The sequence below is a fragment of the Ureibacillus suwonensis genome, from assembly GCF_042655065.1.
GTDB lineage: Bacteria > Bacillota > Bacilli > Bacillales_A > Planococcaceae > Ureibacillus > Ureibacillus suwonensis.
Genome location: NZ_JBHSNQ010000048.1, coordinates 345,257 through 390,761, shown reverse-complemented (window position 1 = coordinate 390,761; position 45,505 = coordinate 345,257). Strand labels below are relative to the sequence as shown.

Here is a 45,505-nt window from a genome sequence, read left to right as displayed (position 1 = left end):
CGTCCTTTCTTTAGAATGTATTTTGGTCAATTTCATTCTATCAAAAAAGGACGATTTTTTTGTACCCTAAAAACAGAAAAAAGGGCTGAGCCGAAGGTCGATTCAATCGACTTTTCGGACAGCCCCTTTTGACATTTTCCGCATATTAATATATAGGTTTCCGTTCTTTAATGACACGAATCGTCTGCAGACTTGCATCTTCGGGTCCTTGCACCGGCAGTCCCGCTTCAATGTTCATTTGAATGTAGTCTATATTTTCCTGGGTAATGACTTCACCCGGAATAAAAATTGGGATGCCAGGCGGATACACCATGATAAACTCGGCGCAAATATAGCCGGCGGAGTCTTTGAAAGGAATCACTTCCGTGCTGGAATAAAAGGCATCTCTTGGGGTCATGGCAAGGGCTGGAATATCCGGCACATTCACTTCCGTTTCTTTTATGCAAGCCTCCGAATCAAATGCCTGGGACATGCGTTGCAATGCATTCACAAGCAAATTGATTTCTTTTTTTGTATCCCCCAATGTAACAAGGCAAAGGATGTTGTAAAGATCAGACAATTCCACTTCAATGTTGGCATTTTGCCGGAGCCATTCTTCCGCTTGATGGCCCGTAATCCCCAAGTCTTTGACGCTGATCAACAGCTTTGTAGGGTCCATATCATATGTCGCGGATGAATGGAGCCTCTCTCGTCCAGCTACCTTCAAATGCGGAATTTTATTGATTCGTTTTCTTGCTTCTTTTGCCAAACGGATCGTTTTGTCGATTAAATGATTGCCATTGATTGCCAGCTGTCTTCTGGCGCAATCAAGGGAAGCGAGCAATGGGTATGATGTTGAAGTGGTTGTCAACATCGATAATACGGATTGTACGCGGCTAATGCTCACAAGCCCTTCCCGGACGTTTAATACGGAACTTTGGGTCAAAGAACCTCCTAGCTTATGTACGCTTGTCGCAGCCATATCGGCTCCAGCTTCCATTGCTGAGATTGGCAGTTCATCATGGAATCTCAAATGGATTCCATGGGCTTCATCGACAATTACCGGTATATCTGAAGCATGTGCGATCTCCACAATGCGTTTTAAATCAGCAGCAAATCCGAAATAAGTCGGATTAATCACAAGCAAAGCTTTTGCGTCTGGATATGTTTCGATTGCCTTTTCAACGGATTCGGCAGAAATTCCATGGGTGATCCCGTATTCTTCATCCACTTCAGGATAAATGAAAATCGGAATCGCACCAGACAAAATAATCGCAGACATCGTAGATTTATGAACATTTCGTGGTACCAAAATTTTATCTCCCGGACCGACGACAGACATGATCATCGTCATGATAGCACCACTAGTTCCTTGAACAGAAAAAAATGTATGGTCAGCACCAAAGGCTTCGGCAGCAAGTTCCTGTGCCGCTTTAATTGCACCTTTTGGCGAATGTAAGTCATCTAGTGGAGCAATATTGATTAAATCAATGGATAAAACGTTGTCTCCAATAAATTCTCGAAAAGCAGGATCCATTCCTTGCCCCTTTTTATGGCCTGGGATGTGGAATTGGATCGGATGTCTGTTTCGATGTTTTAACAATGCGTCGAACAGAGGAGTTTCTAACTGTGACAACGCAGGTACCACCTCACTTTATTGTAATTTTAAAAAACAATGAAATTATAGCATCTATAGGCTCCACTTGCTATAAAAATTTAAAGGAAATTTAAGTTTTATTGAAGAACTCATTAATCAATATGAAAAAAAGGGGATGAGCATGATGAATTGGGAAACAAGAGTGACAAAATTATTGGGAATCCAATATCCGATCATACAGGGGGGACTCGCTTATTTGGCCTACTCCGATTTGGCGGCCGCCGTATCCAATGCGGGGGGACTCGGACAAATTACAGCCCTCAGTTTGGAATCTCCTGAACAATTAAGGAAAGAGATCCGAAAAACAAAAGAAAAAACCGATAAACCTTTCGGAGTGAATTTTGCTTTCGGCAATTATGGAAAAGGCTATGAACCGATGGTGGAAGTGGCAATCGAGGAAAAAGTGCCGGTCATTTCGATGACGGGCGGTAATCCTGCTCCGATGTTCAAATTGCTTGAAGGGGTCGACGTGAAAAAGTTGGTCTTGGTTGCGGCACGCCGTCAAGCCCAGAAAGCGGAAGAACTTGGTGCGGATGCAGTGATGGTGGTTGGACAAGAAGGAGGGGGACACTTGGGAAGAGATGATGTGGGGACAATGGTGCTCGTACCGCAAGTCGTGGATAGCGTATCCATCCCTGTCATCGCTTCTGGAGGGATTGGAGATGGACGAGGGTTGATGGCGGCTTTGGCTTTGGGAGCGGAAGGAATCGAAATGGGGACAAGATTCATTGCGACGAAGGAATGCGTGCATGCCTCCCCGGAATATATTAAAGCTTTGCTCAACAGTTCCGAAACGGATACGGCGGTCATCAAGCGATCATTAGGAACTCCAGCCCGAGCCTTAAAAAACGGATTTACAGAAAAAATATTGCAAATCGAAAAGGAAACCCCAACCTATGAAGCCCTTAAAGACTATATCAGCGGAGAAGCGAATAAACGCTTTATTTACGATGGGGACGCGGAAAACGGCTTTGGTTGGGCAGGGCAAGTAACCGGTTTAATCAAAGATGTCCCTTCAGTACAAGAATTGTTTGAGCGTATGATTCGGGAAGCGGAAGAAATTCGGTTAAAATGGGGAAGATAAAGAGAAAACAAATGAAGCGAGGTAAAGCCGTATGGAATATGCGTATCCAATTTCCCCTGATTGGTCAACAGAGGAAATAATTGCAGTGGTGAAATTTTTTGAGGGAATTGAACAAGCGTACGAAAAAGGGATCAAAAGGGAGGAGATGTTGGAAAAGTATCGCCGTTTTAAACAAATCGTCCCTTCAAAAGCGGAAGAAAAAACCCTCTTTCGGGAATTTGAAGTGGTCAGCGGATATGCAAGCTACCCTGTGGTGAAGCAGGCGAGGGAATTAAAGGATGGGGATTGGATTCATATGAATTGAGTCCACATCCTCTTGACGAAAAAAAAGGAGCAATATGGCTCCTTTTTCTTTTTCCAAACAGCATTTTATGAAGACTTGATGCGGAATATTATTAAATTCCAAGAAAAAAAGCGGCTGAAAAATGTAATGTTTAATGTCGTCAACAGCATATTTATTTATACAACATACAGCAGGAAATAAATCAATCCTCATTCAAAAGAAAATGAAGAAGTTCATGCCGTTTAAATGGAATGCAAAAAGCACAATTTAATTTTTTCCAATCATCATTTCGTAAATTGGGAAAAGTGCTTCAAAAGTATCCTCCGCCACTTTTAAAAACTCTTCCGAAGATAGATTTATGCATGTTTCACGAGGAATATGACGTCCAACCAAAAATTCCCCTTTTTTCACATCCCGAAGTCGAACCAGAAGTTCCTCCAACCGGCCATCCAATGCATCCTTTAAAGGAATGGCATCAGGGGACGTATGATCGCCTGAAATAATGAAATCATCAGGCAACTTCCGAAATGCATCCAATGAATTCAGCAAACGATGGGCCATGGCAGATTTTTGTGGAACTTCATAAATTATTGCAACAACGATGAATAAATGGTTGTTTGTAAGCCCAATTTGAAAATGGGGAAGCGATTTGTATCCGCGTTTATATGGGGCAAATGCCACCCATGAATCATTCGGCGGATTGACGGTTCTTCTTGCATGTTTGGCGATATGGGCAAAAAATTCATCACCGGTTTTCGCACTGAAATATCCGGCAAAATGTTCCCCCAGCGCTTGGAATTTGGGACGTACAATCGTTTTCAATGCATCCATTCGGGCGTCTAAACCGTCTATTGTAAAAACATCAAAATCGGAATTTGTCCATTTGATATCAACCATGAATTGTTTTCCTCCTTTTTGAATCTTATGTTTATTTTCCATGTTTTTTGGGAAAAATCTTGTAACAAACAGCACTTCACCTTGAGACAAAAATAATTGGGAAAGGAAAGTGAGTGGCATGAGACAAACGGTTAAGATTATTCGCAAAGTTGATATTGAAAAACAATATGAACACGCTTTACGGTTGGAATTAGATTATGAATTGGCTTCCCTTTATTCCGCGATGCAAGAAAACGATACGAAGGAAATGGAAAGATGCAAAAAACGCTTAAAAGAAATCCAAGATGAATTAAACGGTCTGCACGCGTATGCGTAAGCAGTTTCCCTTCCTATAGAATCACTTGCTTTGATCGTCGAGCAAGTGATTTTTTATTTTTGAAAAATGTTAAGTCATAGGTTGTTTTCAATTTATCTTCTGCAGCCTTCTAAAAAAGTATATAATAATAACGTGAAAAATAAAAAAATTAAGATTTTATGACAGGGATTGCAACTTTGGCAATTTTGGACCCCTTTTCAATAAATCATGTTAAAATAATGATAAAGGGGAATCTTTCATTCTTAAATGGCCTTATGAAATTTCTGAATTTTAGAAATTATATTTCAAAATAGTAGAAATCTATGGTAGATAAGAAGGCAGGTTTTTAACAAATGGATTTACGGAAAATAAACGATTTTGCAATAAAAACTATTTTTCATGCCGGTGATCAAATACGCGAATCTTTTTCAAAAGAATTGATTATAGAAACAAAAGCGAGCGCCAATGATTTGGTGACAAACATCGACCGGAAAATCGAACAATATTTTGTGGAAAAAATAAAGGAATTGGACCCTTCCCATAAGATTTTGGGGGAAGAAGGGATGGGGGATAAAATTGTGACATTGGATGGCCCCCTATGGATTATCGATCCAATCGACGGCACGATGAATTTCATCAAACAAGGCCGCAATTTCATGATTTCAATCGGTTTCTTTGTCGATGGAGTCGGGAAGTTGGGGTATTTGTATGATGTGATGCGGGATGAATTAATTTACGCGATCAAAGGCGAAGGTGCGTTCATCAATGATCAGCAAATCGGCAAATTAAAGCCGTTGAAGATTGAAGAAGCTGTGATTGGAATCAACTCCAGCTGGGTGATCCCGAATGGAAAAATCAATCACGAAAAAGTGGTAAAACTGATCCGGACTGTGCGCGGCACCCGTTCATACGGTTCAGCCGCCATGGAAATTGCTTTGGTGGTGACAGGCAAACTGGATGCTTATCTATCAATGAGATTGGCTCCATGGGATATCGGAGGCGGAATGGTCATCGCCCAGGAGGTGGGAGCGGTTGTATCGAACTTGAAAGGCCAACCGTTCAATTTATTGAACCACGATACATTCCTTATTGCGAACCCATCAATCCATCAGTTGTTGCTGGAACATTATATCGAATTAAAAGACGAGAAGCAGCATTCCAATTAAATAATCAACCTTTCCAATCCAATTTTAAGATTGCGGATCTGGGATAAAATAAAAAGTGCTCGCCATTTAAGGTCGAGCACTTTTTACTATAGCAGCCCTTTTTCACGAAATTTTCTTTTCATGCGGAAACCGATTCCCATAACGGCACATAATGCCACGATGCAAGCAATGATTGTAGGAACGCTTCTTATGGCGATCGCGTAACCAATGGAAACCATTGATAATAGTGCAGCGATGGAGAAAAGCAGCATGACAAACTTCGCTTTATTCATCAAAAGCCCCCCTTTAGAGTTCGAAGGTTAAAAAAGTGTTATTAAAAAAAGACATTTTTCATGTTCTTGTGATATAATAACACAGTTAATCTTATGAACAAAGAAATTGGAGTGGAATCATGACAAAATTACGTGAAGATATTCGCAACATCGCTATCATTGCACACGTTGACCACGGAAAAACAACATTAGTCGATCAATTATTGAAACAATCCGGAACTTTTCGTGTAAATGAGCATGTTGAAGAGCGAGTATTGGATTCGAATGACTTAGAACGCGAACGCGGCATCACTATTTTAGCAAAAAATACTGCCGTTCACTATAAAGGGACAAAAATTAATATTTTGGATACTCCGGGACACGCGGATTTCGGGGGCGAAGTGGAACGTATTCTGAAAATGGTTGACGGGGTTCTGCTCGTCGTGGATGCATACGAAGGTTGTATGCCCCAAACACGCTTTGTATTGAAAAAAGCGTTGGAACAAAAGTTGACACCGATTGTGGTGGTGAACAAAATCGATAAAGACTCTGCCCGCCCTTTGGAAGTGGTGGATGAAGTATTGGATCTATTAATTGAATTGGGTGCGGATGAAGACCAATTGGACTTCCCGGTTGTCTATGCCTCAGCTGTCAACGGAACAGCAAGCCTTGATCCGGATCCGGCAAATCAGGACGCTGATATGCAATGCTTGTTTGATACGATTATTGATCACATTCCTGCACCGGTGGATAATTCGGATGAACCATTGCAATTCCAAGTGACTATGCTGGATTATAATGACTATGTAGGACGGATCGGAATCGGACGCATTTTCCGGGGAGAAATCCATGTGGGCCAATCCGTTGCCCTAATGAAACTGGATGGCAGTGTCAAACAATATCGCGTGACGAAATTGTTGGGCTACTCCGGTTTGAAACGGGAAGAAATTGAATCGGCAAGTGCCGGAGATATCGTCGCGGTTTCCGGAATGGATGACATTAACGTAGGGGAAACGGTATGTGCCATTGAGCATCAAGAGGCGTTGCCGCCACTTCGCATCGATGAACCGACATTGCAAATGACGTTTCTTGTGAACAATTCCCCATTTGCAGGAAGAGAAGGAAAATTTGTGACGGCCCGTAAATTGGAAGAAAGATTAAGACAGCAATTGGAAACGGATGTTTCATTGCGGGTGGAAGATACCGATTCACCGGATGCATGGATTGTTTCCGGCAGAGGAGAGCTTCATTTATCCATCTTGATTGAAAATATGCGCCGCGAAGGATATGAATTGCAAGTTTCAAAACCGAAAGTGATCATCAAAGAAATCGATGGAGTCAAATGCGAACCGGTGGAACGGGTACAAGTGGATGTTCCTGAAGAATATGTGGGTGCCGTGATTGAATCATTGGGCAATCGCAAAGGCGAAATGGTGGATATGATCAATAACGGCAATGGACAAACCCGCCTCATTTTCATGGTGCCATCCCGCGGATTGATCGGGTATACAACGGAATTTATGTCCATCACCAAAGGGTACGGAATCATCAACCACTCCTTTGACAGCTATCAACCGGTTGTTCCTGGCCGTGTCGGTGGCCGCCATAACGGGGCTCTTGTATCGATGGAAACTGGAAAAGCGACAACTTATGGTATGATGCAGATAGAAGATCGTGGTACACTATTTGTAGAGCCGGGCACGGATATTTACGAAGGAATGATTGTCGGGGAAAATAGCCGGGAGAACGACCTTGCCGTCAACATCACAAAACAAAAACAAAAAACGAATATCCGTTCCGCAACGAAAGATCAGACAGCGGTCATCAAAAAACCGCGCCTTTTGACACTGGAAGAAGCATTGGAATTTTTGAATGATGACGAATATTTGGAAGTAACACCACAATCCATCCGTTTAAGAAAACAAATTTTAAATAAAAGTGAAAGAGAAAAATTGGCGAAAAAACAAAAATACGCCGAGCAAGAATAATTCTCTTCTTGGGAATGTGAAAGGTGTTGTTCGACTTGAAGCTATTTGGTTTAATTTTGGCATCCGCCGCTGTCAGTGATTCTGACCGGGTATTTAATCGCATGTCGGCAGTCACTCGCTATGTTTACGAAAACGCACCGAATAATCAAGTGGCAGGATACATCATTTTTATCCTGGTGTTCATCCTGTCCGCCATTGTTTACAAACTCGGTTTTGCCAAAAAACTGAGTTTGGGGAAAAATATAATCATTTATATTTTTCTATTTCTAGGTTGTATTCTTCTTACCTTTTTCGCCCTATTCTTGCCGATGATTGAAGGATTGATTGTTGCGGCACTTGTTTTGATTCTCTATAAAATCCGTTTATGGCGAGAGAAAAGAGAAGAGAAAGAGGCTTCCTGACAAGGGAAATAGGGAGACTTGTCATCGGGTCAATCATTTTTCAATGAAGATTTGTAGAGTTGAGCGAATCGGGAAACGGACTGTTTTCCCGGTTCGTTTTTTTTGTTGCACATGTGTCCATGGTTTCATATTTTTGATCGGCCAGCTTACCCTCCTTTTGGAAGGCGGATAAGACACATTGGTATCGTTATCCGGGAGCCGGACCAAATTCATGGGCATTCACACATTATTTTCCCTTCGCATAACCTACTCTTGATAATGGATGCTGACGAAACAAGGAGGTAAGAGGGATGAAATGGTGGAAGATTAGTCTTTCCGTCATGCTGGCAGGGATGATGGTTTTTCTTGCCGCGTGCGGAGACAAAGAGATGACAAAAGTGAAAGTAGGGGAAGTAACACGTTCCATCTTTTATGCACCACAATACGTGGCGATTTCCAAAGGATATTTTGAAGAAGAAGGGCTGGAAATTGAACTTTCCACAATTCCCGGCGGGGATAAAACAATGACTGCCCTCCTTTCAGGTGGAATCGATATTGCCCTTGTTGGAGCGGAAACTTCCATTTATGTGACAGCACAAGGCGCCAATGATCCGATCAAAAACTTTGCCCAATTAACCCAAACGGATGGAACGTTCTTAGTGTCCCGGGAAAAAATTGACGAATTTTCATGGGATCTGCTGAAAGGTTCCACATTCCTTGGCCAGCGCAAAGGCGGCATGCCGCAAATGGTTGGGGAATTTGTATTGAAAAAACATGGCATCGACCCTCACAAGGATCTAAACTTGATCCAAAACATAGAATTTGCCAATATTGCAACAGCCTTTGCATGCGGGTACATAAGACACTACTTACAACCGGGATGGATTCATGGAAGTTGCAATGAAAAGATTTTAAACCATATGGTGAATGACAAAATGAAGCTGCTTATCCCTTTTCCTTCAAAGGGGCAAGCAGCTTCATTGTTTAATGGATTTGATTCAACCCGTTTATTTATTTTCAATATTTTCCGCGATGACTTTGCTTACATCAACCCGTTTTAAGAATAATGTCAAGATTAAAGCCACAATCGTCACGATTGTTGCAACCAAGAATGACACTTGAATACCTTCAAGCAATGCCTGTTGCTGGATCCCTGCGATAAACGTCGGATTTTGCAATTCTGCCGGATTTGCGGCTTTTACCGCTTCCACCAATTCTTCCCCTTTATTGGTAGCGACAGAATTCATCAACGTCACGAACAACGCCGTTCCGATTGAACCAATCACTTGTTGAACCGTGTTGTTGACCGCTGTACCATGTGGATTCAAGCGGTTCGGCAATTGGTTCAAACCGTTTGTCATAATAGGCATCATGACCATTGACATACCAAACATCCGCAATGTGTACATTAAAACAATGGTCGTTTTTGTTGTTTCCAAATCCATCGTGGATAACAAATAAGTTCCGTAAGCAGTAACGGATAACCCGACAAATGCCAAAATACGCGGACCGAATTTGTCGAACAATCTTCCTGTGATTGGTGACATGATTCCCATTGCGAGGGCACCCGGCAACATCATTAAACCTGAATCAAGCGGTGAAATACCGCGGACGTTCTGAACGTAAGCCGGTGTTAAAATCATCCCTGAAAACATGGCGGCTGTGACAACCATCGAAATGATGTTACCAACGGCAAACATTGGGTATTTGTAAACGCGCAAATCCAATAAAGGTTGTTCCAAGCGGAATTGGCGGATGATGAACCAAATGATGCCGATTGCTCCTATAATCAACGTCGAAAGAACTTTTGCATCCGACCATCCTTCAGTGCTGGCCGTTGAACAGCCGTATAGTACGCCACCGAAACCGATAATCGATAATAGAATGGAAAAGTAGTCAATGGAAACGTCGCGTGTTTCCAATATGTTTTCCAATTTCCAAATGGCTAAAATCAAGCTGATGACAGCAAAGGGCAGTATCATTTCGAATAATACCCGCCAGTCCCAATATTCCACAATATAACCGGACAATGTTGGCCCGATTGCCGGTGCGGTAATCATAACCAAACCGAAAATCCCCATTGCCGCGCCACGTTTTTCGCGGGGGAAGCTCACAAGCATGATGTTCATAAGCAACGGACCCATTACGGAACCGCCAGCCGCTTGAATCATACGCCCGGCCAAAAGCACACCAAAGTGGGGAGCATATGCCGCCAATGCGGTACCAATAGTGAATAGCGAAATTGCTGTAATAAATAAATGACGGTTTTTAAACCGTGTAATTAAAAAGGCGGATACAGGAATCAGAACACCACTTACCAGCATGTAACCTGTAGCCAACCACTGAACAGTTGAATAATCCACTTCAAAATCTTTCATGATTGTTGGTAGTGCAACATTCAACAAAGAGTTATTTAAGAATGAAACAAACGCGCCAAAGAAAAGTATTGCAATCACTAAATATGGCGGTTTTTTCCCTTGTTTATCTAATGTCATATTATCCCTTTCCCCATTTCTTTCTTTTTATCGACTTAAACATTTTATACCCATAGTTCAATTTTATCAATAAAAAAATACATTCAGTCCAACATTGATTTTTTGTGTATAATAAATAGAGCATTATATAAATAGAGGAGTTCAAAATGAATAAAAGAAAAAAAGCGGTCATTGATCATGCTTTGCGATTGTTTGTAGAACATGGAGTTGCGAAAACATCAATCCAACAAATCATTGAAAGAGCAGGGATTTCAAAAGGAACTTTTTATAATTACTTCTCTTCCAAAACGGAATGTATTGAAGCGATATTGGAGCAGGCGAGATATGATGCCTCACTTTTACGGGCCGAACTCATGATAGGAAAAGACCCTACGGATATCAACGTATTCGCCAACCAGATTGCTGTATTATGGAAGATTAATCAGGAATCCGGATTGGATGTGCTATACGAAGAAATTTTGCATTCAGGGGAAGACGAATTAAAAGAACTGGTTTTGCGTCATCGGATATTGGAGTTTGAATGGTTCCGATTGCGTTTGATTGAAGTTTACGGAGATGAAATGCGCAATTACGGGTTTGAAGCGGCAATATTATTTTATGGAATGTTTCAATATTTAACCTTCACCTGCAAAATTTCCAATCACCATTCCATTTCTTTGGAGGAAATCGCTTCAATATTGTTGAAATATTTGGAAAAAATTATTGATATGATGATAAATGAAAAAACGGCAGTATTAAATGCCGATAAAATAAATACCATTTTATCCATTTCGAAAAAACAATATCGTTTGGATATTTCAGAAATAAAAAAGAAACTGGAAGATCTGATCAAGGAAAATTTATCAAGCAATCAGAAAGAAATTACAATGGCCATCATCGAGGAATTCCATCGCGAATCTCCCCGGACCATTATACTCAATGCTTTATTGAAAGTTTTTATTGACGAATTTAAAGGCTCCGAATTGGAACAGACAGTGAAAGAAATCGCAAGCCTTATTTGGTATGATGTGCGTTCAAAACAGTTGCGTCAAAAAAAGGCGCAAAAAGTTTGATCCCATTGACGAAGGAAGCGGGACACCTTCTAAAAAAATGAGCTATTTTAGTAGACGCCAGCCACTAAAATAGCTCATTTTTATATGCCGTACAAGAAGAGCCGTTCCGATGAAAAAGTTTAATTGATGTTCCCTTCAAAATAATCCGACAACCCGATATTCAATTCAATTTCAATTTCGTTTTTGCCTAAATACACTTTATTGATTAATTTCGAGAGCAATGCTTTTTTATGATCCCCATCCGCTACTTCGAACTTTTGCGCCCAATGTTTCAATTCATTCGCCAAGAAATTGACATCTGAACAGGTTTCCCGTTCTTTTTGCAATTCTTCCGTCAAAGAATGGATTAGCGCCGACTTTTCCTCCATTTGTTTTTCAATTGTTTCCAAGGCAAGAGAAAGCTGTTCCGGTGTAAATGCGCTCTCGCCGATCAAAGCCTTCCCGATTTCTAAATTCAGTTTTTCCTGCTGTTTCTTTAAATCAACGTACTCTTTTTTTAAATGTTTGATATTTTGTTCTTTCAGTTTTACTCTTTCAGCTTTCAAATGTTTGCCTGCTTCCAGGTATGGTTGAAGTTCGAATTGGGATAGGATGGATTTGAGTTTATTGATAATGAGCGTGTCGTATTTTTTTCCACCCCATATGTTTTGACGGTGACGGCAATAAGTTTTGCCTTTGTTTAAAGGGCATCGGTATCGGTAAATGGCGGTTTTATGCCTTTTATCTTTTGAAGATTTGTAAAGGTAATTGGAAGTCAGCTTTGAACCGCAATATTTGCAATAGGCAAGGCCTGACAGCAGCAATTTTCCTGATCTCGGGATATCCGATTTGTCCTGTTCTTTCATGTTGCCGCGTCTAATTTTTCGGATTCGCTCAGCCTGATAAAACAATTCCTCAGGAAGGATTTGCAGTTTTTCGTTAAATGGCTGCGTTCCTCCTGCAGCCGTTTTATATCTTTTAAATCCGATATAAATGGGGTTGGACAGTATTCTTTGGATGGTGCTCACAGCAAAGATTTTGCCATCACGGTTACGATAGCCCTGTTCATTTAAATGATCGGCGATTTTTCGATAGCCCATATGTTTGTTTACATATAAGTGGTAAATCAGCTTAATGATTTCCGATTCCATTTCGTCCGGCACCAATTCTTTTACACGGCGGTCTTTGTTTTTCCAATGCCGCTCTTCTGTTTCGACAATTTTATAGCCCAATGGTGCTGTTCCGCCTTGAAAATAGCCTTGTTCACTCAGTTGTTTTTTGGCTTCTTTCACCCGGATGGATGTTTTTTGGCTTTCCCCATCGGATTGCCAAAAACTGATATAATTCAGCAGTTTGTCGACATGGGATTCGATTTTCCGTTGCCCTTCTTTTACGGACCAGACTTCGATGCCATGTTGAATCAGAAAATTGACCATGACCGGTGTTTCATCTTCCCGGCGTCCTAAACGGTCGAACATGAAAACCAGCAACACATCGAATTTTTTCTTTAAAGCTCCTTCTTTTAGTGCCGCCATTTCATCCCGCTCATTGACGGATTTTTTCCAGCCGGATACGCCCTTTTCGTACAACTCATTTGTGATGGTCCAATCGGGTTTGCCGTTGACGAATTCATGGCAGGCGTTTTTTTGCATAGGAATGTCTTCATCTGCGCTGACTTGTTGTTTTTTCGACACCCGGTAAAGGCACCAAACCCGTTTCATTACCACACACCCGTCCAAAAGTTATAATAGCTCCAGGAAAAAGGTTTTTAATGCATTGCGGGCTTCCTTTCTTTTCTCCTCATCTTTCGTGAATTTCAGGTGTATTTTCACTTCGTTGTCTGATAAATCCGTTAAATAATCAAACCCATCATCGGATTTGTGCAAATATTTCACTCCGCCAATGACCATTTCACCCGATTGCTTTGAAGGATTAACATCATTCAATCAAATCCCCCCGTTTTTTTAAGGTGTTAAATTGTATTCGTGCTGAATTGATAATATTAGTCATTTTCCGAAACGGAAATGTCGAAACGCCAAGTCGGAATCAACTTTTTTACAAAAAAAGACCCCATAAAAGACCTGCACATGTGTGTACAGCTTCATGGGGCCAATTTTTCCGTTTACTTATAATGAATCAGGAATCTTTAGCGTTCTTTCACCGGGAACCAGCCTGGTCTGGAAATGATTTGTTCCCATAATCCATCCGGAATGATCAGTTCTTCCTGTTGGTCAGTGAAAATGACAATGGAGATTTCATCTTCCCTTCCTTCCTGGATTTTTTGCACCCAATCCGGATCCACAATCATTTCTCTGCCTATGGCAATGAGGTCAACCCCTGTTTCCAGCGCTTCTTTCGCATCGTCGGCAGTTATAATGGAACCGACGCCGATGAGTGGTACACGGCCGTTGATGGTTTCAAGTAAATATTCAATCCGCGTTTTAGTGAAATCCTCGACGCCGACTCTTGGAGTGGAGCGGAAATCATTTAATGAAACATGCAGATAATCAAGTCCTTGATTTGCAAGTACATCAACAAAGACAAGAGTATCCGCCATTGTAATGCCAGGTGTTTCCGGTTCTTCCGGAGAGAAACGGTAACCGACGATGAAAGGGGATTTTGCATGTTGGTCGACAACGCTTTTTACTTTCTTGATGATTTCAAGCGGGAACGACATTCGTTTTTCAAGGGTGCCGCCATATTGGTCTTCCCGGCGGTTGGAATGTGGCGAGAAAAATTGATGAATCAGATAGCCGTTCGCCCCATGAATCTCAACGCCATCAAAACCGGCTTCAATCGCGCGGCGGGTCGCTTCACCAAATGCATCAATGATTTCTTCAATTTCTTGAATCGTCAAAGATCGGGGTGTTTCCGCCCCGGGTCTTTCAGCCGGAACCGCACTCGCGCTAACAATATCTCCGTCCGGTACAAGTTCAGGCGGGCATAATCTTCCGCCGTGATGGATTTGAAGTATGGCTTTGGCTCCTTGTTGTTGAATCGCGGTTGCCACTTTTCTTAACCCCGGAATCATTTCATCACGATCTGCGGCAAATTGGCCGTGGAATGCTTTCCCATTTGGGGTTACATAAGCGCAAGCCGTGATGACTGCACTCACGCCCGCAGATCTCCGGGCATAGTATTTTAATTCAATTTCTGAAACGGAGCCGTCCGGATTGGATGACCAGTGTGTCATTGGAGCAATGACGATGCGGTTTTTCAATGTCACACCATTCGGGAAGGTAAAAGGTGAAAATAAACTTTTAAATTTGTCCTTCATAACTTTTCCCCCAATCAGTTATTTCACTCACTTTAACGATACGCCTTTATTGGATAATTTTTCAAATATAACGCATAAAAAAATGGAGAGTCCCCTGTTGGGCAGAGGTGAGGAACGGCTTCTTTAGGGCGTTATTTCTTTACAAATATGATTTCTCCTTTAAGATATTCTGTAGTGAAAATACATATATTCGAACTGATGGCTTAATCCATTAAACCATCTTTTGTTAAAAAGAATTTTTTTGATTGCATGTTGCAGAGGTGAGTCCGCTGATTCATTTTTTTGAAACGGTACAAGGAATAGCAACGTTCTTCTTATTATTTTGCGGGTATATCTATTACAGGCAATTAAAGAGAAAGAGGTTGGAGAAAAAGGTTTCGGCGTTTGAGAATGTAATGTATCTATTGACGGGCTTATCCGTATTCCTTTTTGCCGCCAGTTTTTTGCTTCTTTTTTTAGATGCCCTTTTTGAAGGCGAATGATTGAATGCCCGTTTGGAAGCTTCAGTCAGATCCGGCAATCAGGAGACTCCTTGAAAAAGGGGCTTTTTTTGTTTTTGGGCGGATTGGAATGTTTATTTTTGAAAATATGGCCAAGCAAAAATCAGGGAACTTTTTTTCCATTGATTCGTAGAAATCACCAACCGTATTTTTAAGGGGGAATATTTATGAAGCCAATCAATTTTAAGAATCCACATGTAGCAAGCTATCTTTTAATCGGGGTTGTATTTTTTATGATCGATTTTACAAAAGGGATCCTTTTCTTTCTCTTGGGGGCGATTTTTATTTTGTTAGGGATTCGGCAAAACGCCCGTTTATCTTAATCATCAATTGCTGCAAACATCGATTAGGGCCTTATTCCTGCCGTCAATGATCCCGAATCTTCCATCCTAACTGCCGGCCATCCCGGAATCAAAAGCCTATGTTGCCATCTGTATTTAGGATGACCTTTCCTGGCATGACAGTAGTGTCTTTTGTACCCTCGCGCTTTTGCATCCGGAACGGGGGAATTCGTACAACTATTTGAACCGACCGCAAGCGTTTTTGAAAAAGAAGGAATCGGCTATGTGGTGGCATCATTCGGTACGGAATCCGGGCATGTTCCATATACGGTGTTTATGGCGAAAGAAAGTTACTTGAAGAAAAATCCGGAAGTGGCGGAGAAATTTACGAGAGCCATCAAAAAAGCGCAAGACTTTGTGTATGATGCTCCGGCGGAAGAAGTGGCAAAAGCCATTCAGCCATTCTTTGAAGATACGGACGTTGAATTGATTGCACAAGTGGTGGAACGCTACCGCCAGCAGGAATCCTTTGCGAAGGATCCGATTTTGGATGAGGAAGAGTGGAACAACTTGCAGGATATCATGGAAGAGGCAGGGGAGCTTCCGATGCGCATGGATTACTCAAAACTGGTGGATACAACATTCGCCGAGAAGGTAACGAAGTGATATGAGTTTCTTGCTTGTTGATCACGTCAGCCATGCGTATTTTTCAAAGGATGCGGCAACGGAAGCGTTACAGGACATCCATTTGACCATTGATGAAGGGGAATTCGTTTCCTTTATCGGGCCGAGCGGGTGCGGTAAAACAACCCTTCTCTCCATCATCGCCGGATTATTTCAGCCGACTTCAGGAAATGTCTACATTGAAAATCAAAAGGTGTACGGAAATAAAGAGCTCTCCATCGGGTATATGTTGCAGCAGGATTATTTATTCCCGTGGAAAACCATCGAGGAAAATATCACCCTTGGATTAAAACTGTCGAATCAAGAGTATGATCGGCATATTGCGTCAAAGCTGCTGGAAGATGTGGGATTGCCATCCATCGAGAAAAAATATCCCCGGGAATTATCGGGGGGGATGAGGCAAAGGGTGGCGCTCGCCAGAACCCTTGCGGTGGATCCGAAAGTGCTATTGCTGGATGAACCGTTTTCCGCCCTGGACTATCAATCCAAATTGAAGCTGGAAGATTTGGTATCCAACATGTTAAAAGCGTACAATAAAACGGCCATTCTTGTGACCCATGACATCGGGGAAGCCATTGCGATGAGCGACCGCATTTTCTTATTTTCCAGAAGGCCCGGACGAATCCATCAAACCTTTGAAGTGCCGGAAGAAATTAGAAACTTGACTCCTTTTGAAGCAAGAAGCCATTCAAGCTATTCACCATTATTTCAACAAATTTGGAAGGAGCTTGAAAGCCTTGAACATTAAAGAACTCCATCTGGCATATAAGAAAAGATTGGCGAAGGAAAAACGATGGATTCGATTTTACCAGTTGTTCATCCTGATCGGCTTTTTTGCCATATGGGAAGCCGCCTCTTCCAACCGCTGGATTGATCCGCTCATATTCAGCGCGCCTTCGAGGATTTTCCGGTTACTGATGAACATGATTTCGGATGGCACGATTTTTATCCACATGAACTATACATTGTTTGAAACGGTTCTCGGGTTTATTTTGGGGACGCTCGTAGGCACGGTTTTGGCGGCCATTCTTTGGTGGTTCCCGACTTTTTCCAAAATTTTGGACCCGTATTTGGTTGTGTTGAATTCCATGCCGAAAGTCGCACTTGGACCGATTTTGATTGTTGCTCTCGGTCCAGGGATGACATCCATCATCACAATGGGGGCCATCATCTCCGTCATCATTTCCACCATCGTCATTTACACATCTTTCCGCAACGTGGATGCCAACTATCTGAAAGTGTTGCAAACCTTCAATGCGACGAAATGGCAAATGTTCAAAGAAGCGATTTTGCCCGCCTCTTTTCCGACAATCATCTCCACATTAAAAGTGAATGTGGGATTGTCTTGGGTAGGGGTCATTGTCGGCGAATTCCTCGTTTCTTCCCAGGGGCTCGGCTATTTGATCATTTATGGATTCCAAGTGTTCAACTTCAATCTCGTATTAATGTCGCTCCTCATCATTGCCATCTTCGCAACACTCATGTACCAGCTGGTGGAAATGCTGGAGAGACGATTGATCAAAAATGAGTAATCCATCATGCAACATTTTGTTCATCCTTAAGAATAAAAAATATAACCTATTATGAAATTCCATTTTGGATTTCATAATAGGCCATTTTTTTGCGGGAAAATGATATTGTCATAGTTCTTCATCAATGCTTGAAGAGCTGCGGAAGAAACGGAATTTGCCCGTCGCCAGTCTCTCCAGCGTTTTTGTTGTAATGCGATCATGGCAAGTTTCACACATGTATGTGTGGATCGGCCGATTTCTTAATCTTTTAGCCAGTGGTGAGTCGTCTTCCAGTTCATGGATGGAATCACAAATTACACATTGGACACGCATAGGTTAAATCCTATTCCACCCGAATCGCTGCAATGTTTTTGATTGGGTTGTCCAAATTGGAACCGTCACCAAAAATAATATGAACAGGCCCATCCTCTGTCAGCGGCTTACCATCTTGGCTAAATTTGAAAATCAATTTGTATGCATCATCGATTGCAAAAGCGTGCTCTGTGCCATCTTTGCATTCAAAGACCACTTTTGTTGCATCTTCTTCGATTTCGGCATTGTTAAGGAAATATTTTATTTCCATGCCGAACGTACCGGTTTGCATCCCTTTCCGGTCAAATTTTCTTTCCGTTTTTAAAGTAGGAGGGAATGTTGCACCTTCCATAATTTCACGGGACCAATGTTCGCCCATTTTAAACAAGTATTTTAAATCTTCGTCCTCATTTTCTTTTGGTTTTGTAAAATATGTTTTCAAATCAATTCTTCGATCGTCAAAAATCCACACGGATGGATCCAACGTCAATTTATATTTCACTTTTCCTTTAATTGGAATGATGCTTTCCATCAGAATTCTCCCCCTTAACTATTTTACATATATCAGTATACAGTTAGATTTTCACATAATAAAGAAATAATCATTTCTAACTGTTCTATCTTGTGTTGCCACTTGCATTTTTATTTGCTAAAAGATAAACTTTATTAAGATAGAATAGAAGAAATTACATTAATGGGGGCGTCCTCATGGAGAAAAAAACTCAAGCTTCCTTCCAGGAAAAAGCGTTGGAATTGCTGCTTGAAGATGCAGATAAAATAGCGCGTTTGATCAAAGTGCAAATGGATCATTTGACGATGCCGCAATGTCCTTTGTACGAAGAAGTTCTGGATACACAAATGTTTGGTTTGTCCCGGGAAATCGATTTCGCCGTGAAATTGGGATTAATTGAACGTGAACAAGGAAGAAAGATTTTGGATACATTAGAAAAAGAATTGTCCTTGTTACATGAAGCATATACAAACGCAAACTCGAACAAGTAACAAAAGGCTCAAATCAATGTGATTTGAGTTTTTTTTCTAAAAGAGGTCTTCGCTATGAGAAAATATCTTTCGTACTATATTCGGAATTTTGATTACCCTTTATTCTTCGTTTATGTATTTTTGTGTTTATTCGGCCTGGTGATGATTTACAGTTCCAGCATCATGGTGGCACTTGTCGACGGGAAGGAACCGGATTATTATTATAAAAAACAATTATTTAATTTAATGGTTGCATTTTTCTTCTTTACCGTCGGTGCTTTTGTGCCGTACAAGCATTATAGCAGAAAAAATATAATGGTCTTTATGGTTGGATTGATCACCGTTTTGATGTTCTGGGTGTTTTTTTTCGGATTCGGTGAAAGCGGAACGGGGTCCAAAAGCTGGATCAGTCTGTTCGGCCTGATGTCTTTCCAACCTTCTGAACTTGCAAAACTCATCATTATTTTATATTTTGCAGGGGCTTTTTATCGGAAAAGTTTAAAAACCCCAATGGTTGATTTACACCCAAATCATATTATTTACCCTATTTTAGTATGGATTTTTATCATCTTTTTCGTGGCACTTGAAACAGATATCGGTGCCGTCATGATCATTTCCGGCATTGCCATTGCGGTAGTAGCGGCAAGCGGCATACGGATAAGAACCTTCTTTAAGTTTTTTGCCGAATTGGCGATTCTCGGTGCAACCATTCTCGGTGTCATTTTATTGATCAAAGGGGATAAAATTTTGACGCCAAACCGCATCGGGAGAATCAAGGCATTTTTAAATCCATTTGAATATGAACAAGGTTCAGGGCACCAAGTGGTTCAAGGCTATATTGCCATCGGTTCTGGTGGAATAGAAGGGGTAGGGCTTGGTCAATCCGTGCAAAAACTCGGATATTTGCCAGAACCGCAAACAGATTTTATAATGGCTGTAATTGCGGAAGAATTAGGTTTGTTAGGCGTTATAATCGTTCTAGGAGGTTTGGGATTTATCGTATTTAAAGGATTATCCATTGCTCTGACTACGAAAGATCCGTTGGCCAGAATGATTGCGGCAGGTATTGCCAGCTGGATTGCCATACAAACCTTTGTCAATTTAGGTGGTTTATCAGGACTTATCCCATTGACTGGGGTGACATTGCCTTTCATCAGTTATGGTGGATCATCTATTTTGGTATTGTCTTTCGCAATGGGCATATTAATCAATGTTTCTATGTATGAGAAACTTGAAAAAAGAAAGTTAAGGGGGACAAAATGAGAAAGATTCACAAGCTTTTAGTCGCAAACAGAGGGGAAATCGCCATTCGCGTATTGCGGGCATGCAATGAATTGGATATTAAAACAGTTGCGATTTATTCGGAAGAGGACCGCGCGTCCCACCATCGTTACAAAGCGGATGAAGCTTATCTTGTCGGTGTCGGGAAAGGTCCGATTGATGCTTATTTGGATATCGAGGGCATCATTGAAATCGCAAAAGAATCAGGCGCTGATGCCGTTCACCCAGGATATGGCTTCCTGGCGGAAAATGTTGAATTTGCCAGACGTTGTGAAGAAGAAGGGATCATCTTTATCGGTCCAAATTCAAAGCATTTGGAGATTTTTGGCGATAAGGTGAAGGCAAGAGAGCAGGCAATCCTTGCGGGAATTCCGGTGATTCCTGGAAGTGACGGCCCTGTTTCATCTTATGAAGAACTGGAACAATTCGCAGATGAAGTCGGATATCCGGTGATGATCAAAGCTGCCTTGGGGGGCGGCGGCCGCGGAATGCGATTGGTGCATGCAAAAGAGGAACTGAAAAGCGCCTATGAAAGGGCGAAATCTGAAGCCAAAGCGGCTTTCGGATCCGACGAAGTGTATGTGGAAAAAGCGATCATTAAGCCGAAGCATATAGAAGTGCAAATTTTAGGGGATTATGCAGGAAACATTGTCCATTTATATGAGCGCGATTGTTCGATTCAGCGCCGTCATCAAAAGGTGGTTGAAATCGCTCCATCGATTTCGCTTTCTGAAAATTTAAGAAATAGAATTTGTGAAGCGGCAGTAAAATTGATGAAAAATGTCGGGTATGTAAATGCCGGCACTGTAGAATTTTTGGTTTCCGGCAACGAATTCTATTTCATCGAAGTGAATCCGCGCATTCAAGTGGAGCATACCATCACGGAGATGATTACAGGCATTGATATCGTTCATGCGCAAATTAAAATTTCGGAAGGATATGAACTTCATTCAAAAGAAATCGGCGTTCCTGAACAGAGCGAAATTCCGTTATTCGGCTATGCGATACAATCCCGTGTGACGACGGAAGATCCAGCCAATAACTTTATGCCGGATACAGGAAAAATCATGGTTTACCGTTCAAGCGGCGGTTTCGGAGTGCGTTTGGATGCAGGTAACGGTTTCCAAGGTGCCGTTGTGACACCTTACTACGATTCCTTGCTCGTCAAAATTTCCACATGGGGTAGAACATTTAAGGAAGCCGCGGCTAAAATGGACCGCAACTTGAGGGAATTTCGTATCCGCGGCGTCAAAACGAACATTCCGTTCCTGATGAATGTGGTGTTGCATGAGAAGTTCTTATCCGGAGAATTTGATACGAGCTTTATCGATTCTACGCCGGAACTATTTGACTTAGCCGTTCGCAAAGACCGCGGCACTAAGTTGTTGAGATATATTGGGGATGTTACATTAAACGGATTCCCTGGAATTGAGAAAAAGAATAAACCGATCTTTGTAAAACCTGAAAAGCCGAAATTGGATATCAAGCATACGGAAATTCCGCGGGGAACAAAACAAATACTTGAAGAAGAAGGCGTCGATGGAGTCATTCGATGGATCAAAGAACAGGATGATGTTCTATTGACAGATACCACATTCCGTGACGCGCATCAGTCGCTGCTTGCTACAAGGGTCCGCAGCCAGGACATGTATCAAATTGCAGATTATAATGCACGGATGATGCATGATTTCTTCTCCCTGGAACTTTGGGGCGGCGCAACGTTTGATGTCAGCTATCGATTCCTGAAAGAAGATCCATGGGAAAGACTTGCAAAACTTCGAAAACAAATCCCGAACGTTTTGTTCCAAATGTTGTTCCGTGGCGCCAATGCAGTAGGTTATACAAACTATCCGGACAATTTGATCCGCGAATTTGTGAGGGAAGCGGCGAGTGCCGGAATTGACGTATTCCGCATTTTCGACAGCTTAAACTGGATCAAGGGGATGGAAATCGCCATTGATGAAGTGCGTAATACAGGGAAAATCGCGGAAGCGGCCATCTGCTACACAGGCGATATTCTGGATCCTTCACGCTCAAAATACACGGTTCAATATTATAAAGAAATGGCGAAGGAATTGGAGCGTGCGGGAGCCCATATTTTGGCCATCAAAGATATGGCGGGCTTGTTGAAACCGGAGGCGGCTTATGTCCTTATTTCTGAATTGAAAGAAGCGACGGACTTGCCAATCCACTTGCACACTCATGATACAAGCGGCAACGGAATTTACACTTATGCAAAAGCCATCGAAGCGGGTGTCGATATAGTCGATACAGCATTGGGTTCCATGGCAGGCTTAACATCCCAGCCAAGCGCCAATACGCTGTATTATGCCATGAGCGGCGCAAAACGAAAAGTGCGCGCGGACATCGAAGCGCTTGAACAATTATCATATTACTGGCAAGATGTTCGGGAGTATTACCGGGATTTTGAAAGCGGCATGAAAAGTCCCCATTCCGAAATCTATGTTCATGAAATGCCAGGCGGACAATACAGCAACTTGCAACAACAAGCGAAGGCCGTGGGGCTTGGAGACCGTTGGGATGAAGTGAAAAAAATGTATTCCCGCGTGAATATGCTGTTTGGCGATATCGTAAAAGTAACCCCATCGTCCAAAGTCGTCGGCGATATGGCGCTATTTATGGTGCAAAACAATTTGGATGAAAACAATATTTTGGAAAAAGGAAAAACGATCGACTTCCCGGACTCAGTCGTCGAATTTTTCCAAGGCTATTTAGGACAGCCTTATGGCGGGTTCCCGGAAGAGTTGCAAAAGGTCATTTTGAAAGAAAGAAAGCCGATTACTGTGCGGCCTGGCGAACTCCTTGAGCCGGTGGATTTCGATGCACTGAAAAAAGAATTGGAGAACAAAGTGAAAAAGCCGGTGGAGAAAAAGGATGTCATCTCCTACGCTTTATATCCTAAAGTGGTGGAAGAGTATTTCATGGCTGTTGAAAAGTATGGAAACTTATCCGTATTAGACACGCCTTCTTTCCTTTACGGTTTACGAATCGGTGAGGAAATTGAGGTGGAAATCGAAAAAGGGAAAACGTTAATTATTAAATTGGTGTCCATCGGTGAAGCGGAACACGATGGAACACGGGTAATTTACTTTGAATTCAACGGTCAGCCTCGTGAAGTGGTTGTGGAAGATAAAACGGTGGAAGCCGATGGATCAATTGCCGTGAAGGCGGATCCGAACAATCCAAATCAAATTGGGGCGACAATGCCGGGTACTGTATTGAAAGTGCTCGTTTCTAAAGGCAGCCATGTAAAACGCGGCGATCATTTATTGATTACGGAAGCGATGAAAATGGAAACAACTGTGCAAGCGCCAAGTGACGGTGTAGTGAAAGAAATCTACGCAAAACCGGGCGATGCGATTTCAACGGGCGATTTGTTAATTGAGCTTGAATAAGAAATTTTGGGGCAATTCCATTGTTTGTGAGCGAATGAGCATTCATTCGCTTTTTTTTATTTGCATAAAACATTTTAGAACTTAAATGGGGGAAGGGGAAAATTTTGGATTCGGAAAGATCTTTCCTGAATAGAGAGGCCATTTTGAAAATCTGGTAATAATTCCATTTTTGAGGAGTAATTTCCTACAATTAGGGAAAATAGAATGAAAGAACCGTTCAAAGATCATTGGTATGCAGTTCCAATCCGAAATGGTCATTAATTGAAGCGCAGAAAAAAGGATTGTCCCCTTTGGTCGGGGGAACAATCCTTGGTGTCAGTGGTTTCTTTCGTTGTAAGAGCTTCGGGCCACCAATAATATCAAGTAGCATAAAAGCCCGAACAGCAGCGTAATAAATAATGAATGCAATAAAGATATGAATAGACTTAATTGAGTAAAGATAATGAATGCGCCAGCAATGATTTGCAATGAAACAAGGACAAGGGCGATAATCCAGCTCCAATAGATCACCCGTTGGTCTTTGTAATGTTTAATTGCATGAACCATGATGTACAAAATCCAGATGAAGATTAAAAATGCAGCGAACCGATGGCCCATGTGCACCCATTCATACATTTTGTCAGGCAGCTCAAAGGGATTGCGATTATCGCAAAACGGCCAGCTTGTACATGTTAAACTGGAACCTGTATGTCTAACGAGCGCTCCGGTATAGACGACTATGTATGAATAAAGGGTAACACCGATGGTATGCCACTTTAATTTTTTTCGAATGATCACCCGATCGGCATCAAATTTCTGATCCACTTCGAAAACAATCATCGATAGTAACATCACCGCTGCAAAAGAAATCAGTGAAATGCCGAAGTGCAAGGCCAAAATAAAATCACCTTGTCCCCAAAGCACTTGAGCAGCACCGATCAATGCTTGCAGTACAAGGAAAAAGATTGCCAGAAAGCCTAAAAATTTCACTTCTTTAACGTGGTTTAAAGCTCTCCATGTCCAAATCACTAATATTAATACCAGTATCGAGACTGCTCCGGTAACAAATCGGTGGGAAAACTCGATCAACACTTCTGTCGTGATTTCTTTTGGAATCAATGATCCATTGCAATCAGGCCAGTTACGGCCGCAGCCTAAACCGCTGTCTGTTTTTGTTACGAGAGCGCCTCCCAGAAGGATTAGCAACATGCCAAGGGTGGTAAGTACTGCAACCCATTTCAATAACCAATTATACCTGTGTTGCATCAATGACACCTACTTTTATATCTGTAAAGATTGCATGAAAAAAGCTATGCTTTTATGATGATAGCGAATTCGCGAAAAAAAGACAACTTCAAAGAATTCTCACAAAATAATTGTTATGAAATTTCACAAACTGTTCACAGAAATGTGAAAAATATTTCACAAAGATACTATTAAATCTTCAATCCTTATAATATGCTTTTTAATAAGGTATTGTCTGCTTTCATCGAACTTGTCCACTTCACATAAAATTCACTTAAAATCTAGAAATTTGGCACAAAGTTCGATATAGTAGAATTTAGTAAGTAAAGCTTACAAATTTGAAAGAAAAAGGGGGAATGGCAGCGGTTGGAGTTTATCCAGTTAATGGACCTTGCTTTTAAAAAGAGCAGCATAGTAAACTCAAAGCTGGAAGACTTGAATCATATTCGCATGTGGCGATCGGCCAAACTGGGTGTGTGTTAGTTTAGAGGTATAGACATGAATGAGATTTGAACATTTTTTAAATTATAAAAAATGTCGTTCATCATTCGAAAATTGTGTGTTAATATGGTTATTGTTTCATTTTTATGTACAAACTGTTTTCTAGCGGTTTTGCACTTATTAAACATCATAATTAGATTAAAAATAGTTTTTACTAAATATATGTTGTTTACTTGTGATTGATGATAACCATTTTACCATTTTTTGATAATAAATAATATTCATCAATCCGCGCTTTTATACCCTTTGGGATTCTTTCTTCAATAAAGAATTCAAATAGATAGAGCATAACTTCCAGTTAGACAAGACAATTAAAAGAAAGAGGGGTTTAATTAAGCTATGAAGAAAGGGCTTAAAAAATGGTCTCTTTTCCCGTTGTTAGCAGCATTGGCTGTTGTTTTATCGGGCTGTGGTGAAGAATATATTTCTGCACTTCGACCATCCGGTGCTGTCGGAAAAGAGCAATTTAATCTACTATTACTAGCTGCAAGTATCATGACGTTAGTAGTTGTAGTAGTTTCTGTTCTTTATTTACTCACTTTCGCAAAGTTTCGCCGCTCTAAACTTGGCGAAGATTACATGCCAAAACAAGTGGAAGGTAGCCACACTCTAGAAGTTATTTGGACAGTGATTCCAATCATCCTTTTATTAATTCTATCTGTACCAACAATCTTGGCTACTTACAAATTTGCCGATGTATCCGCTATGGAAGAAGTGGATGAAAACGGCGATCCAAAAGCATTAACAATCAATGTTACTGCAAAATTGTATTGGTGGGAATTTGAATATCCACAATATGGCATTGTCACTTCCCAAGAACTAGTTGTTCCAACAAATGAAAAGGTTTACTTCAACTTGAAAGCAGCTGATGTAAAACACTCATTCTGGATTCCTGCTATCGGCGGTAAAATGGATACGAACGTAGACAATTTGAACAAATTCTACTTAGTTTTCGATGAAGAATCTGCCGGCCTCAATGATGGAGAAGGCGTATGGTACGGAAAATGTGCTGAACTTTGCGGTCCTTCCCACGCTTTGATGGATTTCAAAGTAAAATCATTGAATCGTGATGATTTCGATGCTTGGGTAGCAGCAATGAAAGCTACTGAAGGCCAAACAGCTTCTGCTGATTCAACTGATTTGGGTGAAGCGACATTCGCTCAAAACTGTTTAGGATGTCACGCAATTTCTGCAGTAACTCCTGCTGGCGCTGCTGGTCCAAACTTGACAACATTTGGTGATCGCAACCGCGTTGCAGGTTACTTGGATCACACTAAAGAAAACGTTGAAGCTTGGATTAAAGATCCTGAAAAAATCAAACCAGGCAACTTGATGACTGGCAAGTATAAAGAGTTGACTGATGAGGAAATCAGCGCTGTAGCTGATTACTTGCTAGGCTTATCAGTAGAAAAATAATTAATTCGCAGATATAGATAGAGAACAAATTAAGGAGGTTAAAGTTGTGAGCTCAGTAGCAGTCACAAAGAAAAAGGGCGTGGGTGCGGTTATTTGGGAGTATCTAACAACTGTTGACCACAAAAAACTTGCGGTATTGTATTTATTCTCCGGGCTATTGTTCTTCGCCATCGCAGGTTTTGAAGCGCTTTTAATGCGTATACAGTTGATGTACCCAAATAGCGATTTCATCTCAGCTGGTACTTTTAACGAGTTATTAACAATGCACGGTACAACAATGCTTTTCTTGGCAGCGACACCACTTTTATTCGCATTCATGAACATGGTTGTACCATTGCAAATCGGTGCTCGTGACGTAGCATTCCCATTCCTTAACTCATTAGGATTCTGGTTATTCTTCTTAGGTGCTACATTCTTGCATTTATCATTCTTTATGGGTGGAGCACCAGATGCTGGTTGGACATCATATGCATCATTATCTTTATATTCACCTGGTCATGGTATTGACTTCTATGTATTAGGTCTGCAAATTTCCGGTGCAGGTACATTGATTTCTGCCATTAACTTCATTGTGACAATCATCACAATGCGTGCACCAGGTATGACGTTCATGCGTTTGCCTTTATTTACTTGGACTACACTTATTTCCAGTACATTGATTTTATTCGCATTCCCTCCACTAACAGTAGGTTTGTTCCTAATGTTGGTTGACCGTATGTTCGATGCGAACTTCTTCGATCATACAATGGGTGGTAACACAATTATTTGGGAGCACTTATTCTGGATTTTCGGTCACCCTGAAGTGTATATCTTAGTATTGCCGGCATTCGGATTATTCTCTGAAATTATTCCGGTATTCGCCCGTAAACGTTTGTTCGGATACTCTTCAATGGTATTCGCGACAATCTTGATCGGTTTCTTAGGGTTCATGGTTTGGGCCCACCACATGTTTACAGTAGGTCTTGGTGCGACTGCAAACGCGATCTTTGCGGTAGCAACAATGGCGATCGCCGTTCCAACAGGTATGAAAGTGTTTAACTGGATTCTGACAATTTGGGGCGGTTCAATCAAGGTTACTGTACCAATGATTTATGCATTAGGATTCATTCCGTCTTTCGTTGCCGGTGGGGTAACAGGTGTAATGAACGCGACTGCACCATTGGATTATCAATTGCATGACTCTTACTTTATCGTTGCACACTTCCACTACGTAATCGTTGGTGGTATCGTAACGGCGATTTTTGCATCATTCCATTTCTATTGGCCGTTATTCTTCAACCGTGTAATGAGCGAAAAATTAGGTTATTGGACATTCTGGATTTTCTTTATCGGATTCCATTTAACATTCTTTGTACAACACTTCCTTGGATTAATGGGTATGCCACGCCGCGTATTCACATACATGGAAGGTCAAGGTTGGGATTTATTCAACTTCATTTCATCCATCGGTGCGATCATGATGGCTATCGGTGTAGTACTAATGGTACTCAACATGTTGTTGTCAATTAAATCTAAACCAGTGAACTGCAGAGACTACTGGGGAGATGGACGTTCTCTTGAATGGGCAATCCAAACACCAATCCCATTCTATAACTTCAAACAACTTCCACTTGTACGTGGATTTGACCCATACTGGATTGAAAAACATGAAGGCAACCCAGAAGGCATGACATATGCAGAACCTCTTGGCGACATTCATATGCCAAACAATTCAATCTTGCCGTTGGTAATGGCAATTGGATTATTCGTTGCTGCATTCGGTGCATTATATCATCCAGATGGTGTATCCTGGTCAATTCCTGTAATGGTAATTGGACTTGGTATTACAGTACTAGCTATGATTACCCGTTCCGTGAAAGATGACTTGGGATATCATGTACATGTAGATGAAATCTTGGCAATTGAAGAAGAGCTTTATGGAAAAGGGGGAAATAAATAATGTTGGATACTAAATTCACCCCTCAAACTTGGCCAGAACATCCGGAACAAGTTACACAAGAAGGTAAAAATAAGTACGTTGGTATTTGGATTTTTATCTGTAGCGATATCGTATTGTTCGCAAGTTTATTTGCAACATATATTTCTTTAAGAAACAGAGGTCCAGCAGGAATGGAGTTCACTTCCCAAGAACTCTTTGAACTGCCGCTCGCCTTTGTGATGACAATGTTCCTTTTAACTTCATCACTAACATCCGTATATGCGATGTATCATTTGAAAAACTATAATTTCAAAGGGGTTCAGCTTTGGACTGGAGCAACAATCCTTCTAGGTCTCGGATTCCTTTGCCTTGAAATTTATGAGTTCTATCATTATGTACACATTGGCTTTGGTTACACTCAATCCGCGTTCTCTTCCGCATTCTTCACGCTTGTTGGAACACACGGATTGCACGTAATCATCGGCTTAATCTGGATGATTTGCTTAATCATCCGTAACGCTAAACGTGGTCTTAACCTTTACAACGCGCCAAAATATTTTGTTGCTTCTATCTACTGGCACTTTATCGACGTTGTTTGGGTATTCATCTTCACGGTAGTTTACCTCATGGGGGTGTTAGGATAATATGAGTCACGATACTGAGATTCAAGGCAGAAGCCAAGCCCAATATGAATTCGATCGCAGAAAAAGCGCAGTTCAAATGCGTAAACAGGTGATCAATTTTGCGATCATGATTTTCCTAACGTTTGTTGCTTTTGCAACAGTGGCGGCAGATTTTGCGCCAACATTTATCAAACCAATCATCTTATTGCTTGCCGGAATCCAAGTTGTATTGCAACTCTATTCCTTCATGCATATGGATGATAAACACGCACCATATATCGGTGTCATTTCCACTTTTGTGTGGGTAGGAGCTGTAATTGCATTTACATTCTTCCTAGCATTCAACACAATTATTTGGTGGTAATGGAAAATGGCTGTCTAGATGATCTAGGCAGCCATTCTTGTATGTTCGGATTTTCAAAATTTTCATATTTTCTTCAAAAAGTTGATAGGTTTCTTCATATTTTATCTTAAGAAATAATGTTATAATACCAATAGCACTTTGCTTTTTTTTAGATTACTTCTTTGTTGAGGAGCGATATTATGCCTTTAAGTATATTTGGGTTTCAAGCAATGTGGAGCCCATATATGATTGGGACATTAGTGTTTATCATCATCGTTTATTTTCTTGTGACCATTCGCTGGAGAAGCGATTTTAAGGGGAACGAACCGTTAAAAAAGAAAGAAGCGGTTTACTTTATTTTAGGTATCATATTGTTATATATAGTTAAAGGATCTCCAATTGATCTATTGTCAAATATTACCTTTACGATGCATATGGTTCAAATGGCCTTTTATCTGCTATTGATTCCGATCCTGATCATTAAAGGAATTCCTTGGTGGGTTTGGCGGGTAGTCGTTGAATTCCCGGTGGTCGATAAAATCGTCAAAGCGTTAACACACCCGGTTGTATCAGTTCTAGGGTTTGCCTTAACCTTTTCGGTTTATCACCTTCCGATTGTATTCGACTACATTAAAATTGATGAAACATTGCATGGATTGGCTAGTCTGGCACTGTTTCTGTCAGCCTTCTTCATGTATTGGCCGTTGGTAAACGAAGTACCGGGCCAACGGAAAATAAAAGGGTTATACAAAATCGGGTATATTATCGCTACTGCTGTTGTTATCACACCTGCTTGCGCACTCATCATTTTTACAAAAAATCCGGTATACGCAACATATACCGATGGAGAAGCCTGGCTGAAAGCGATGTCGCTTTGTGTGCCGGATAAAACGTTGGCGAGCCTTAATACGACAGTAAAATTGTCCGGACCGGAGTTATTCACAAACTTGTCTCCACTGCGCGACCAGCAATTGGGCGGAGTGCTAATGAAAATCATCCAGGAAATCATTTTGGGTGTCATTTTGTATTTTGCCTTTCGTGAATGGTGGAGTGAGGAACATAAACTCACTGAAGAAGAAATTACAGCAAAAGCTTTAAATGACTTTCAAGAGAAAAAAAGAAACCAATATTAAGGATAGGAGAATGTGGGCATGGGTGTACCAATCTTACCAACAATCAGTACATCATTCATCGTAATCAGTGCCATTTTGGTGGCCATTGGATGGGGTCTAATCATCGCCAGAAAAATAGAAGCACATAAGAAAGTCATGTTGGCTGCCGGAGCCAGCGCATTAATCTTCTTTATTATTTATGCAACAAGAACGGTATTCATTGGAAATACCGCTTTTGGTGGTCCTGAAGAGGTAAAAATATACTATACTTTCTTTTTAATTTTCCATATTATTTTGGCTGCGGTAGGCGCAGTATTCGGCATTATAAGTATCGTTACAGGATTGAAAGACAAGTTGGGTGTGCATCGCCGCCTCGGACCGATCTCAAGCATTATTTGGTTCTTTACGGCCATCACCGGAGTACTTGTATATTTGCTCCTTTATGTGATTTATGAAGGCGGGGAAACCACTTCCGTCATTAAAGCGATTTTAGGATTTTAACCTATTTTGAGGCTAACCACTAGCCTCTTTTTTTATTTTTTGGTAAAAATAATGGAAAATAAAAAAAGAGGCCATTTTATTGCCTCCTTTGTAATATAAATGAATTATATAAGTGCGATTAGGCGATGCCAAGTTCTGCTAAATCTTTTTTCACATTTTCCAAAATTGCTTCACATTTTTTCACTAAATGAGCTGGGAACACTTCATCATCACCGTATTCCACACCATGAGGATAATAGTATTTACCAAGAGCAGGTTTCAAGATTTTCAATGATGCGGAGTTGTTTCCACAGTCGCCGGAAACCGCTGTGCAGAAGACACGAAGATAGTAACGGCCTTCTTTGATATCAAAACGTTTGTCGAATGTCATACGGTCATAGTCCCATCCGCCATGGCATTCCAAGCCGTTTTTTTCCATTACTTCAACAAGTACCGCTTGGTCTACGATTATATCTTCAACCGTTTTGTTTTCAAAATACATGAATGATCCTCCTTTTGTTACATCGAACAAATTTTAACGCATAATTTTATAATAGTGCAATTTCTTAATAGTTGCAATGACAACATTGTGTCATACTCAATAAATTTAGTACAATGAAATTATTATAGCAAAGGATCTGAACTTTTATGAAAACTCTCTTTCGTATATTAATTGTGCTATTTTGTTTGGCGATTCTTTATTATTATACATCCGATTCATCATATGAACTGAAACCGTTGGAAGGGCCTAATTCCAAATCTTCTGTCATCCCGAAAACCGAGGTTATTGAAGGTGATGAAGATGCCTTGCCAAGACCGGAAACTGGACTATCCACATACATAAATCAAAACAGTGACCTTCTCATTAATGAATTTGGTGAACCGAACCGGATTGATCAAAGTGCTTTTGGCTATGAATGGTGGGTTTATAATAACCATCCTGAAACCTTTGTCATGTTTGGGGTGGAACATGGAAAGATTGTCCAGGTATATATAGCGGGAGATCAATTGGATGCTGCTCCGTATAAAGTGGGTCAGTCCCTTGACGAAATTTATCGTATGACCATTGTGGAACCGGAAATTACCGCGAAAATAGGCGAAAATGTTTACACCTTCACCTTGACGGAAAACGATATGCAAACCCGCATTTTAGTCAAATTCGATGGCGTTTTTGCCCAGTTATATATCGATCCGTTTACCGAAAAATTGATCGGGATCCGGTTTGTCAACAGCGAAACCCTTGTGAAACATAGACCCTATGAAATGACCTTTGTCGGGGAATTAATCCGGGTGCCGAACTTAAATTCTTATATGTTGCATGAAAGCAATCAAGCGTATTCGAAACAATTGTTTGATATTATCAATGTATTTCGGAGCAATGAACAAGTTCCGACGCTAAAATGGGATGATGAAGCAAGCGTTGCGGCAATGGAGCATAGCGAAGAAATGTACACGGAAAACTATTTGTCCCATGATTCACCGAATTATGGTTCGTTGAAAGAGCGTCTGGCAGCCCATTCAGTCGTTTATGATGAAGTGGGGGAAAACTTGGCCACTGCTTATTATGACGCCATTGAGGCCGCCAATGGCTGGTTTAATTCGGAAGATCACCGTAAATTAATTTTGAATGACAAATTCACCCATGTCGGTTCGGGGGTCTTTATGAACTATTATACGCAAATCTTTCTGAATAAACCTGATCGCTGAAATAGTGTGTGTAACTGTGGACTTTTAAAAAAAATTTCAGAAAAGCGGATGGTGAAACCGATGTGTTTACATCCGCTTTTTTATTTTCCGTGGGGATAGGGAATTATGGCAAAAATGTTTCCCGACCTCCTTTCCCCTTGTGTCACATTATTTTCCTGGTCATATGATATGGAAAAGGAGTGACACAGTGCAGCTAGCGGAGCTATTAAAGGATTGGCCTTGTACGGTAAAAGGCGGTTCCATACGAGTGGAAGTATCAGGGGTAGAGGATTATGCCCAGCATGTAAAACCTGGAGATTTATTTGTTGTAAGAAAAGGCAAAAAATTTGATGGCTATCAATACATTGATTTAGCCATCCAAAATGGTGCAGTTGGAGTTGTCATTGAAGATGAAACGAAACTCGATCAATTAAAATTGTCAGTACCCCTCATTTGGGTGCCAAACTGTTTAAAATTTATGTCATTCAGCGCCGCAAAAATTTATCGTTTCCCTGCGGAAGCATTGCAAGTGATTGCGGTAACGGGCACAAACGGAAAAACGACGGTAACCCATTTTATTGGGCAACTGCTCCATGCACTACATAAAAAAGTAATGGTGATTGGAACAGTTGGCGTATTTATCAACGGGGAAGAAATCGATCTGGATTATGAACATTTGACGACACTGCAACCGAAACACTTGCACAGAATATTGCAGTATGCGGTAAGGAACCGGGTGCAATATGTCGCGTTAGAAGCATCTTCCATGGGGCTTGCGACTCACCGGCTGGATGACTGCGATATTGACATTGGCGTCTTTTTAAATTTGGCGGAAGATCATATTGAAGAACACGGTTCTTATGAAAAATATAAACAGTCCAAGCAAATTTTGGCCCAGCTGGCGGATAAACTCGTATTAAACGGCGATGACTCCTTTTGCCGCACAGTCGGCTTGCAGTCCAAAAAGAAAAAAACGTACTTTGGGCTCGGAAATCGTGTGAATTATCAATTGCAAACTTTGGCGGAGGGGATTCACCATACCACTTGTTGCTTGCAAAGCGATAAAGGACAAAAAGTGTTTACATTGCCATTTGTGGGAGAACATCAATTGCAAAATGCCATTGCCGCCATTACGACGGTCAGCGAATTAGGGTTTCCGATCGAAAAAATTTGCGAAGCAGCCGAAACGTTAAGATTGCCGAAAGGAAGACTGGAATCTGTTCCAAATGATTTGAATTTATCTATTTATATTGATTATGCCCATACGGAAGCGGCATTAAGGGCGGTATTAAAAACGTTGAAAAAGACGGCGAAAAGGGATTTGATTTTAGTGTTCAGTTGCGGCGGCGATCGGGATAAACATAAGCGGATTAAAATGGGAGCAGTCGCAACGAAATATGCGGATATGATTTACTTGACAACAGATAATCCACGAAGCGAAGATCCGGCCTTTATCAATTCCCAAATTGCGGCAGGATTCGTCTCGACGCAAAAATACGAAATGATTTTGGACCGGGCGGAAGCGATTGAAAAAGCCATTTTATCCGCCAAAGAAGGGGATACCATCCTCATTGCCGGGAAAGGCCATGAAACAACCCAAACCTTTAAGGATAGGGAAATCTATTTTTCCGATTATGAATGCGTGCAATCCGTATTGACAAAAATAAAAAGGTAGCGGATTGCACTTCTTAATGAAGGCTGGAAAAGCAAGTATTGCAAATACAAACTTCCATAAAAATTTGCTATGATAGATGTACAGATTGGAGGAATAATTGATGATGATGACATCAGAATGGGCCTTCATTTTAGATGAAGCGGACGCATTAAGCTCCATGATTCTCAATTCTGAACTTGTTCACAATTATCGTAAAGCCCATCATGCGGTATACAGTGATCAAGTGTTGGTTGAGAAGATTGCCGCATTTAATCGAATGAAAGAACAATACGAGGATGTACAGCGGTTCGGCAAATATCATCCCGATTATCATAAAATTACTAAAGAAATCAGAAAGCAAAAAAGAGAACTGGATCTCAATGAAAAGGTGGCAAATTTGAGGCTCGTGGAAAACCAGCTGCAAGACATGCTGGATGAAATCAGTCTCATTATTGGAAAGTCTGTTTCGGAAGCGGTCAAAGTGCCTGTCAGCAATCCGTTTTTTGAGACGGCTTGCCACTCCGGCGGTTGCGGATCAGGCGGAAAATGTTCTTGTTCGGCTTAAACTAGGAGTATTTAGGCTGTTTGGAAGGAAGTGTCTTTCTGAACAGCCTCATTGTTTTCGACAGTCTTTAAGGCAAAGGATTTTACAGTGCAATTTATTCAATTCTGGAGGTAGATATGATTCTGGTCAGTTCTTGTTTGGCGGGATTAAAAGTCCGCTATAATGGCACCCATTGTCTGGATGAAAAAGTGGCGAAATTGATTGAGGAAAAGAAAGCTGTGGCGGTCTGTCCGGAAGTCTTGGGGGGATTATCGACTCCAAGGGAACCCGCAGAAATCATAGGCGGAGACGGTAATGACGTTTTGGATGGAAAGGCAAAGGTCGTAACGGAAAACGGAAAAGATGTGACGGAACATTTCTTAAGAGGGGCTTACGCCACTTTGGAAGTTGCTAAAAAAGTGGGGGCCACCTTGGTTGTTCTTAAAGAGAACAGCCCTTCTTGCGGTAGCACGATGGTATATTCCGGAGAATTTAACGGGCAGAAAATCGCGGGAGATGGAGTCACTTCCGCATTGCTTAAGAGAAATGGTTTTAAAGTCATTTCAGAAGAACAGTTTGTGAAGGAATTGAGTTGATCGATGGACCCAAAGTATAGGGTCCTTTTTGTTTTGAATTCATCCAAGGAATTTATATTGATATGTAAAATATATATTGCATTATGTAATATATATATTACAATATAAAGTAAGAAGGGGTGATTGAACTTTTGGAAAATAGGGTGAGGATTGCAAGAGTAGAAGCAAATCTGACACAGCAACAGTTGGCGGAAAAGGTCGGGGTGACCCGCCAAACGATCAGCCTCATCGAGAAGGGGAAATATAACCCGACACTCAGGCTGTGTCTGGATATTTGTTATGCGGTGAATAAAACATTGGATGAGGTATTTTGGATTGAAAAGGAGGATGAATAAATGAAAAAAATCGGTGATGAACGCCTAAAGCTGCAAAATTTAAAAAACATCCGGATTGTTTATTTTATCCAAACTTTTGGGATTATTTGCATTTTGGGGTATGACTGGGTGACAAAAGGGTTCGATGCAATGTGGGATAATCCTCTATGGATGTTATTTATGCTAACGACTGTGATTTCTGCATACTTGTCCATGGGTATTGCCGCAGATTATGAAAGCACCGAAATGAATCCAAAAAAGCAAATGATGATTTCAATGGTGGTTCTTGTTTTCATTTCCCTTGGTTTAGGGATTGCAACGGCACTGACCGATGGCTACAACTTCCTGGATGGGATATTAATAGGAGGAATAATCTTAATCTGCGGAATTTTCCCGATCGTTTATTTGTATAACTTGAGAAAGAAACGTCTGGATGGAACTCAGGAAGAATGATCAATCTGATTGCGGAAATGGAAGCCTCCCCAAGATGGTTATTTTCAGCTCAGTCGGGCGAGGCCTCCAACAGAATTGAATCGCTTTCGATATCTTTTTCAATTTTATAGTTGATATGGTTCAAAGTGTATGATTTTTCATGATTGGCAAGGGTTGGACCGGCAATGTCCAATTGATTGTATATTTGATCGATGTCGTCATCCGTCAGAGAGGGGTCGATGGATTTTAGAAGCGTATGAAAACTGGCCAATACTATATCCATATCCTTTGAAATCGCTTCCGGTTTGACGCTGACAGCCGCTTTTTCAAGATTGTTATGATCATCCGTATTAAGAACTAATGCAACTGTCGGGAGGATTTCAACTAAATAAGTTTTTTCATCAAATTGGATCTTTTCACCAATCGGAATGGAATCCCCCGCCGTTTCCTCATATTTTTGTATAAAATCATGAACTGTATAATCGAAAGTTTTTTCATTTCCGCAAGCAATCAATAACAGGGCAAAAAATGTGACAAGTAATGTTTTTTTCAAATAAAATACCCCTTTCAAGTTCGGATAACCCATCCTAAAACTGTAAATGCCTATTCCTTCTTCTTTGGAGTCATCCCTTTCTGCGGGATTTTCAAAATCCATAGGTACACATGTTGGAAGGAAGCGGATATGACTGGTTAGTTCATAAGTTGTTTAAGATATCTTGATTTCAGCTAAAAAAATAGTAGCACAAACCTTGGTACGGCCTGTACTACGAATGTGAAGAAGTCTTGAAATCTCCAAAAAAACACTATTTCTGATTTTCCCCTTTTTCCTGTTGCTGCTCCATCCAATTCCGGACGAAGGGAACGGCGATATCCGGCCGGTCGGTGATGATGCCTTTCGCCCCATTGTCCAACAGTTTCCCCATTTGCTCTTCATCATCAATGACCCAATAATGCACCGGAATATTTAAATTGTTTAAAAAAGAGATAAATTTTGGTGAATCAAGAGAAAATCTTCCATGTTTTGTCGGAAGTTGGAAAACGTCCACCTTCGGATGATAGAGATGCCCAAATTGGCTCGTATATGCGGCAAAAGCTTTCCTTACATCCGTTTCACCGGCTCCCAAAGCGACCCGGTTTTGTGCATACAAATTGAAACGATCGACTTGTTCGCTATAGAAGCTCGTTACCACTACACGGTCTTCCGCCTTATATTCTTCAATTATTCTCCAAAGTTTCGAAGGCATCAAACTTCCTTCATAGGTTTCCGGGCTATCTTTGATATCGATGTTGATATACATATTTGGAAACTTTTCAAATAGTTCTTTCAATGTGACAATTTCCGCTTTTTGATCCCGATACGGGTGGTGTCCATTCTCATCTTTAAAGTGGTAACCAAAATTAAAGTTTTTTAATTCTTCCAGTGTAAAATCCTTTACGGCCCCTAATCCGTCAGATGTTCGGTCGATCGTTTCATCGTGGAACGCGACAATTTCTTCATCTTTCGTGAGCCTGATATCGATTTCAAAACCGTCGACTCCGAGTTCAAAAGCCTTTTCAAAAGCGATCATTGTATGTTCTGGCGCGAGTTTAGCCCCTCCTCTATGAGCCAGCACGACCGGGGCTTTTTGCAGCACTTCTTTTCCTTCCCGTTTTTGGGGTTTCATAAAGGCTTTGCTTCCAGCCCATGCAGCCGCACTTGCAGCGGCGATTGCCAACGCCAGTTTTGTCTTTTTTCCCATGATTGGCCTCCTTCATTTACGAGCTTCTAATCTATATTTTCTAATATGAGATTTCCTTGTATTCATTCCACCATAATCAAGTCCCTTAAAAAAGATTATAACGAAAATTGTAACGTCATGTCACGAATGTCAGTTGCTATTAAAAATACGTGTATGGTATCCTTGAAATGAAGAAAAGGGGTAATGAAAATGCAAGAAAGACAAGGGCTTATCGTGTATGTTTATCAGTTGAAACACGCCAAGAGTTTAAGAAAGTTCGGCCATGTGCATTATATTTCAAGAAAATTAAAATATGTGGTCCTCTACTGCAATCGGGACGAAATACCTTATATAAAAAATAAAATACAACGCCTTCCATTCGTGAAAGACGTTGTTGAATCCTACTTGCCGTTTGTAAAAAATGAATTTGAAAATACAAAATTCAAAAAAGATAAAGAAGAATATGACTACCGCATCGGGCTTTAACCGTTAATCCAGTGGCGGAATTAAGCGGTTCATTCGCAATACTCCGATCAAATGTTGATAGAATAAAATGGTTTCCGCATAATAGCAGGAATGTTTGATGTCCATCGGAATCGCTTCCTTGCCGATTTCTTTTAATGCTTCTTCAAATAATTGCAGCCTTTTGGAAGGTTTTCCGGGATTATAAGGGATTCCTTCACGGCATATGTATATAGGCATAAAGTTGCCATCGCCGACCGGTTGAAAGGCTACAGCTGGGGAAGCGTACGCTTCGTTTCCTTTATAAGATATAAACAAAAAGGCATTATGGAATCGTTTTTCGTTTGTGCGGATCAATTCACACAATTCATAAATATCTCCATAACCTTGTCCTAGCTCGACAAATTGTTGTGTCATTTTGATCATCCTTTCTATATACATAATACATATATTAGCATGTTAGAGGTGGCTTGCCCATGAAATATATTGTCAGCTTCTTCAGTTTGCTTGTCTTACTTATAGGCGGTGTCCTTTTTTTTCAATATCAGGTGTTTTCCAACCAGCAGGAGAGTAAAGTGGACGATTTCACTTACAACCAGGAAATTGATATAGTCCTGAGAGGAGAAAGTTTGGACATCCGCCACCACTTTAGAAATTTACCAAATCAAACGGTTTCTATCAACTGGCCGGAGCAAGCCGTAAGCCCGGATTGTTTTATTGAAAAGGAAAACAGTTGCAAACGGTTAAGCGAGGATTTTTCCAAATTCGAAAAAAGCGATATTCAAAATCAATCCATTTCTTATATCATCCCTTTAAAGGGCGGATTGAAATCCAATCAGTTTTTGAAAGATATTTTTGTTACATTGGAAAATGGAATCGTATCCCATACGACAGTACATATTACAACCGATCAATCCGTTAACGGTACATGGGTATCGGGTTTGCCTTTAACCGGGCAGCAATCATTATCTTTGGTAAACTACACGATGTTCAGCGGTACAGGCCCGGTAAACGAACTGTATTATCAAGTGAATCCGTTGCAACATCGAGAAAAAGATGGATTGGTTACCATCTATTCGCCAAATCCGATTCAAAGTGATATGATGGAACAGTTGGATGAAATGAATCTGCTGAATGATGAGCATATCGCCATCGTTCTCGGTTCCGGCATCAAAACCCAAGGAAACCGCATTTTATTTTCGGGCAATGCATCATTGGAAGCCTTAAAGGAAGAGATCATTTTATCCCAATTGAACATGAAATATCAGTTTGATGATGTGCCGGAATGGGTGCCTGAGGTATTGGCTTCGTTTCTGACAAATACCGAGATTGGCGGAGAAAAGGCAAAAGAAATTACTTTAACATTAAATAACCGGATGACGGAAGAACAACAAAAAGTTTGGACTGAAAAATTGCAAAATTTAGAAGGAACCAAACTGGACGTTGCAATGCTGGATGAATTGTTGAGCGAAGTGTTTGGAAATCACACACAATATTTCCAGGCCAATGCTGCAACAGATGAAGTATTTCCGTTGCTTTTTAATGATAACAGGGAATTATATGTAAATTCCAATGTGGCCAAGGATGTTGAAGTGATTTTCAAAGATGGGCAAGTGTTGTATTCCGCCGATACTTTGTTGAGTCATCTCGGTTATGAAACGCGGGTTGGGGAAAACGGTTATTATGCGAATAATGAAATCCGGCAATTCCGTTTCCCGATGGATCATGGATTTTATGTTTATAATCAAAGACGATACAATACGGTTTCACAACCGATTAAAGAAATTGCCGGAAAATACTATATTGAAGAATCTTGGCTGCAAAAACTGTTCATGGTAGAAATTGTTAAAAAGAAAGACTCGATTTCCATTAAAACGATCCATTCAGAACAATAGGGAAAGTTTGGTGATGAAATTGCGGGTGGTAGCCGGTGAAAGAAAAGGAATACCGCTTAAAGCGATTTCTGGAACCACTACACGGCCGACTGCAGATAAAGTGAAAGAATCCATTTTTAATATCATTGGTCCTTTTTTTGATGGAGGAACCGCTTTAGATTTATTTGCAGGCAGTGGTGGTTTGGGAATTGAAGCGTTGAGCAGGGGGGCGGAACGTGCCATCTTTGTTGAGAAAGATCGGAAGGCATTTCAAATATTGAAAGAAAACATTAAGAAATGCCGTTACGAAGATCGTTCGGAAATGTATTGCACAGAGGCCGGCCGCGCTGTCAGGGCGCTCTTGAAGAGGGATATACAAATTGATTATGTATTTGCCGACCCTCCATATAAAAAACTGGAATATTATGATTACCTTTCAATTCTTGCGGAAGGCGGAAAGCTTTCCCGTGATGCCATCATCGTCTGTGAGCATTCGTCAGAAGTGCAATTGCCCAAAAACTACGGACAATTTGTTTGCGTTCGAGAAGAAACTTATGGAAATACCAATATTTCAATTTATCGAATGAATTAGGAGAGAGAAAAATTGTCGGAAAAAATCGCTGTTGTACCTGGAAGTTTCGATCCGATTACGAATGGACATCTGGACATTATCAGACGGGCTGCGGATATTTTTGATGTTGTCTATGTGGCTGCGTTAAAGAATTCTTCGAAAAAGCCATTGTTTACCATTGAAGAAAGAATTGAACTAATCAAAGAAGTGACGAAAGATATTCCGAATGTTCGGGTTGAAAGTTCTTCCGGATTATTGGTGGATTATGCAAAAGCCAGAAACGCCATTGCCATCGTTCGTGGCCTGCGTGCGGTCTCTGACTTTGAATATGAAATGCAAATCACATCGATGAACCGCTTTTTGGAAGAATCCATCGAAACATTTTTCATCATGACGAAAAATCAATATTCCTTCTTAAGTTCCAGCATTGTGAAAGAAGTTGCCCGATATGGGGGAAGTGTCAAAGGGCTTGTGCCTTGTGTAGTGGAAGAAGCATTGAAAGCGAAATATCAGCAAAACATTTAAACTCGGCAGACGTGCATGTCTGCCGAGTTTTTCCTTTATCCTGCCTTATAAAAATAATATAAAATATAAAAAAGGAATAATAAAAGTGATAAAGATCCTTAAAAGAATATAGGGTTTCAGCGAAATATTTTCGCTTTTAGCAATGACCGCCACTTGCATATGAATGCTCAAGCTTTGGCTGGATAAAAAGGTGGCCATCAGCATCGGCAGCAAGATGGGGTCATTGGAAAAAAACTTTTGCGAAATTTGGAGTCCGTTCGTCATTTCCAAAGATGCTGCTGTCAGTAGTAGGAAATATTTATGTATATTTGGAAAAATGGTATGAATCGTATACATGACGACGGTATAGACGGTTGTGAAAAAAATGATGGTAGAACCGACAACCAGAACGGTCGGAATGCTGTCTTTGATGCTTGATATAAACGGGTTTTCAATCCGTTTAAGGTTGTCTGATTTCACGGCCTGTCGAGGATTTGAACGATGATAAAAGTAGTACAATATCAGAATCAAGATCGAAACGGTATGATATAAAATCAGGTATTGCCAGCTGAACCGGGTATTGTTCAATAAGTCATTGCCCACAAATCCCAATACGAATAAAGGGCTTGGACTATGGCAAATACTTAAAAGGCCGTTTGCTTCCTGTTTTGAAATCTGATTTGTCCTTTTCAAGTAGGCAATGGTTGCCGCACCGGTTGGAAAGCCGCCGAGGGCACTGATGCCATACGTCTTCAAATATAATTTAAATCTGGACAAGGAATTGTCCTTTTCAGGTGTCAAGCGGATAAACCATTGTGTTAAAATCAAATATGGCAGCAAATAGGGGAACAGGGCTTCCATGAATAGTTCAAGTCCAAGGTCTGCCCCTTTGTGTGCAATTCCTGGAAAGATCAATAATAAACAAATGAGTGTAATACATACGAAAAGATATAGTAGTGGAATAAGCCATCAACTCTTTTCAACTTTTTGTTTTTCTTTGGTTCATTCTTTGATTGCTAAACTAATATATGCAGGTGCAACTTTATTTATTTAGCTTTTTTGAGCTGACATAGGGGGTGCTCAAACCGTTGAAACGTCTGATATGGATGATACTTGCGTTGTTCGTCGCAATTTTTTTATCTTTTTACCAGCTTGATTACTATATTATGAAACCTGGAAGCGCCTATGATGTTAGCGAATTTGTCAAAGTGGAAAATGGCGATGTGGATGATGAAGGAACATTCAGTTTAATGACTGTATCGATGAGCAATGCCACTCCCTTGACGCTCTTGATTGCGAAATTCAGCAAGTATCAAGATATTGTTAAAAAGAAGGAAATCCATCAAAAGGAAGAAGACGATCGTGAATATAATGTTCGTCAATTGACGCTTATGAAAGATTCCCAATTTAATGCCATTTATGTTGCCTTCAATAAGACAGGTTTGCCATATGAGGTGGAATATGGCGGCATCATCGTGTTAAACGTATTGTCCGATGGGGCGAGCGCCGGTATCTTGCAGCCAGGGGATAAAATTGTGGAAATTGATGGAAAAGTCATTAAGAAGCCGGAAGATTTGGCTCATGCTCTGGTAGAAAAAAAAGAAAACGATGTTGTCCAACTGGTGGTTCAAAGGGATGAAAAATTATTGGACGAATCCGTCACTTTAAAAGAGATCCCCGATAGCGACGGGAAAATCGGTTTAGGCGTTACTTATAAGGAAAATGTCACAATAAAAACAGATCCGGTCGTAAAAATTAATTCGAAAGATATCGGGGGGCCTTCTGCGGGACTCATGTTCACATTAGAAATTCTCAACCAGCTCATGGATGAAGATATTACAAAAGGGTATTCGGTTGCGGGCACCGGTGTCATCAATGAAGATGGCACGGTTGGCCGGATCGGGGGCATCGAAAAGAAAGTGGTCGCCGCCGATAGAGACGGGGTGGAAATTTTCTTCGCCCCCGATGATGAAATTTCAGAGGAAGCCAAGAAGAAAGATCCTGGACTTATCTCCAATTATGAAGCGGCTGTCACAACGGCCAAAAAAATAAATACCGACATGAAAATCGTGCCGGTAAAAACGGTTGATGACGCTTTGAACTATTTGGAGAGCCTGCCTGAAAAAAAGAAATGATTACAGACGAATTGGCGGAAGTTTATAATCTCCGTCAATTTTTTTATTTGAAAAATGCTCGACGCCTAAAGCGTACATTTCGGATGCCCGGATATCGATTTGAAGCATCGGATCTTTTGCTTGTGCCACACGGCTGATCAAAGGAAGCTCCAAGTTTTTCTTCCGTTCCGATAAATAGGCCTGCCCTTTTTTTGTCATTCCAAGCAGACGGATATAGGTCGGCGTTTTGGATTGATGCAGTTCTTCTTTCGTAATGCCTGTATATATATGGGTGAGCATCCGTTGCAATCTCGTCCAAGTGTAGCGTTTGGATTTGATGCCTGACATCAGTTGTGTAAAGGTATCACTTTGTTTGGCATGCTTAATCAGTGCATATTCAATGCCTTCCGAAACGTCTGCAAAGGCGGTCAAGTGTTCCGGACGATGACGCATAATGGCATATTTCAAAAGGGGCCAGAACGCTTCCCAATCCACAAAGCGCGAATACTGATGCCGCCATTCCGTAAGTTCCTGGAACGTTGCATCCGGAACGTAAGGGCGGACTATTTCCACAGTCCCCTTCTGAAAAATTTCTTTTCGGATGCCCGTTGCACTTGCAATGGTCGACCTTTCATTGATAGAATCGTGATAATTTGCCTGGATTCGTTGGATTGTCACCGGTTGAACAGGCAAATCGAATTTTTTGGCGGCGACAATATAGTGATAGCCAAGAATGTTATTCGGTTTGGATAAGTCAAGATAAACACGGTTGTTCTTTTGTTTCAGTTGTTCATATGCATAAAACAAACTTTGCGGATAACTTATGCCAGTTGACACAAACTTTTTAATGAGTTCATTATATTCATCAAAATGGGTTTCGATTAAGTCGGCGGTGTTCAAAAACGGCTCCAATTTGCCATCTTCGCTCCCGAATGAAAAGGCTTCGCATTGCAGCGCGCCAAGGAGGAAAATCGCGCCTTCAGCAAATAAAGGAGCGTTTGCGGTGCTAAACACATAAGGCAATTCCACAACGATATCAACGCCGCTCTTCAACGCCATTTTTGCCCGGTGCCATTTGGAAACGAGGGCCGGTTCTCCTCTTTGCAGAAAGGGGCCGCTCATGACAGCGATGACCACATCAGCGTTTGTAATTTTTTTTGATTGGGTAACATGATAGTAATGTCCATTATGGAATGGATTGTATTCCACAACGATTCCGACAGCTTTCATAATATGCCCCTTTCCAAAATTTCTGTTTGATTCCTATAAGTTTATACTGAAATATTGCATCGTTTTTGTAAAGTGACAAGAAAATATCTTGACATCTAAATTATCACATTATATAATCATCATTGTTGTCTTGGGGTGATTCGTGAATGAAATGGTCTATTCATCAACTATCAAAGTATCGCCATACTGGAATGCCGATTGATACAGTCGTCGAGCTGGATGATGTGAAAAAGCGAAATAAAGATATTCGCGATATTTCACCCGTTCATATAAAAGGTCACTGTACTATCGGAAATTCACAAATGACTTGTCAATTGCATTTGACAGCGACCTTAACCCTTCCCTGTGCCCGCACTTGGGAAGATGTTGAATTTCCTGTTGAAGTTGAGACGGTTGAAGTCTTCAGTTGGGCTGATCCAGAACTTCGGGGAAATGATGAA

At 41.0% G+C, this 45,505-nt stretch carries 47 protein-coding genes and 2 pseudogenes (1 of these 49 only partly in view); 33 read left to right on the top strand and 16 right to left on the bottom strand.

Going from position 1 to position 45,505, the window contains the following annotated elements; all coding sequences use genetic code 11:
- Positions 1-145: 145 nt before the first annotated feature.
- On the bottom strand, positions 146-1,615 hold the full coding sequence (locus ACFPOH_RS06340) for an aminotransferase class I/II-fold pyridoxal phosphate-dependent enzyme (protein WP_342581097.1): 1,470 nt from the start codon (positions 1,613-1,615) through the stop codon (positions 146-148).
- 142 nt (positions 1,616-1,757) lie between these two features.
- Between ACFPOH_RS06340 and ACFPOH_RS06335 the strand changes: the two genes are divergently transcribed.
- Complete coding sequence (locus tag ACFPOH_RS06335) at positions 1,758-2,720, top strand: NAD(P)H-dependent flavin oxidoreductase (RefSeq protein ID WP_465270739.1); 963 nt, start codon at positions 1,758-1,760, stop codon at positions 2,718-2,720.
- A gap of 31 nt (positions 2,721-2,751) precedes the next feature.
- Positions 2,752-3,024, top strand: a complete 273-nt coding sequence (locus ACFPOH_RS06330) for a UPF0223 family protein (RefSeq protein ID WP_390309071.1) — start codon at positions 2,752-2,754, stop codon at positions 3,022-3,024.
- Between the two features lie 246 nt (positions 3,025-3,270).
- Here ACFPOH_RS06330 and ACFPOH_RS06325 read toward each other — a convergent pair whose 3' ends face one another.
- The gene (locus ACFPOH_RS06325) at positions 3,271-3,900 is read right to left on the bottom strand and encodes a YktB family protein (RefSeq protein WP_390309070.1); all 630 of its coding nucleotides are present in this window, start codon (positions 3,898-3,900) and stop codon (positions 3,271-3,273) included.
- Positions 3,901-4,018: 118 nt separating this feature from the next.
- Here ACFPOH_RS06325 and ACFPOH_RS06320 point away from each other — a divergent pair, with 118 nt between their 5' ends.
- The gene (locus ACFPOH_RS06320) at positions 4,019-4,216 is read left to right on the top strand and encodes a hypothetical protein (RefSeq protein WP_342470007.1); all 198 of its coding nucleotides are present in this window, start codon (positions 4,019-4,021) and stop codon (positions 4,214-4,216) included.
- A 332-nt stretch (positions 4,217-4,548) separates the two neighbouring features.
- Positions 4,549-5,361 (top strand): inositol monophosphatase family protein, encoded by an 813-nt coding sequence (locus ACFPOH_RS06315; protein WP_342470006.1) that lies wholly within the window; start codon positions 4,549-4,551, stop codon positions 5,359-5,361.
- Positions 5,362-5,447: 86 nt separating this feature from the next.
- On the opposite strand, the gene ACFPOH_RS06310 is transcribed toward ACFPOH_RS06315, so the two are convergent.
- Positions 5,448-5,633 (bottom strand): YlaF family protein, encoded by a 186-nt coding sequence (locus tag ACFPOH_RS06310; protein ID WP_342470005.1) that lies wholly within the window; start codon positions 5,631-5,633, stop codon positions 5,448-5,450.
- Between the two features lie 119 nt (positions 5,634-5,752).
- Here ACFPOH_RS06310 and typA point away from each other — a divergent pair, with 119 nt between their 5' ends.
- From typA to ACFPOH_RS06295, 3 genes and pseudogenes are all read left to right on the top strand, one after another.
- Positions 5,753-7,600, top strand: coding sequence for a translational GTPase TypA (gene typA, locus ACFPOH_RS06305; protein WP_342470004.1), 1,848 nt, complete (start codon positions 5,753-5,755; stop codon positions 7,598-7,600).
- A gap of 101 nt (positions 7,601-7,701) precedes the next feature.
- Complete coding sequence (locus tag ACFPOH_RS06300; protein WP_342471166.1) at positions 7,702-8,001, top strand: YlaH-like family protein; 300 nt, start codon at positions 7,702-7,704, stop codon at positions 7,999-8,001.
- Between the two features lie 320 nt (positions 8,002-8,321).
- Positions 8,322-8,834: pseudogene (locus ACFPOH_RS06295) on the top strand (ABC transporter substrate-binding protein); the annotation flags it as partial.
- A gap of 153 nt (positions 8,835-8,987) precedes the next feature.
- On the opposite strand, the gene ACFPOH_RS06290 reads toward ACFPOH_RS06295, so the two are convergent.
- Positions 8,988-10,475, bottom strand: a complete 1,488-nt coding sequence (locus ACFPOH_RS06290) for a DHA2 family efflux MFS transporter permease subunit (protein ID WP_342581101.1) — start codon at positions 10,473-10,475, stop codon at positions 8,988-8,990.
- Positions 10,476-10,621: 146 nt separating this feature from the next.
- Here ACFPOH_RS06290 and ACFPOH_RS06285 point away from each other — a divergent pair, with 146 nt between their 5' ends.
- A complete protein-coding gene (locus tag ACFPOH_RS06285; protein ID WP_390309068.1) occupies positions 10,622-11,527 on the top strand; it encodes a TetR/AcrR family transcriptional regulator in 906 nt (301 codons plus the stop codon).
- Positions 11,528-11,646: 119 nt separating this feature from the next.
- On the opposite strand, the gene ACFPOH_RS06280 is transcribed toward ACFPOH_RS06285, so the two are convergent.
- The 3 genes from ACFPOH_RS06280 to ACFPOH_RS06270 form a co-directional block, all read right to left on the bottom strand.
- Positions 11,647-13,227, bottom strand: a complete 1,581-nt coding sequence (locus ACFPOH_RS06280) for a recombinase family protein (protein ID WP_342581102.1) — start codon at positions 13,225-13,227, stop codon at positions 11,647-11,649.
- A 21-nt stretch (positions 13,228-13,248) separates the two neighbouring features.
- On the bottom strand, positions 13,249-13,452 hold the full coding sequence (locus tag ACFPOH_RS06275; protein ID WP_342470000.1) for a hypothetical protein: 204 nt from the start codon (positions 13,450-13,452) through the stop codon (positions 13,249-13,251).
- A gap of 200 nt (positions 13,453-13,652) precedes the next feature.
- A complete protein-coding gene (locus tag ACFPOH_RS06270; RefSeq protein ID WP_342581103.1) occupies positions 13,653-14,783 on the bottom strand; it encodes an NADH-dependent flavin oxidoreductase in 1,131 nt (376 codons plus the stop codon).
- Between the two features lie 667 nt (positions 14,784-15,450).
- Between ACFPOH_RS06270 and ACFPOH_RS06265 the strand changes: the two genes are divergently transcribed.
- The 4 genes and pseudogenes from ACFPOH_RS06265 (at position 15,451) to ACFPOH_RS06250 (ending at position 17,780) form a co-directional block, all read left to right on the top strand.
- Complete coding sequence (locus ACFPOH_RS06265; RefSeq protein ID WP_390309067.1) at positions 15,451-15,606, top strand: hypothetical protein; 156 nt, start codon at positions 15,451-15,453, stop codon at positions 15,604-15,606.
- Between the two features lie 162 nt (positions 15,607-15,768).
- Positions 15,769-16,230: pseudogene (locus ACFPOH_RS06260) on the top strand (ABC transporter substrate-binding protein); the annotation flags it as partial.
- Between the two features lies 1 nt (position 16,231).
- A complete protein-coding gene (locus ACFPOH_RS06255; RefSeq protein ID WP_390309066.1) occupies positions 16,232-16,996 on the top strand; it encodes an ABC transporter ATP-binding protein in 765 nt (254 codons plus the stop codon).
- Entirely contained in the window at positions 16,986-17,780 is a 795-nt protein-coding gene (locus ACFPOH_RS06250) for an ABC transporter permease (RefSeq protein WP_342581105.1), read from the top strand. Before ACFPOH_RS06255 ends, ACFPOH_RS06250 begins: the two co-directional genes overlap by 11 nt.
- A gap of 108 nt (positions 17,781-17,888) precedes the next feature.
- Here ACFPOH_RS06250 and ACFPOH_RS06245 read toward each other — a convergent pair whose 3' ends face one another.
- Positions 17,889-18,092 carry a YlaI family protein gene (locus tag ACFPOH_RS06245; RefSeq protein ID WP_342469995.1) on the bottom strand — a complete coding sequence of 68 codons (204 nt, stop codon included), beginning with the start codon at positions 18,090-18,092 and terminating at the stop codon, positions 17,889-17,891.
- Between the two features lie 10 nt (positions 18,093-18,102).
- Entirely contained in the window at positions 18,103-18,603 is a 501-nt protein-coding gene (locus tag ACFPOH_RS06240; RefSeq protein WP_342469994.1) for a peptidyl-prolyl cis-trans isomerase, read from the bottom strand.
- A 176-nt stretch (positions 18,604-18,779) separates the two neighbouring features.
- On the opposite strand from ACFPOH_RS06240, the gene ACFPOH_RS06235 reads away from it, so the two are divergent.
- Genes ACFPOH_RS06235 through pyc form a run of 3 tightly spaced genes read left to right on the top strand, consistent with a single transcriptional unit; the run spans position 18,780 to position 23,749 of the window.
- On the top strand, positions 18,780-19,073 hold the full coding sequence (locus ACFPOH_RS06235) for an Fpa/YlaN family protein (RefSeq protein ID WP_342469993.1): 294 nt from the start codon (positions 18,780-18,782) through the stop codon (positions 19,071-19,073).
- Between the two features lie 54 nt (positions 19,074-19,127).
- Positions 19,128-20,315 (top strand): FtsW/RodA/SpoVE family cell cycle protein, encoded by a 1,188-nt coding sequence (locus ACFPOH_RS06230; RefSeq protein WP_390309065.1) that lies wholly within the window; start codon positions 19,128-19,130, stop codon positions 20,313-20,315.
- Positions 20,312-23,749 (top strand): pyruvate carboxylase, encoded by a 3,438-nt coding sequence (gene pyc / locus ACFPOH_RS06225; protein ID WP_342581106.1) that lies wholly within the window; start codon positions 20,312-20,314, stop codon positions 23,747-23,749. The genes ACFPOH_RS06230 and pyc overlap by 4 nt, the downstream gene beginning before the upstream one ends.
- Positions 23,750-24,064: 315 nt before the next feature.
- On the opposite strand, the gene ACFPOH_RS06220 is transcribed toward pyc, so the two are convergent.
- Positions 24,065-24,994, bottom strand: coding sequence for a COX15/CtaA family protein (locus ACFPOH_RS06220; RefSeq protein WP_342469990.1), 930 nt, complete (start codon positions 24,992-24,994; stop codon positions 24,065-24,067).
- An 819-nt stretch (positions 24,995-25,813) separates the two neighbouring features.
- On the opposite strand from ACFPOH_RS06220, the gene coxB reads away from it, so the two are divergent.
- The 6 genes from coxB (at position 25,814) to ACFPOH_RS06190 (ending at position 31,387) form a co-directional block, all read left to right on the top strand.
- Complete coding sequence (gene coxB, locus ACFPOH_RS06215) at positions 25,814-26,890, top strand: cytochrome c oxidase subunit II (protein ID WP_390309064.1); 1,077 nt, start codon at positions 25,814-25,816, stop codon at positions 26,888-26,890.
- Between the two features lie 46 nt (positions 26,891-26,936).
- Positions 26,937-28,829, top strand: a complete 1,893-nt coding sequence (locus tag ACFPOH_RS06210) for a cytochrome c oxidase subunit I (protein ID WP_390309063.1) — start codon at positions 26,937-26,939, stop codon at positions 28,827-28,829.
- Complete coding sequence (locus ACFPOH_RS06205) at positions 28,829-29,452, top strand: cytochrome (ubi)quinol oxidase subunit III (RefSeq protein ID WP_390309061.1); 624 nt, start codon at positions 28,829-28,831, stop codon at positions 29,450-29,452. The genes ACFPOH_RS06210 and ACFPOH_RS06205 overlap by 1 nt, the downstream gene beginning before the upstream one ends.
- Position 29,453: 1 nt before the next feature.
- The gene (locus ACFPOH_RS06200) at positions 29,454-29,795 is read left to right on the top strand and encodes a cytochrome C oxidase subunit IV family protein (RefSeq protein WP_342469987.1); all 342 of its coding nucleotides are present in this window, start codon (positions 29,454-29,456) and stop codon (positions 29,793-29,795) included.
- A gap of 179 nt (positions 29,796-29,974) precedes the next feature.
- Positions 29,975-30,907: a cytochrome c oxidase assembly factor CtaG gene (gene ctaG / locus ACFPOH_RS06195; protein ID WP_342469986.1), complete on the top strand. Its 933-nt coding sequence runs from the start codon at positions 29,975-29,977 to the stop codon at positions 30,905-30,907.
- A gap of 18 nt (positions 30,908-30,925) precedes the next feature.
- A complete protein-coding gene (locus ACFPOH_RS06190; RefSeq protein ID WP_342469985.1) occupies positions 30,926-31,387 on the top strand; it encodes a DUF420 domain-containing protein in 462 nt (153 codons plus the stop codon).
- A 118-nt stretch (positions 31,388-31,505) separates the two neighbouring features.
- On the opposite strand, the gene ACFPOH_RS06185 is transcribed toward ACFPOH_RS06190, so the two are convergent.
- Positions 31,506-31,868, bottom strand: a complete 363-nt coding sequence (locus ACFPOH_RS06185; RefSeq protein WP_342581111.1) for a YugN family protein — start codon at positions 31,866-31,868, stop codon at positions 31,506-31,508.
- Positions 31,869-32,014: 146 nt separating this feature from the next.
- Here ACFPOH_RS06185 and ACFPOH_RS06180 point away from each other — a divergent pair, with 146 nt between their 5' ends.
- The 6 genes from ACFPOH_RS06180 (at position 32,015) to ACFPOH_RS06155 (ending at position 36,613) form a co-directional block, all read left to right on the top strand.
- Entirely contained in the window at positions 32,015-33,073 is a 1,059-nt protein-coding gene (locus tag ACFPOH_RS06180) for a CAP domain-containing protein (RefSeq protein ID WP_390309060.1), read from the top strand.
- A 187-nt stretch (positions 33,074-33,260) separates the two neighbouring features.
- Entirely contained in the window at positions 33,261-34,727 is a 1,467-nt protein-coding gene (locus ACFPOH_RS06175; RefSeq protein ID WP_342581112.1) for a UDP-N-acetylmuramoyl-L-alanyl-D-glutamate--2,6-diaminopimelate ligase, read from the top strand.
- Positions 34,728-34,827: 100 nt separating this feature from the next.
- Positions 34,828-35,271, top strand: coding sequence for a YlbF/YmcA family competence regulator (locus tag ACFPOH_RS06170; protein WP_342469981.1), 444 nt, complete (start codon positions 34,828-34,830; stop codon positions 35,269-35,271).
- 116 nt (positions 35,272-35,387) lie between these two features.
- Positions 35,388-35,846, top strand: coding sequence for a 2-thiouracil desulfurase family protein (locus ACFPOH_RS06165; protein ID WP_390309059.1), 459 nt, complete (start codon positions 35,388-35,390; stop codon positions 35,844-35,846).
- Between the two features lie 131 nt (positions 35,847-35,977).
- Positions 35,978-36,181, top strand: a complete 204-nt coding sequence (locus ACFPOH_RS06160) for a helix-turn-helix transcriptional regulator (RefSeq protein ID WP_342469979.1) — start codon at positions 35,978-35,980, stop codon at positions 36,179-36,181.
- On the top strand, positions 36,182-36,613 hold the full coding sequence (locus tag ACFPOH_RS06155) for a hypothetical protein (protein WP_390309058.1): 432 nt from the start codon (positions 36,182-36,184) through the stop codon (positions 36,611-36,613).
- Positions 36,614-36,662: 49 nt separating this feature from the next.
- On the opposite strand, the gene ACFPOH_RS06150 is transcribed toward ACFPOH_RS06155, so the two are convergent.
- Positions 36,663-37,145 (bottom strand): hypothetical protein, encoded by a 483-nt coding sequence (locus ACFPOH_RS06150; RefSeq protein WP_342469977.1) that lies wholly within the window; start codon positions 37,143-37,145, stop codon positions 36,663-36,665.
- A gap of 250 nt (positions 37,146-37,395) precedes the next feature.
- Positions 37,396-38,331: a glycerophosphodiester phosphodiesterase family protein gene (locus ACFPOH_RS06145; protein WP_342581115.1), complete on the bottom strand. Its 936-nt coding sequence runs from the start codon at positions 38,329-38,331 to the stop codon at positions 37,396-37,398.
- A 189-nt stretch (positions 38,332-38,520) separates the two neighbouring features.
- Here ACFPOH_RS06145 and ACFPOH_RS06140 point away from each other — a divergent pair, with 189 nt between their 5' ends.
- Entirely contained in the window at positions 38,521-38,796 is a 276-nt protein-coding gene (locus tag ACFPOH_RS06140; RefSeq protein ID WP_342469975.1) for a YlbG family protein, read from the top strand.
- Between the two features lie 3 nt (positions 38,797-38,799).
- On the opposite strand, the gene ACFPOH_RS06135 is transcribed toward ACFPOH_RS06140, so the two are convergent.
- Complete coding sequence (locus ACFPOH_RS06135; protein WP_342469974.1) at positions 38,800-39,189, bottom strand: DUF7147 family protein; 390 nt, start codon at positions 39,187-39,189, stop codon at positions 38,800-38,802.
- 59 nt (positions 39,190-39,248) lie between these two features.
- Here ACFPOH_RS06135 and ACFPOH_RS06130 point away from each other — a divergent pair, with 59 nt between their 5' ends.
- Genes ACFPOH_RS06130 through coaD form a run of 3 tightly spaced genes read left to right on the top strand, consistent with a single transcriptional unit; the run spans position 39,249 to position 41,742 of the window.
- Entirely contained in the window at positions 39,249-40,667 is a 1,419-nt protein-coding gene (locus ACFPOH_RS06130) for an RNA polymerase II (RefSeq protein ID WP_390309057.1), read from the top strand.
- 19 nt (positions 40,668-40,686) lie between these two features.
- Complete coding sequence (gene rsmD, locus ACFPOH_RS06125) at positions 40,687-41,238, top strand: 16S rRNA (guanine(966)-N(2))-methyltransferase RsmD (protein ID WP_342471164.1); 552 nt, start codon at positions 40,687-40,689, stop codon at positions 41,236-41,238.
- 12 nt (positions 41,239-41,250) lie between these two features.
- Positions 41,251-41,742: a pantetheine-phosphate adenylyltransferase gene (coaD, locus tag ACFPOH_RS06120; RefSeq protein WP_342469972.1), complete on the top strand. Its 492-nt coding sequence runs from the start codon at positions 41,251-41,253 to the stop codon at positions 41,740-41,742.
- Positions 41,743-41,787: 45 nt separating this feature from the next.
- Here coaD and ACFPOH_RS06115 read toward each other — a convergent pair whose 3' ends face one another.
- A complete protein-coding gene (locus tag ACFPOH_RS06115) occupies positions 41,788-42,582 on the bottom strand; it encodes a hypothetical protein (RefSeq protein WP_342469971.1) in 795 nt (264 codons plus the stop codon).
- Positions 42,583-42,809: 227 nt separating this feature from the next.
- Here ACFPOH_RS06115 and ACFPOH_RS06110 point away from each other — a divergent pair, with 227 nt between their 5' ends.
- On the top strand, positions 42,810-43,856 hold the full coding sequence (locus tag ACFPOH_RS06110; RefSeq protein ID WP_390309056.1) for a SepM family pheromone-processing serine protease: 1,047 nt from the start codon (positions 42,810-42,812) through the stop codon (positions 43,854-43,856).
- On the opposite strand, the gene ACFPOH_RS06105 is transcribed toward ACFPOH_RS06110, so the two are convergent.
- Complete coding sequence (locus tag ACFPOH_RS06105; RefSeq protein ID WP_390309055.1) at positions 43,857-45,065, bottom strand: nucleotidyltransferase; 1,209 nt, start codon at positions 45,063-45,065, stop codon at positions 43,857-43,859.
- 146 nt (positions 45,066-45,211) lie between these two features.
- Between ACFPOH_RS06105 and ACFPOH_RS06100 the strand changes: the two genes are divergently transcribed.
- Positions 45,212-45,505, top strand: partial view of a YceD family protein gene (locus tag ACFPOH_RS06100; RefSeq protein WP_342581118.1) — the 5' portion only. The gene runs 237 nt beyond the window's last position; only the first 294 of its 531 coding nucleotides appear in the window; it begins with the start codon at positions 45,212-45,214; its stop codon lies beyond the right edge, outside the window.

Excerpts from the sequence above, each read along its gene's own strand:
- ACFPOH_RS06335 (WP_465270739.1), top strand. The coding sequence starts at position 1,758 with ATGATGAATTGGGAAACAAGAGTGACAAAATTATTGGGAATCCAATAT.
- ACFPOH_RS06330 (WP_390309071.1), top strand. The coding sequence starts at position 2,752 with ATGGAATATGCGTATCCAATTTCCCCTGATTGGTCAACAGAGGAAATA.
- ACFPOH_RS06325 (WP_390309070.1), bottom strand. The coding sequence starts at position 3,900 with ATGGTTGATATCAAATGGACAAATTCCGATTTTGATGTTTTTACAATA.
- ACFPOH_RS06320 (WP_342470007.1), top strand. The coding sequence starts at position 4,019 with ATGAGACAAACGGTTAAGATTATTCGCAAAGTTGATATTGAAAAACAA.
- ACFPOH_RS06315 (WP_342470006.1), top strand. The coding sequence starts at position 4,549 with ATGGATTTACGGAAAATAAACGATTTTGCAATAAAAACTATTTTTCAT.
- ACFPOH_RS06310 (WP_342470005.1), bottom strand. The coding sequence starts at position 5,633 with ATGAATAAAGCGAAGTTTGTCATGCTGCTTTTCTCCATCGCTGCACTA.
- typA (WP_342470004.1), top strand. The coding sequence starts at position 5,753 with ATGACAAAATTACGTGAAGATATTCGCAACATCGCTATCATTGCACAC.
- ACFPOH_RS06300 (WP_342471166.1), top strand. The coding sequence starts at position 7,702 with ATGTCGGCAGTCACTCGCTATGTTTACGAAAACGCACCGAATAATCAA.
- ACFPOH_RS06290 (WP_342581101.1), bottom strand. The coding sequence starts at position 10,475 with ATGACATTAGATAAACAAGGGAAAAAACCGCCATATTTAGTGATTGCA.
- ACFPOH_RS06285 (WP_390309068.1), top strand. The coding sequence starts at position 10,622 with ATGAATAAAAGAAAAAAAGCGGTCATTGATCATGCTTTGCGATTGTTT.
- ACFPOH_RS06280 (WP_342581102.1), bottom strand. The coding sequence starts at position 13,227 with ATGAAACGGGTTTGGTGCCTTTACCGGGTGTCGAAAAAACAACAAGTC.
- ACFPOH_RS06270 (WP_342581103.1), bottom strand. The coding sequence starts at position 14,783 with ATGAAGGACAAATTTAAAAGTTTATTTTCACCTTTTACCTTCCCGAAT.
- ACFPOH_RS06265 (WP_390309067.1), top strand. The coding sequence starts at position 15,451 with ATGAAGCCAATCAATTTTAAGAATCCACATGTAGCAAGCTATCTTTTA.
- ACFPOH_RS06255 (WP_390309066.1), top strand. The coding sequence starts at position 16,232 with ATGAGTTTCTTGCTTGTTGATCACGTCAGCCATGCGTATTTTTCAAAG.
- ACFPOH_RS06245 (WP_342469995.1), bottom strand. The coding sequence starts at position 18,092 with ATGCGTGTCCAATGTGTAATTTGTGATTCCATCCATGAACTGGAAGAC.
- ACFPOH_RS06240 (WP_342469994.1), bottom strand. The coding sequence starts at position 18,603 with ATGGAAAGCATCATTCCAATTAAAGGAAAAGTGAAATATAAATTGACG.
- ACFPOH_RS06235 (WP_342469993.1), top strand. The coding sequence starts at position 18,780 with ATGGAGAAAAAAACTCAAGCTTCCTTCCAGGAAAAAGCGTTGGAATTG.
- ACFPOH_RS06230 (WP_390309065.1), top strand. The coding sequence starts at position 19,128 with ATGAGAAAATATCTTTCGTACTATATTCGGAATTTTGATTACCCTTTA.
- pyc (WP_342581106.1), top strand. The coding sequence starts at position 20,312 with ATGAGAAAGATTCACAAGCTTTTAGTCGCAAACAGAGGGGAAATCGCC.
- ACFPOH_RS06220 (WP_342469990.1), bottom strand. The coding sequence starts at position 24,994 with ATGCAACACAGGTATAATTGGTTATTGAAATGGGTTGCAGTACTTACC.
- coxB (WP_390309064.1), top strand. The coding sequence starts at position 25,814 with ATGAAGAAAGGGCTTAAAAAATGGTCTCTTTTCCCGTTGTTAGCAGCA.
- ACFPOH_RS06205 (WP_390309061.1), top strand. The coding sequence starts at position 28,829 with ATGTTGGATACTAAATTCACCCCTCAAACTTGGCCAGAACATCCGGAA.
- ACFPOH_RS06200 (WP_342469987.1), top strand. The coding sequence starts at position 29,454 with ATGAGTCACGATACTGAGATTCAAGGCAGAAGCCAAGCCCAATATGAA.
- ctaG (WP_342469986.1), top strand. The coding sequence starts at position 29,975 with ATGCCTTTAAGTATATTTGGGTTTCAAGCAATGTGGAGCCCATATATG.
- ACFPOH_RS06190 (WP_342469985.1), top strand. The coding sequence starts at position 30,926 with ATGGGTGTACCAATCTTACCAACAATCAGTACATCATTCATCGTAATC.
- ACFPOH_RS06185 (WP_342581111.1), bottom strand. The coding sequence starts at position 31,868 with ATGTATTTTGAAAACAAAACGGTTGAAGATATAATCGTAGACCAAGCG.
- ACFPOH_RS06180 (WP_390309060.1), top strand. The coding sequence starts at position 32,015 with ATGAAAACTCTCTTTCGTATATTAATTGTGCTATTTTGTTTGGCGATT.
- ACFPOH_RS06170 (WP_342469981.1), top strand. The coding sequence starts at position 34,828 with ATGATGATGACATCAGAATGGGCCTTCATTTTAGATGAAGCGGACGCA.
- ACFPOH_RS06165 (WP_390309059.1), top strand. The coding sequence starts at position 35,388 with ATGATTCTGGTCAGTTCTTGTTTGGCGGGATTAAAAGTCCGCTATAAT.
- ACFPOH_RS06155 (WP_390309058.1), top strand. The coding sequence starts at position 36,182 with ATGAAAAAAATCGGTGATGAACGCCTAAAGCTGCAAAATTTAAAAAAC.
- ACFPOH_RS06145 (WP_342581115.1), bottom strand. The coding sequence starts at position 38,331 with ATGGGAAAAAAGACAAAACTGGCGTTGGCAATCGCCGCTGCAAGTGCG.
- ACFPOH_RS06140 (WP_342469975.1), top strand. The coding sequence starts at position 38,521 with ATGCAAGAAAGACAAGGGCTTATCGTGTATGTTTATCAGTTGAAACAC.
- ACFPOH_RS06135 (WP_342469974.1), bottom strand. The coding sequence starts at position 39,189 with ATGACACAACAATTTGTCGAGCTAGGACAAGGTTATGGAGATATTTAT.
- ACFPOH_RS06130 (WP_390309057.1), top strand. The coding sequence starts at position 39,249 with ATGAAATATATTGTCAGCTTCTTCAGTTTGCTTGTCTTACTTATAGGC.
- ACFPOH_RS06115 (WP_342469971.1), bottom strand. The coding sequence starts at position 42,582 with ATGGAAGCCCTGTTCCCCTATTTGCTGCCATATTTGATTTTAACACAA.
- ACFPOH_RS06105 (WP_390309055.1), bottom strand. The coding sequence starts at position 45,065 with ATGAAAGCTGTCGGAATCGTTGTGGAATACAATCCATTCCATAATGGA.